Source organism: Pseudoalteromonas sp. 120-MNA-CIBAN-0494, from assembly GCF_040308885.1.
Classification (GTDB): domain Bacteria; phylum Pseudomonadota; class Gammaproteobacteria; order Enterobacterales; family Alteromonadaceae; genus Pseudoalteromonas; species Pseudoalteromonas nigrifaciens.
This window is the reverse complement of sequence record NZ_JBEOOE010000027.1, coordinates 1-45535: the sequence shown is the minus strand read 5'-3', so window position 1 is coordinate 45535 and position 45535 is coordinate 1. Positions and strand designations below refer to the sequence as shown.

Here is a 45535-nt window from a genome sequence, read left to right as displayed (position 1 = left end):
TGGATGGTATTACGAGGACATCGATCCAGGAATGGAAAACAATGTTATCGATAAGTCATATGAATAATTGCCTAACACATATGAGCCTTAACTCTGTCAATAGGCATTAGTGTTCTTTTTGACCGTTTTTATAAATTGACGGTCAATTCTAAACCAATAAACAAATTCGTTTACTTCGTCTGTCGATACGGCTGTTAAGCAGGTAGCTTACGGCAAACACATATAGAGGCTCTCTTATTGCGATCTCATCGCAGCCAGGTTTTTCCCATATCCTTTTGGGGTTGCTGGGGCACTAGACATTCATCGGTTAACCTAATCATGGCACTATTCAAGGCAGCTGGCTTCATCATTGTGATCCAGTTAGTTTCAGGCTCAAGTCAGGTGTAAGCGACTTTGTTTATTGTATTAATGCATGCGTACTGAGCGTCTAATCAAGACAAGTGGCTTAGATCTGTAGGCATATAATCAGGTTAAACCTTGTTGGTTATTAACTCACCCAATTGATTGATGTTCAGCCTTATATCCAGTTAGATGTTCAGCTCACTCAGTACCGTGACTAACTCTTTAAGAATTTTGCTTCATCGAATACCGTCTCTTTTTTAAGCATATAATAAACACAGCGCCCCAGCTTATGTGCAAGCGCTAACAGTGCTTTGGCTTTGCTCATTCGCTTTTGTAGTTTTTCAAGGTATTTGTTGGCGTTGTGATTGTGGCGCAGCAGTAATACAGCGGCTTCGGAGAAAGCCCATTTGAGATGTGCATTGCCAATTTTGTTACCTTGGGTGCCATAGATTTTTCCGGCAGACTCTGCTTTGCACTTGACTAACCGACTGTATGAAGCGAACTTTTGTACGCTAGAAAAGCGATTAATGTCACCAATTTCGTAAATAATGGTGAGTGCTAGAATGCGGCCTATACCATTAATTGTTTGCAAAATATTAAGGTGTACAGGATTATGCTGCTTAGCCATTTACTCAATATAATGCTCTAAAGGTTTAAGCTCTTTGTGATAGCAATCGAGTATGGCCATGTTTAAATTAATAGAGCGTTGAACAACGGGATCAGGAAAGTAATAGCGCATCTTTTCTCTGTCGCAGACGTTCTTTAAATTGACATTGTGGGCAGGTAAATTGTACTGACTGGCAGTATTGGCGACATGGGCTTTTAAATCAGCGCCATGACGGACTATTTTAGTTCTGCGACGTAATAAGTCGCGCGTTGCACGCATATCTTTGTCATAGACATAAGCAAGCGGGAAGTTACCGCCACGGATGAGTTTAGCAATTTTATACGAATCAATTTTATCGTTTTTGGCTTTACCGCCATGAATTGCCTTCATGTATAGGGCATGACCGAGAATAAAGTCGATAGTGTGTTCTTTGCAAAAATCAGCGACCCAATACCAACAGTGCATGCATTCTACGCCAACCACAATATCACCGATATACGGTTTAAGTAGTTTTAGTAGCGCTTCAGGGGCATTTTTAATTTTCTTGTGAACAAGGATAAGTCCTGTATTATCAATGATACAGACGTAAAGTAATCGCGCGTGTAAATCGATTCCGCAATAATATGGATGCATGTTATTGTAAAAGTTCATTGAGCTTTCTCCTGTAAGGTTGGTTGCCTTTTCAGCGTAGCGAATAATCGCGATGCTGGGGAGGAGGCTCAATGAGTATCAAGTTGCTTAACAGGACTAAAACAGTTTGCCCGCTTTTTGTAAAGAACCGCAAAAATCTGTCCAACCGTTTTAGCCCATTAGCAAAGCGTTATAACCCTTTTTGATTTGGGGAATTAAATAAAAATGGAGATTCAAAAAAGCATGGATGAGTTAACAATATTCTTATCAAACCCAATTGTCGGAACTATTGGATATACCTTATCATTAATCGCTGCAATTATTGCGATTTACCAAGCCTTAGCTAAAGAAAAAGCTCTGAAAACTATAAAAAACCTTAATTTACAGATTACAACTATAAGTCAAGAGAACAATGATTTAAGGCTATCTATAGATAAAACAGAGAATCATAATGAAATAAATCAGGGTGAAAAATCACAATACTTTCAAGATAATTCAGGTTCAGTAACTATAGATAATCGAGGTTGATATGAGTAAAGGAGTCACCTTTAAAGATAATTTCGGCCCTGTAAATATCAATAATGAAAACAGAGTTGCTCGATCCAGTATATTAGGTAAGTTGGTTGAAATAATTGCCACTTCAAATACCGAATCATGCAACTTAAGTCGTGACCCTGCTGAAATTGAAATCAAAATAGATTTTAATGATTTAGTTACTCACCGTTGGTTAGTCGATGAGTATGTTGATAACTCTGTGTTAATCGATAGCTCTATAACTCAACTAAACCAACTTATTAACAACGGTAGCACAAAGTTAAAGCGACAAATGAAGATGTTTTACAGAAATGCTCTTTCTGATTTTGGCATCAGCTCTAAGCCTTTCGATTTAACAAAGTTAAAAGCACAGTCTGACAATATAGTTCAAAGGGTTATGTCATTGTCTAGTGAGTTTGTAAGAGGTTCTTCAGACCTTCAAGCAGGTTACTATGATGAAGATATAAATTTTGGAATAGCTCTTATTACAAGCTACTCAATAATAGAATGTATTGTTTTGGAAAATCCTAATGATCACAATTGATTCTGACCCAATGTTAAATCCAATTTATATTGGTGCTTCAATCTTAAATGAATTGTCGTCAATAGACTTTACCGAAATAGGAATTGAAGAACTGTATTCAGCAATAAAAGATAAGCTAGATATGTCATATGAAGTATTCACTTTCTCTTTAGACTGGCTTTACATTATCGGTGCCTTAGACCTTAACGAAAATGGATTTTTAGTATATGCAACTTAATAAATTAAATGTATTTAAAAACAAAGAGCTACTAAGAAGCATTCAGTTCAAAAAGGGGCTGAATTTAATATTAAACTCCGACTCTAAGAGCGCAAAGAGTGGTAATAGTGTTGGTAAGTCAACACCATCAAGATTAATAGATTACCTGTTTCTTTCTTCCGGTGAAGATATTTACACTGAGCCAGAGTTTAAGAAGACTATTCCTGAAGTTACTAATTTCTTAGATACTAATGAAATTCTGGTAGAGCTAGAGTTTTTCGGTTTTGATAATAAGCCTTATATCATTTCAAGGGATTTGAAAACGAATACAAAAGAAGCTTTTTATTATATTAATCGTGAAAGTGTAGATAGTAAAAAATATAAAGAGCTTGTATCAACACAAATATTTGGGCAACAAAGTGACAAACCATCTGTACGAAATTTAAGCCATAAATTTATACGTAATACAAACGAGAAAATGCAAAACACCACAAGGTTTTTACATATAAATTCTAAACCAGATTTATATGATCAAGTGTATCTTTTTCTTTTCGGATTTACGGGGCTAGAGCTACTAAAAGAAAAAGCATCAATTAATAATCAGGTATCAACTAAAAAAAAGCATTTAGCTGCATACAGAAAGCCTCATAAAGAAACTTCTCTTGTCAAAATGATTAAACCTCTCGAAGCAGAGGCTGAACTTTTAAAGCAAAGAATATCAGAGTTTGATTTTAAGGATAATCAGGAGACTAACGTCAAAGAGCTTGTCAGAGTGCAAAGTGAAATATCTGATCTGACTTTATCTTATTCGAAGTTAGAGAATAAAATAAATTACCTAAATAAATCTATTGAAAACCTTAAAAGTAGTGCAACTAATGTTAATGGAAGAGAACTATCAGATATCTATGCAGAAGCTGGGATTGCGATAAGTGGTGAGTTAAAAAGATCTTATGGTGAGCTTGTTGTTTTCCATAATAAAGTTTTAGCAAATAAAGTTAAATTGATAGAAACTGAGTTATATAGTGTCGAATCTACCTCTGCTAGTGTCCGCCTTGATATAAATAATATGCAAGAAAAAGAAGCTAGTGTGTTTAAAAATATAAATGAACCAGACACTTTAAAATCAATTGGACGAATGTATAACGACCTATCATCTATCAGAGAGAATATAGCAAGTACAAGTGCTCTGTTAAAAAAAATAGAGGACACCAAAGAAGCAATTGAGCTTCTAGAAGATACTAAATCTAAGGTAGTTGATAAAATTAATAGTAATACTGTTGAGCTCGATAGTAACACTGAGCTGTTTAATCAATATTTCGGTGATCTAAGTAAATCATTTTATAATGAAAGATATATTTTTGATTTAAATTTTAATCTTGATAAAGAAAAGTGTGAGTTTGACATCGCTTGTATATCGCCAAATTCTACAGGCGGAAAAAAGAAAGGCGAACTTAGTGCATTTGATTTAGCATATATAAATTTCGTAAATGAAAAAAGGTTAAAGCGACCAACATTTGTAATTCATGACAGCATAGAAGATGTTGATGTAAATCAGGTTTTTGATATATTCCAAAATGCCAATAGAAGCAATGGACAATATATCGTAGCTGTTTTAAGTGACAAGTTAACAAATGAAGAGTTTGATGTATTTAAGAAAGAATCTGTTGTATTAGAATTATCTGAAACAAATAAATTCTTTAAGATTTAGTTTAGGTGAAAGCGGGTTATAACAACACGATTCAACAAGGACAAAAAACAGTTGGTTTTTGCTCCTGCGTCGCTTAGGTTAACCAACTATTTTTAGCCTGTTAATACGGGCGTTAAGTTTACAAGGAGGTTCGGTGGAATATTCATTATTCGCAGATGAAAGTGGAATATCTGCTATAGATAAGTGTTTTACAATTGGTTGTTTACTTGTACCAAACGATTACTTGGAGGAGTTTGAACAAGAAATTTATCAACTTATCAAAAAGCATAACTTGCCTAGCAATAGAGAGTTAAAATGGTCACGGGTTAATAATAGTTACGGAATGATCAATTTCTTAATCGATCTAACTCAACTTATATCTAATTCTCCCGTGAGCTTTATCTGTAAAGTTTCATGGAAACAACACTATTATAATTGGCAAGCAAATGAGGAGGTTGCATTCTATAAGTCTTATACAATGCTCATGTCTTATTGCGCTAGAATTCTTAAATCCAATATTAGCGCCAAAATTGATGATAAATCTGACTCATATAGTAAACGTGCTGAAGTTGTAGAAATTATAGGTAATCATACTCTTAGAGATAAACTCGGGGCTATTGCTGAAGTTAAAAAATGTGATTCAAAATCTGAATTATTAATACAAGTCGCCGACTTATTTACGGGTGCAATTAACTCTTCTCATAATTTGTTTTTAAATCCTGAGGCTAAAATCCATAAAGGAAAAGTTTTAGCTATTTCTAAAATTTCACAATGCCTAGGTTGGGATGCACTGCATTATGATACTTATCCTAATTCAGATATAAATATTTGGCACTTCCCAGAAAGAGAGTACCGGAAAGTACCAAATACATTAGATGTTGTACCAAATAAAAACATAGCTTATGTAACACGTGAAGATGTAATGTAAACTTAACAACACGCCCTGAGATGGACAGCAAGCACTAAAGCTCACTTTCCACCGCAAATTTTAACAGCGGTGATCCCTTACTTTTCAATGTGGTTAAGTAAGTTGATTCATCGTAGGGTGTATTCGTTTTCCAACACCTAAATATAATCCTTATCCATTTAAATGCCAGTGATCTAATAATGCAGTTGTGCGGCTTACCCTTGGCTTTTTGTTGCTCATAATACGCTTTAGCCCACAACGAATAACGAATAGAAAAGCCTGCTCATTCTACATCAAAGGGCTTTTAAGTAGATTGGTATTGTGTGATGGCAATATAGTTGTTTTTACTTGTTTTTACTTGTTTTTAAACGGCATGATGAGTAACCCCCAAAGCGAGGCGTTTTGCTTAGCACTTGGGTATTCAACCAAACCAATATCTATTTCTGCGTCGGCTTTTTTGGCCTCACTTTTATAGCTGCCAAAAAGTTTGTCCCACCAAATAACGCTAAAGCCATAATTTGAGTTTGTTTCACTCACTACTTTACTGTGGTGAATGCGGTGCAGTATTTGCGTCATTAATATAAGGCGCAGTGGCTTTTCAATGGCGTTTGGTAGGCGTATGTTTGCATGGTTAAACAAGGCGAGTCCATTTAACGCGATTTCAAATATAAGTACGGCAATGGCGGGTACGCCAAGTGCAGTAACTGCAATGAGTTTTATAACTATGCTAAGCACAATTTCGATGGGGTGAAAGCGCAGGCCGGTACTGGTATCTACATGTGCATCGGCGTGGTGTACGCGGTGCAAACGCCATAAAAGTGGCACTTTATGAAACAACCTGTGCTGCCAATAAATGAGTATATCGAGCAGTATAAGGCTTAGCACTATGGCTATTATGCTAGGCATAGCTAGTTGGTTAAATAAGCCAATGCTATGCTCTTGATTGTAAAGTGCTACTGCGGTTAAACCAATAGGTACGGCTAAGCGCGCAATGATAGATGAGGCAAACACTAAGCCAAAATTTGCAAACCAGCGAGTGCTGCTTTTAATGGGCGATTGCCTTGCGGGCTGTCGCCATTCAAGCAGCATCATTATGACTAAAATGCTAAAAAAGCAACCGAGTCGCCACCAAACTTCGTTAGTCATTATTATTTATAACCTCATTGGCTTCTTGCTGTTTAAGTGTGTGGTAGCCGCCATGTATACGGGTAAATATGGTAATGGCACAGGCAAAAGCAAATATGCCTGCGAGGAGGGCAAAGTGCTGCGGCCAAATACAAAAGGCTATAAATAGCGCTATTGTTTCTGTGCCTTCGGTTAAGCCATTTAAGTAATAAAAGCTTTTGTATTTAAATTGCGGCTTTTCGAGTTTAAACTTTTCAGCGGCTATGGCAAAGGCTAAAAAGCTTGAACCCGTGCCAATAAATGCAGCGAGTAATATTGCGCCTGCAATGGCGTTTTGTTCGGGGTTTGCCAAAATAAAGCCAAGCGGAATGGCCGCGTAAAATAAAAAGTCGAGTGTAATATCTAAAAAGCCGCCGGCGCTTGAACTTAAATTAGCATGGCGTGCTAGTGCGCCGTCAAGCCCATCTAAAATGCGATTTAAAGCAATGGCAGCTAATGCGCCGTACCACATTTCAAAAGCAAGTAATGGCACAGCGAGCAAGCCAATTAAAAAGCCAAATACTGTTAGCTGATCGGGTGTTATGCCGCATTTATGTATCAGCATTACCACAGGCTTTAACAGTGGTTTTATTACAGGGGTGATAAATTTATCTAACATAGGGTGCCTTGTGCGCTTAAAGTACAGTATTTAAGGTGAAAAGTTTACCGTTTGCAGCGTCGTAATCGCTATGATCGTGCGTTACCATAATGGCAGGCAGTTTATGTTGGCGTATTTGGCTAAACACCAGTTCACGGGTATCAACGCGCAGTTGCGTGTCGAGCTTACTAAAAGGCTCATCGAGTAAAATAGCTTTTGGCTCACTTAATAACAGTCGTAATAGCGCAACGCGTGCTTGTTGGCCGCCCGACAAGCTATCGGGATGGCGATTGGCCATTCCTTTTAAACCGACTTGCTCAAGTGCGTGTGCTATTTTTTCAATGCGTTGTTTTTTATCCCCTTTGGGCATAGCAAAAGCAATATTACCCGCCACACTTAAGTGCGAAAACAATAAAGCGTCTTGATACAGTACGCCAATATGGCGTAAATGCGTGGGTAAATCATTTATATTTTTACCGTTAAGCCACACCTCCCCAGTGGCTTTAAAACCACTGGGTAAAGTGCCTGTAAGCCAGTTTAACAAGCTTGATTTACCGCTGCCCGATGGGCCCATAATCGTTAGAATTTCACCGCCATTAACTTGCTCGTTTAAGCTAAGTAGTCGCTCATTTTGGCGATAAAGCTGACAATTTTTAATCTGTAAAGATGACTGCATTAAAAAACCTTTAACTCAATACTGTTTACTGTGGGAGCTTTACACTCGTGCACTTTTAAAAAAGTACTTAGGTAAAACCCATGCCAGTATAAATCCAATAAGCGGGAGTGCCATTTGCATAATAGCGTATACGGCACTGGTGCGCCTACTTGCGCCATTTGCCAGGGTAACGGCTTCGGTTGTTATGGTGGCTATACGCCCGCCACCGGCTAAAAGAGTTGGTAAGTATTGGCCAAAACTGATCGCTAACCCCAATGCGGCTGCAATTAAAATAGGTGCAAATAACTGCGGTAATTTCACCTTAAAAAACACTTTGCTAGGCGCTGCGCCCAAACTTGCTGCAACGCGCGCAAAGCGAGAGTCTAACCGCCTATAACTGCTCGCGAGTGACAAAAATACGTAAGGCAAAACAAACAGTAAATGGGTAAACACCACATTAAAAAACGCGGCTTGGTTATTTACCCATTGTTGTATCCATACTAGGCCAAACAAAAAGGCAATACTGGGTACTAATAGCGGTAAGTAAATAATTAAACTGGTAAAGCGAGAGATGGGTTTGTCGCTTAACTGCTCCGACTCTAAACACAATAAAGTAACCGTAATGGCAAATACCGTTGTGACTAAACCAATAGCTAGGGTATTAAAAAGCGGGTTGCTCATTTGCATTAATGCACTGTTAAAATGCAGTAGTGTAAATTGCTCGGGGAGTGCATTGGGAAAGCGCCAAAAGCCCGCAACCGACCACAAAATAAGGGCAATTAGCGAGAGTAAAATAAAACCGATCACTAAAACGGTGAGCATTACCGTTAGCTTTTGCCAATAAAATCCGCCGTATTCGCGCACCCCGTTAGTGAGTGAATCGCTAAATAATACCTTTATCGCTTTTTCGCCGCTAAGCCAAAGCGCAAGTAACCCACCCGTGAGTGCCAGTTGTAGCAAAGCACCGGCTGAGGCTTTAATACGTAAGTTTAAATCGACATCGTTAAACCAATGCATAATAGCTACCGCTAATGTTGGCGGTGTATTTGGGCCTAAAATAAGTGGCATTTCTACACTGGCGCTGGCATAAGCGAGCACAGCTAAAATAGGTAAACGCAGCAGTGGGTAAAGGCTAGGGAGTATTACTTTAAAAAAGGCGGTCATGGGGCAGTAACCTAAATTAAGCGCAACTTTATGTTGCTGGCGTAATTTTTTGCCAAGCTCAGGCTGCGCCAGTACGCCCAGTGCCATTAATAACAAAAATGGCAGTTCTTTAAGCGTTAACCCTAAAATTATACTAATGCCGAATGAGTCATGCGGAAATAGGCCGTTTGGTGCAAGTTCCCACCCGCTTAACCAAGGCGATATAATTCGTGAAATCATGCCTGAAGGGGCAATTAAAAAACCTACCGCAATAGCCGCTGCAGCGTGAGGTATAACTAAAATAGGGCTCAGTAAACGCTGAATGCGGTTAAGCCAAGGGCTGTTAAAAAAAGCGGCTAAAATCATCAAAGTAATAATAAAAGCAAGTAAGGTACTTATTAAACCTGTGCCAATACTTAGCATAGCCATATTTATTAGGCCGGGTGTTTGCCAAAGCATGGTAAAGCCTTGCAAGCCAAGTGTTGTTTGATCAAGTGCAGGGGCATAACCAAAGGCGGGTAGTAACACACTAATTAAGCCGCCAAGTACGGGTAAAATAAGTAAAACGAGTAAAAAGCGTGGGCTTAATTTTACTATTTTACTAAACATATCATGGCTTTTACGGGCGTGAGGCCCATGGCTTGTCGCCACTTTATTGCTAACAACACTCATTGGCTTACCCCATAGCGAGTTTGCCAGCCTTGCATTATGGCATTTACCCAGCTTGGGTGTGGCTCGCTCAATGTGCGCTTAATACTGTTAAAAGGCAGTGCGCTTGGGTGCGGTTTAGCTGTTTTAAACAAGGCTTGTTGCTCAGGCGTTAACGTTGATTGAATAAGTACGCTTTTATCGCCCCATATATGCGCTTTTTGCTTTTGTGCTTGCGCCTCTGGGCTTAATAAAAAGTTAGCGACTAATTGCGCACTTTGCGGGTGGCTTGCATTGTAAGGAATAGCCACAAAGTGGGTATTACTTAAACTGCCATCAGCCATTGCATAGCTGCGAATGCTTTTTGGTAAATCGTAGCGTTTAACGGCTGCGGGCACTTCGGGTGCTGAAAAGGTAAAGGCAATACTTAGCTCGGTATCGTCTACTAAACGGCGCATTTGCGCGCCACTTTGCATAAAGTGAGTGCCACCACGCCAAAGCGTAGGGTGTAGCTTATTTAAAAAGTCCCACAGTGGGGTTAACACTTGTGCTGTGTTGTTAGCGGTAGCCGCTTGGTTTAACTGCGCTTTAATGCTTTCACTACTTTGCTGATGCAGTATTACTAAGGCGTATTTTAAAAAGCTCATCCCTAAAAAATCAGGCGGCTTTGGGTAGCTAAAACGCCCCGGGTTTTGTGCGCTCCAGTTTAATAATTCGTTTAATGTAGTAGGGAGTTTGTTGTTTGCCTGTTTATTTATTGCAATGCTGTCGTAATAAAAGGTGAGCGATGCTTGCCCCCACGGTGCTTCCATACCGTTTGTGGGTATGCCAAAGTCAAAATTAACTGCAGGGTTATTAGCGGGATCTGTGTATGCAAAATGTGGCAGTTTATTTGCCCACTGTTTTAACAACAATGCGTGCTCGCTCATGGTGGCAAAGTTAGCGCCGTTTATCCATACCAGATCAACACTGCCTTGGTCATTATTATGTGCTGATTTTTCGGCCAACACTCGGCTTACTGCTTCGCTGGTGTCGCTGAGCTTTACATGCACTAAGTTAATATTATATTTAGTTTTAACTTGCTGGGCAGCCCATTGAATATAGGCATTTATTTGCGCGTCGCCGCCCCAGGCATAAAAGTACACGCTTTGGTTATTACCAAGCGTTTCAATATTTTCCCAGCGAGTGAGTAGTTCTTTACTCATATTATGAGCGCTGTTATTAGCAAAAGTACTTAAGCTTGTTATTAGGCAAACGCAAAACGCGACACAGTAAACACTGTAACGCGTAGCTGTTTGCCAAAACTTACTGGCGTGCATTTAAATCCCAGTTGTAGTCTAAAAATTTTACTTTCATGTCATTATTTCTAAGCGCTTTTTGCTGAGCGGGTACTAGTTTAAGTGCATCGCTATATTGCAGTAAAAACTGCTGTAGCGTCTCTGCACCTCTAAAACCTTTTTCAAAGTCATCGCCGTACCATTTAAATATAGAGGAGATATTTAGCGTATTTTCCTGCGCAAAATTACGTGTTGTATCAGATAAAAAACGCACCGTTTGCTGTTGCAATTGGCTCTCTAGTTCAGTAGCTGTGAATGCCTCCCCGCGCAGCGCAGGGCAACCAATACTTGCACAATTTACAGCAAAATGAATACGTGGGTCGTTATATTTACCGCTGCCACGAATTAAACCGTGCTCTATGTCATCAAGGCTGCGAGTTTTACCAAGTAGTGGCACAAACGCTTTACTCCACGGTGAGCTAAAAAAGCTGCCTAAATCTTTTATTGATTTAAGGTTTTGGGGCTCTTTACTGCCAAGGTTTGAAACGATGAGCTCTACGGTAAATGCATTATACGCATTAATTAAAAACGCCAGTTGCTTAGGCTTTTCCCACGCGTCAAACTCGTTTTGTGTTACAGCACTTAACGAATCTAAATACGTTTTTAGCTGAGTATGATCACCTTGTATTGCAGCGTAATCAACCTCTGTGCTGTGATTATGGTTAATAGCGACAACATGTTTATTTAGCAATGCATTCCAGCTATCGTGCAGGTTATTAGTCGTACTTTGCGCTTGGCTTGAAAGCGACGTTATAAGCGCCGTCGCAAGTAATGTCGCACTTAATAATAAAGGCTTTAATGTTGTGTTAAACATATTAGCCTCGACGCCACGTATGATATTTTTCGAGCAGGTTAAGTACTTTTTCAGGTGCATGGGCGCGTTTCCACTCGCCTGCAGCGTATTTGTTGCCTTCAGCCCAAGTAGGGTAGCTGTGTATAGTGCCCAGTATTTTATTAAGGCCTAAACCGTGTTTCATGGCCAGTACAAATTCAGCAATTAAATCACCAGCGTGTTCAGAGACCACAGTTACACCGAGTATTTTGTCTTTGCCTTTAGGGGTAATTACTTTAATAAAGCCTTTTGTGGCGCTGTCGGTAATTGCGCGGTCTAGCTCTTCAAACTCAAAACGAGTGATTTCAAAATCGATACCTTTATCAATTGCATCTTGCTCGTTTAAACCCACACGTGCCACTTCTGGGTCAATAAAGGTGGTCCATGGAATAACGCGGTAATCTACTTTAAACTTTTTAAGGTTACCAAATAAGCCGTTTACTGCTGCGTACCAACCCTGATGAGCGGCTACGTGCGTAAACTGGTACGGGCCAACAATATCGCCAGCGGCAAAAATATTAGGGTATAGCGTTTCTAGGTATTCGTTAGTTACTACTGTGCGGTTTGTTTCAATGCCTAGCTCTTCAAGACCGTAACCTTTAAGGCGGGCACTGCGGCCAACAGCGCATAGCAGTTCGTCGTATTCAATAGCAATTTCTTCATTATTGCCTTCGTTAAGGCGTTTAACAATAATGTACTTTTTACCGTCGCGCGCTTCACAGCGTAATGCCTGATGCGAGGTTAAAATGTTAACGCCGCTTTCGCTCAATGCTTCATGAGCAAAGGTAGACACTTCAACGTCTTCTTTGATCATGATGCGCTCCGCCATTTCAATTTGCGTAACGCTTGAACCTAAACGGGCAAAGCTTTGTGCTAATTCGCTACCAATTGGGCCACCACCAAGTACTACAAGCTTTTTAGGTGCTTCGTCAAGCGCTGCAAATTTATCCCACAAGGTATCGCTTGTTACATAACCAGTTTCTTCTATACCGGGTAGTGGCGGTACAAATGGGCGTGCGCCAGTGGCAATTACAATAGTACGTGCCGTTAATGTTTGTGTGCCGCCATCGTTGAGTTTAATTTCTACCGTCCACGGGTCAATTAATTTACCGTAACCTTTTACTACGTCTACGCCTAAATTAGTGTAGCGCTCTACGCTGTCGTGTGGTGCTATATCGGCAATTACTTTATGAACACGGGCCATTACTTTTTTAAACGAAAACTGCGGTGTCATGTTTTCTAGGCCGTAGTGTTCACCGTGGCGAATTTGCTCTGCAATTTTAGCGCTTTTAATTATCGCTTTACTGGGAACACAGCCGTAGTTTAAACAGTCGCCGCCCATTTCGCCCGCTTCAATAAGGGTTACTTTTGCTTTAACAGCAGCGGCAATATAGCTTGTTACCAAACCACCAGCACCCGCGCCAATAACAATCATGTTACGGTCGAAACTTTTAGGTTTAGTATAGTTTTTGTATACACGACGTTTTTTAAACACGTTTAAGATCCCTTTAGCAATAAATGGGAATACGCCCAATAAAGCGAATGATAAAATTAAGTCCAACGATAAAATGCCCGATAAACTCTCTATTTGAGCAAGCTGCGTACCGGCATTAACAAATACAAATGTACCGGCTAGCATACCCACTTGGCTTACCCAGTAAAAAGTCCATGACTTGATGGCTGTTACGCCCATTAACAAGTTGATTAAAAAGAACGGAAACACCGGCACTAAACGCAACGTAAATAAGTAAAAGCCGCCTTCTTTTTCAACGCCTGCATCAATGGCTGCTAAACGCTCAGGAAAGCGCTTTTTAATGGTATCGCGCAATAAGTAACGTGATACTAAAAAGGCCAGTGTGGCACCTATGGTTGATGCAAACGATGCAACCAATAAGCCTTCAACTAAGCCAAATAAAGCACCCGCTGCCAGTGTTAAAATAGCCGCGCCCGGTAAAGACAATGCAGTAACCACCACATACAATAAAAAGAATCCGCCAATGATTAATAGCGGAGATTGCGCTTTATATTGGCTAAACTGATCCATCGACCCTTTTAAGCCCTCAAGCGTAAGTAGTTGGTGCAAATCAAAATGAAAGAACAGGCTGATGGCGACCGCTGCAATCAATAACAAAAGTATTTTTTTAATCATGTTCTCTCTCTTTCAAACTTGCCTTTAAAAATTATGCGTAAGCGTCAGCTTGGCGTTTATTGGTAATTCAGGAAAAGCCAAGGTTGCACCAAAATAACCGCCTTCAAATACAGGGCGCCAATTTTTTTGATTGGTAACGTTGTTTACATCTAAGCGTAACTTGGTGCTAGGCGTAAAAGCATAGCTAGTATTTACGTTTAATGTGTACTGATCGCGAATATGTACGGTTGCCAAAAAGTCTAATGGGTAACTCTTTGTATATAGACCTGAAAAACCCGTTTGCCATTTCGAATTAATTGAATAATTTCCGTTAAAGCTAAAAGACTGCTCTGGAATGCCTTGAACTTGGCTACTTGAAGGCGCAAATGCGGTAAAACTAGGAGCGCCCACACTGGTGCCTGCAATAATATTAGGGCGTGAGTTGTCAAATGCATCGGCTACTTGGGCAGAATCTTGACTACTTGCAGAATTATCGTAGCGGGCGTCAATGTAGCTATAACCTGCGCTTAACCAGTACGGGTAGGCATCGTAAAATACTTGGCTTTCAAAACCTGTGGTGCGAATACCGGTATTACTGCCATCGCGGTTACGTAAACTACGGCGTTGGCTAAATATTGCGCCATCGGCGTACCAATCGCTATTGGTTGGTGCATATTTTAAACCAAACTCAACTAGGGTATTTTCGGTGGCAAAATTTTGCGCACTAATGGTATTGTCGCCGCCAAGTGTAGTGCCGCCAGCCATGCTATTTGATGTGGCTTCGTTGTAACTTGCTGCGCCATAAGTGGTGTAATCATCGCTTAGTCGGTAATTAAAACTTACTTGCCCTGAATGCAAAGTGTCGTTAATACTGTCGCTGGCGGCAATTTGCCCTACAGGTGCTATTGGGTCGTTTGCTTGTACGTCATAAAAATCAACGCGGTAGCCAACACTGGTATGAAACTTACTAGTCCAATCTGAATCTTGCTGAATAGCCACCCCTGTTTGCCATGAGCGTGAGTCTGTGGTGTCTGATAAGTTAAAGTCGCCACTGCCGTCGTTATTAATATCGTACTGACCACCCGGCGATACAAATACACCTGGGCGAAGTTCAACAAAGCGTGCTTGTTGTGCATCAGTTAAAGGAATGCGCCTATTTGAAAGTGGGCCAGTTAAATCTATGGGTAAGTCGGCTTCGGTGGTAAATTGGCTGTAACCTAATACGCGGTTATAACGTACATCAAAGGCAAAAATAGTTTGCTGGTTACTATTCCAAAGGTAGGTAAGCTCGGTACGGTTTTGCGCGGTATCGGCACCATCTATAATTTCAACAAAGCTGTTTTGTGCAATTTCATCACGTTGTAAATGCTGAAAGTAGGAAATGTTTTTAATTGACGCGTTACTAGAAAGCTCACGTTTATAAATACTGTGTAGTAAGTAAGTAGTGGCTTCGTTTAGATTATCAGGATCGGTCAGTACTGTACTACGGTCTATTTTAACTTGCCCGGTTGGCGAAATAATCGAACCCGCTAAAGGTACAGTGCTACCATTTGCTTGCACACCTTGGCCGGTAATATACAGTCCGTCATCTATTAACGCCTGAGTAGGGCGGTTAATACCGGCGTTATCGGTAAATTCAACTTGGTATAATTCAAAATTAAGATCCCAGCTGCTTTTATCATCAGGAAATACACGCAGGGCTGCAAATAAGCTGTCGCTTTTTGTGCCAGAGTAGTCGTAATAACTGCCGTTATCAATATGCTCTGCACTAACTCTAAAACCTACTTTGTCTTTTACTATGGGGGCGCTGTAGTCAACCAGTACACGATATTGATCCCATCGTCCTGCCGATGAGCTTGCTTTACCTTTACTTTCGTCTGTAGCGGCTTTTTTAGAGTGTAAGTTTACAAACCCACCATTGCGTTGGCTTGAGCCAAATAATACCGGTGGCGCACCTTTTACTACATCTATTTGTTCTAGAGCGTTGAACGATAACGGTACACCAAAGCCATTGTTGCCCGCTTGACGACGTGTACCATCTTGAAAAAGCTCACCTAATTGGCCGCGTATTGTGGGTAAACTTGGCGCGCCAAAACCACTGGCTGAATAGGTATTAGGGCTTACTGCAAGCACATCTTGTAACGTGGTAATGTTAAGCTGCTCTATTAGCTCGCTCGAAATAGGCGTTACCGAACGTGCTATGTCTTTTAGTGCTAAGTTGTCGCCAAATGGGCCATCTATGCTGGCATCTTTAACTGAAAGGCCTTGAGATTTAATAACTTGGCCAGCTACTTCAATGTGCTCTATGGTGTTATTGGTTGTTACTGTTGAGCTTTGGGCAGCTTGCGCCAGCAGTGGGGTATTTAATACGCTTGCTAACGATAGGGCTAAGTATTGGTATTTCAAGGGCTTTCTCTTTCTTGTTAATAGTTGATGATGATAAAGACCGAAAGGTGTAAAAATAACTTTCAGTAAAGTTTCGATTCTTTTTATTTTTTAGGGCATAACAAAACAGCTGCGTTTAAAGCGTGCTAATAAAATATTGCCGTTTCATTTGTAAAAAAATAGCAATAGAGTGACGATATTACACAGATTATAAATAATTGCTTTTAAACATATTTTTAAATTGTAGTCTACTTGCCAGCAGTTAACCTATTATATTTATTAGCTTTTATGTACAGCGTTTAAATACTTAAAATAAGCCGTGCTTTAACTGTTAATAAGCTAAGTAGGTAAGGGTAATTAAAAATAATTATGCTTTTTTGAAATAAAAACCAAGTTATACGGTCTTGGTAATTTAATAGTTTATTAATATTTTTATTAAAGGAAGTTTTATGACAAACCCAATCAGTGCCGATCTACGAAACCGTTTGCAGTGGTCTTTACTCTCTCTGCGTGTGGGTGTTTTTATTGTAATGATAATGTGGACGCTGGATAAATTTGTGAACCCGGCACATAGCGCCGGTATTTTTGAAAAGTTTTATGGCATTAGTGGGTCAACAGATATAGTGGCGTATGTGTTAGGTGCGCTGCAATTAGTTTTAGTATTAGCATTTTTGGCGGGTATTAAAAAGCGACTTACTTACGGAATCATTTTTGTAATGCATGGCTTGTCTACACTTTCATCGTACAACCAGTACATAGATGGCTTTAACAACTTATTATTCTTTACTGCATGGCCAATGTGGGCTGCGTGTTTTGCGTTGTATTTACTGCGCGACCAAGACGTAAAATTTACTATAAAGTAATATATAAAAAATTGGTTATAAGCCGCTTGGCTTATAACCAAATAGTACACAAGGGAGTGTGTCAAAGTTATAGCGTATAAAGTAGTTACTGCAGCAGTTAGTGCATTGCATCGTTATAGTGCTCAGCTAAGCTTTCTTTTTGCCCTTCGGTTAGTGCTTTGCCGGCTAGTTGAAATACTTCGTGCTCTTCTTCATCTAAGTGATGATGCACTAAATGATGGAGTTTTTTAGCAGCAACCAACCACGCTGGTGAACTCCTATCGGTTTCTTCAAGTTGTTCAATTAATTCATCAATATCATGATGTTCTGCCACACTATGGCGGGCTTTTTCATGGGTTAGATCTTCAAACATCAGTGGGTTATAAAAATAACGCTCTTCAAATTTTGCGTGTTGTTTTAGCTGTGTTTTTAGTTCAAGCATTAATTTTTGACGCTCATCTGTATCACCATGAGTTTGAATAAGCGCATCTACTAACTTACGTTGTATGTCATGATCGGCGCGTAGTGCTTCAAAAATATTCATTTTATTTCCTACTTTACTCATTGTTTAAATAATATGAAGCAAATACAAGGCCATTTTTAATACACTGTAATACAAGGGGTTTTGTTTTTATTACAAAGAGATTATTTGAGAGGTGTGTAAAAATTACTATGCACTGTATAAAGCTAACAACAAAAAGGACTAATATTATTAAAATAGTGTATTTATGTTTGAGGTTGAATCTACAGGACTGCATTTTTTAGGCAAAAAATAGCCTATGTAATGTGGGTATTCCCCATAGATCGCGATATCAACACATAAATGTCAAAACTGAGCCTAAAATTATTGTTATTTTAACTAAACTTAATGTTGTTCTAGCTTTCACATCGGCAGAGTGAAAGCTAGCAACAGCAGTGAATCATAGAATTTTGAACGCTTTCTATTTAGCTCTTATTTTCTGTAAAAATTTCGTTGTAAAGCATCAATAAATGAGCAGCACTCCAACTGAAATTACTTGCACCTTGTACAGCGCCTGTTTCAGGGTTGTAATTTTCTCTTATGGCACTGTTTTCACTTAAACCTTGCGCATTGGTCAACAGTTTTGCTGCTAAAGCGTTGGCTTCTACCGTATAGCCATAATTGTTTAAGGCGATTAAACCAAAATAGACTTGGTCAAGCCAGACTCTACCACGCCAATAAATATCTTGATCATAAGCTGGATTAGATAACGCCGCCGTACCTAAAGGCACTTTAGTGTTGAATTCACTTTCCTGCAGCATCACCTCTTTAACTCGCGCCGCTTTATCTTTATCTGCGATATTGGCCCATAATGGGCTCCAACCTTCTGGGCCTCTGCCGCGTTCGGTCAGTAGTTTACCAGTACAGCTTTTTTGTGAGCTTGCAGTCGGGTCTATAATAGCTCGATCATAATAAAAGCCTGTTTTATCATCGTAAAAACATTGGTTAATTCTTGCCGCTAATACTTTTGCTGTTTGTCTATATTTCTTGGCAAGAGCAGGTTTCTGTAGTAATTCAGCCATATTAGCTAACAGGTTTTTTTCATGAGCTAAATAGGTGTTTAACTCCACCGACTCTTGATTGATAGAAAACCCTATTAGCTCGCCAGCAGTATTTCTATTTTCGAAAAACATCACCTGCCAGTCTTTGCGGGCTTGCTCAATGTTACCTTGGTAATGTTGCTTAGCATAATGACTGAGCTGTGTTGGAGTGATAAAGCCAAAGCGCGCAGCATTATCCATACCTGATTCCCATGCAGCGCCATGCTGAGCGCCAATATCAATATCATCATAATCACCACGGCTCAGCACTTGTTGATATAATGCCATTCCATTGCAGTGATACCAGTGATCATTTTTAACGCTGCAACTGCTTAAACCAGCCGTTTGGGATTTCTTATCATCCAGATATTGTACTTTAAAGCTGATATTGCCATTTTCATCATTATGAAATCTATGTTTAGTAGCACCGTACTCTACTAAACCATTTTGATTATGATCACGGTTTCTGTACCACCATCGATGATATTGCTCAAGTCTTGGGAACATTTCGGCGATAAAGTTAATGTCTTGAGTTTTTAAATACACTTGCCAAATAGCCCAACTCGCCAATGGTGGTTTGCTATTGCGCTCATTCCAATTACCACCATCTCCACCACGAGGTTGATCTTTATTATAGAAGACTGCGTCTGTGATCATGCCTTCATCTTCAGGTCTTAGTGAGTCATTCGCTTGAATTTGATAATCAAACATCGCTCGAATATTGTTTTTCGCTAAGTTGGGGCTAAAGCTGGCCATGGCATAGGCATGCTTCCACGTATCCCAAGCCCAAGTGCCGTTAAACCATCTTGCGGTTACTGATGGGGTGACACTGTCATGTAATAAATTACCCGCAGCGCTACGCCAATTACCGATTAAGGTTTCTATTGATTTAATGGCCACTACTTTTTGTTTGTCAGTTTTGTCTTTAAGGTTAACGCCATTATCTAAATAGGCTTGCCACCTGTTTGTCGATGCTAGAAGGTACTTATAAGGCTCAGTCAGTGCATTAGTAATAAGAGCCTGCTCATTGTGGGCTTCATTTTTATTGTGGAAATAACTTTGCGTGGTAAATAGTTCGATGTCGCTATCTGGAGCAACTTTTATGTTGGCAGTACTAATATAATTTTGTTGCTTTGGTTCTATCTGTGTCGAACTAGCTAGGCTACGGCTAATTTGATATTGAGAACTGTCACTGGTAAGTATGTCCCATGTTGCTCTTATTTCATCAAAATCAATATTTAGCCCATACTCATGGCTTGTAATTTTACTTGACCAACCAGGTAAAGCCGCTTTAACCGTTTGACTATCATCCCATTGCGAAAGCAAAGTGCCTTGCCAGCTAAGTTGTAGTGATTGTTCTTGGCTCGTTTTGTTAGTAATTTTTGTGCTGATTAGCGCCGTCCTATTACTAATAAAGTGTAACGAGAGGGCAAGATCAAGCTGTGGTAACTGATACTGTTGAATGAGTGCACCTGGCTGCGAATAGATTGCTAACTGCGCTGTTGATAAATTAATGTTTTTTTGTGTTTTATTATCGATAATGCTCAGCTTTTCCAGCTGTTTAGCAATAAATAAACTGTACTCTTGCGCGATGATCATTGGGCCAGTAAATGCGCCGTAACTGCTTTTATCATTAGGTAGCAAGAAACCATGCCAAGCACCAAAATCTAAAAAAGGATTAAATTTTTGATTTTGGTAACTATCGTAATTTTTATATTGCTGAGGTGTTCCGGTCCGATCAATAACATTTCGGGCAAGAGGGTGCTCAGCAGTAATTTTTGTCATCGTTTCAGTTTTTGCAATTACAGTGCTGGAAAAAAGCACTGATAAGCAAAAACCTACTTTAAAGATATTAAAACTTTTTATCATGATATTACTTACCTCATAGCGAGTTAGTATCACTTTACAGTGATCTTAAATAGACAATAATTCCTTTAATTTCAAATTATGCCAAAGACTAAACTATTATGCGATAATTAATATAGTATTATTTGTATTATAAATGTTGCAATTGATGTGTTTGTGATTATATTCTGTAATCGCTAGGTTAAAGTGTAGCCTTGCAAAACAGAAAAATATAAATAAGTCAACAAATGGGTGAGTGATTAATTACTGCTCAAAAGGGGAGTCTACGTGCGAATTAATAAACCAAAATTTAATTATTTATCAATGCTAGTTATGGTGAACTTAGGTGTTTCAGCCGCTGTAAATGCATCAGAGACGAATAATAGTGCAAATAAAGACATAGAAGTTATTGCTGTATCAGGTATGCATGCCAGCATGGTCAAGTCGATGGATATCAAAAAATCATCTAGTGGTGTTGTTGATGCCATCATTGCGGAAGATATTGGTAAGTTTCCCGATCAGAACGTTGCTGAATCTTTACAGCGAATCTCAGGTGTTGCGATTGACCGAGATGGTGGCGAAGGGCAATTAGTGAGTGTTCGTGGTTTAGGTCCTGAATTTAATGCTGTGCTGGTAAATGGTCGTACTATGTCGACCGTTAGTGGTGGCAGAGCATTTAGCTTTGATACCCTTGCCTCAGAGCTAATTAGTGGCGCAGAAGTACACAAAACACAATCAGCAAAATTACAAGATGGTAGTATCGGTGCGACGATTAATATAACGACTCATCGCCCATTAGATATTGGTGAATTTAAAGCGATTGGTAGCATAAAAAATACTTACGACAAATTGTCTGACTCAAATAATCCGACATTTTCGGGCTTGATTAGTAATACTTTTGATGATGGAAAGTTTGGTCTTTTAGCATCACTTGCTTATAGCGATAAAGACAGTCGTAGTGATATTGCGCAAACAGCTGGCTATGTAGAAGAAACATTAGACTCATTAACAAGTGGTGAGACACTCGAAGATGTATTCATGCCACAAAACTACGATCAAATCGTAAAAACTGAAAATCGAGAACGTACCAGCGGTAGCTTAGTATTACAGTATCGTCCTAGTGATGACCTTTTGTTTACCGCCGATGCGCTATATTCAAAATATGATGTTAGTTATCGCGAAGATGTTCTTGCACATTGGTTCGAGTCAGGCAATATCGTTGATGCCACTTTAGATGAAAATCGCACCATTGTTCGACTTGCAACAGGTAATAACAGTGCAACAGATTACTTAAACCGCTTATCTTACCGTCCAACCACGACTAAAGCACTTGGTGTAAATATGGACTGGCAGTTAAACGATGAAATTAATATTGCTGCCGATGTGTCATACTCTAATGCGAAGTCTAACGGAGGTAATGGTACTACAGATACCGTAGCTGGCTTTTTTAATAGCTATACCTTTGATAATACGCAAGGTGGCGCAATACCGGTTTTAGGCTTCTCGGAAAACTTAAGTAAAGATATCTTGGGCGCAAACTGGGCCAGTATTTTTGGTGATGATATTGAAGATGAAATAGCTGAAGCACGACTGGGGGCAGAATGGATTGTCGATGCGGGTTCGCTGTCTAAAATTAACTTTGGTACCTCATATTCAAACCGTACTTTATCCACTATGCCAACGAACACTGATCAAACTGTACGTAATGGCTGGGGGGGATATGTCGTACAACTTCCTGCAAGCCTATTCAGTGACTTTGACGCAGATGGCTTTTTATCTGCTGTTGACGGCAACCCTGTTAGTCAGTGGTTAAGCTTCGATTCTTATGAATATATGGCATTTTTAGAAAGTAATCAAGGTTATACACAACTTGACCCTGAATCTGCTGAGCGCATGAAGCAAGCTATGGATAACAATGGTGGTCATACTGCACAAAATGTATTGTCTGATTCATATGAAGTTGAAGAAGAGCTAAAAGCAATCTATGTTGATGCTTACTTCGATGGTGAATTTAATTATCTGCCATGGCAGGTTGTTGCTGGTGTTCGTTATGTACAAACAAATACTAAATCATCAGGTTATGGCAATGAATTAATTGATATTACAGGGCCTGATGCACTAGGTAAGTATGTCCCTATAATGTCTGATGATTTATCGCGTATTAGTGCAGATGGCGATTATAGTAATGTCTTACCTAGCATAAATGCCAATATTGAAGTTATTGAAAATGTGATCGTACGTACGGCTTGGTCAAAGAGCATAACGCGTCCAACATTAACTGAACTGTCTCCAGCGACGACTTATAGTGAAGGCAAAATTGACAGCTTATCAGCCTCTGGTGGCAACCCTAACCTTAAACCTTATGAATCAGATAACTTCGATTTAAGTCTTGAGTGGTATTTTGATGATGCAAGCTATGCTGCTATCTCTTATTACACCAAAGATATCGATAACTTTATTGATGCAGGACAATCACAAGAAAGCGTAACGGTTCCTAACGGTGAATTCGAAGTAAAAGTTAGCCGTCCAATGAACCTTAACTCAACTAAAATCGACGGAGTTGAACTTGCTTTACAGCATAGATTTACCTACTTACCTGCGCCATTCGATGGTTTAGGTATGATGGCAAATATGACCTTTGTTGATAGTGAATCAAGTGCCGACACCGCGGAAAACCCATTACCATTGCCAGGTTTAGGGGATTCGCAAAATGCGGTGTTATTTTATGAGAAAGACGCCATTCAATTCCGCGTAGCTTACAACAACCGCTCTGAGTTTATGCAAGTAACCTCTAACTGGGCAGGCGGCGCGCCAATTTATGTTGAAGACTATTATCAAGTTGATATTAGTGGAAGTTATGATATCAATGAATCGTTTACGGTGTTCTTTGAAGGTATTAACGTGACCAATGAAGTGACCAATAAACGTGGTTTATATAGTAATCATGCTTTATATACCATTGAAACTGGCCCTCGCTACTCAATTGGTGTTCGTGGTTCATTCTGATCCCCAAGCAACAAAGGGATTTGTTGATTTATTAAGATACTAGCTAGTTTTATTAATCTAGCTAGGTCTCTTTTTCATCCAATTACTGAACACTAATATTATGAAAAAAGCACATATTTGGCTGAGAGCCGAAACTAAACCTTATGAGCAACGTACTGCACTGTCGCCAATAGGTGCAAAAAAATTAATTGAGGCGGGCTTTAAAGTGACCGTTGAATGCTCACCTCAAAATATTTTTACTCAAGAGCAGTATCAAGAAGTTCATGCCGAAATTGTCGAGCAGGGCAGCTGGGTTAATGCGCCGAAAGACGCGATTATTTTAGGTTTGAAAGAACTACCCGAGGATGATTTTCCGCTGATCCACCAACATATTTATTTTGCCCATGCTTATAAAGAGCAAGCAGGCTGGCAAGAGCTATTATTACGCTTTAAGCACGGTGGGGGCGAGTTATTCGACTTGGAGTATTTGGTTGATGAGCAACAACGAAGAATTGCCGCTTTTGGTTACTGGGCAGGCTTTTCAGGTGCTGCTTTATCCATATTGGCTTGGGCAAATCAACAGCAAAACGTTAATCCACCATTAGCTAATATTTCATCTTATCAAGACAAAGAGCAACTGCTTGGCGACCTTAAACAGGCGATAAGCCAAATCGATACTAAACCGAAAATGCTAGTCATAGGTGCTAAAGGTCGCAGTGGTAGCGGTGCAGTGGATTTAGCTAAATCACTATTACTTGATATTATCGAATGGGACTTAGCCGAAACCAAAAAAGGCGGACCGTTTGTCGAAATCACTCAAGCTAATATTTTTGTTAACTGCGTACTGATTAATCGAGATTTACCGCCATTTATCACTAAAGAGTTACTGGATCAACCAACAAGGAAATTGTCGGTGATTGTTGATGTCAGTTGTGATCCCTACGGGAGCTACAACCCATTACCTATTTATAAACAATGCACAACGTTCGAAACTCCTTGTTTACGCATTGATGACACTAATGTGCTTGACCTTATTGCTATCGACCATCTGCCGTCGTTATTACCTAAAGAAAGCAGCGAGGATTACGGCGAGCAATTAGTAAAACATTTATTAACGCTTACTGACAAATCTCAGGGGGTTTGGCCTGCAGCATTAGACTTATTTAAACGTAAAATAACCGAAATTAAAACAGGAAATATATGACTCATACTATACATTGGCTAGGAGCTGGATTATCGTCAGCACCTGGTATTATTGAATTAGCAAAAAAAACAACGCCTATTATTGTGTGGAATCGTAGCTTAGCGAAAGCACAGCAAGTACTGGGAAATAGTGATGTTGAGATTGATGTCCGCCAGTTAAACTGGGATGCATTAACTGCGAGTGTAAAACCCGGTGATGTACTCGTGTCAATGTTACCAGCGACTATGCACTTAACTGTGGCAGAATTTTGTTTACAACACCAAGCCCACTTTGTTTCTAGTAGCTATATCGCACCGGAAATGGCGGAGTTAGACGCCAAAGTAAAAGCGGCCAATTTATGCTTTGTCAATGAGGTAGGTTTAGATCCTGGTATCGATCATTTATTTGCTCATTTGTTGGTTGATAGCTACCAAACTAGTGAGCAATATTCACCAGGAAACCAGCATTATTTTCGCTCTTATTGTGGCGGATTTCCGAAAGAGGCCAATGACTTTAAATATAAATTTAGCTGGTCACCATTAGGGGTTTTAAAGGCGTTACGTTCAAAAGCACAATGGCAAGAAGACGGCCAAGTGAAAACTTCTAATGCCCCTTGGGAAGCGTTAAGTGAATATCAAGCGCAATTATTTGATCATCATGAAACATTCCAAGCCTATCCTAATAGGGACTCAATACCCTTTATCAAACAATATAATTTTAAAGATGATTGGGATGTTCAGGAATTCGTCCGTGGGACATTACGATTAAATGGTTGGTCAACAGCATGGCAGCCACTATTTGACGAGATAGCTACGCTCTCAGGGAGCGAGGGCGAGCAACGCTTGCAGGAAATTAGTCAAGAGCTTGAGCAAAAATATGGCTATGATGAAGGTGAAGCGGATCGCGTAGTCATGTGCGTAGAGTTAGAAGTTCGACGTGAAGGCAAAGTGGTTTGGCATCAAAGTTATCAGCTAGATAGTCAAGGTAACGAGCAAGGACCTGCCATGGCTCGACTAGTGTCATACCCAGTTAGTTTGGCAATAGAGTCTGTACTTAATCACCAAATATCAACAGGGGTAAGTGCGGCGCCAGAAAATGTCAAACAAATTGATCAATGGCTATCAAAGTTAACGACTTTAGGAGAGTCGATTGGTCACCATGATTATTTAACAAAGTAAAATAAAACGGCGATTGAATGCTTGACCTTCAATCGCCGTTTTTATATATAGTTATCTACCAGAAACATGGATTAAAGCTAAGTATGCTTTTCTTTAATTGATACTAAATAATCAATGTTTCTACAAAGCCCTGGAGTGACTGAGCAAATAGTTTAAGAATTATGTCGATTTTCCATAAAACAACTAACAATAAAAAACAGCGCCCAGTTACCCTGAAATACACATGTTTACGTACTTTTAGTCTGGCCGCTAAAAATTAAAGGGATAAGCATGATAGAAAAAAAACAAAAGCCGACGTTATTTGACGCATTATTCCCCATAGTCATTTTACTTTTCTTACTCTTTCTTGCAGTGTATTTTTTTGGCGATGATTCATCGTCAGGACCTAACCAAATAGCATTGATGTTATGCGCAGGCATCGCGTGTCTTATTGGTTTAAAAAATGGCTACAATCGCGATGAAATTGAAATCGGTATTACCAAAGGTATTAGTTTAACGTTAGGGGCCATCTTAATTTTATTAGCGGTCGGCTCACTTATTGGTACTTGGTTATTAGCTGGTACCGTACCAACAATGATTTATTTTGGTTTACAAATTCTCGAGCCGCAATACTTTTATGTCAGTTGCTGTGTTGTTTGTGCGTTGGTTGCGTTATGTATTGGCAGTAGTTGGACGGTAGCGGCAACGATAGGTGTGGCATTAATGGGAGTTTCTTCGGGTATTGATGCCTCCGGCCCGATGACGGCGGGTGCTATTATCAGTGGCGCTTATTTTGGCGATAAACTTTCACCATTGTCAGACACTACTAATCTGGCCTCAGCCATTGCTGGAACAGAACTATTTGTTCATATTAAAAACATGATGTGGAGTACAGTGCCCAGCTTTGCTGTTACCCTCATCATATTCTTTTGTTTTGGTTTAAATAGCAAAGAACAGGTACCTAATGGCCAAATAGAACAGCTATTAGTCAGCCTAGAAAATGAATTTTTTATTGCTTGGTATTTACTGCTACCTTTGTTTATTACTTTATTTTTAGCAGTGAAAAAAATGCCAGCGTTTCCGGCCATTGGTATTGGTGCAATTGCTGGTGCCGTATGGGCGGTGTTATTTCAGCAAGATCTTATTCTGTCTTACGCCAATGATGGTTTATCAACACTCGAAGCTAATACCATGGTGGTATGGCAAGTGATGTTCTCTGGCGTTGAACTAGACACAGGCAATAAGGCGATTGATAGTTTATTAAGTGGCGGTGGTATGGGGTCAATGCTAAATACTATTTGGCTAATAATCTCGGCGATGACGTTCGGTTCAATAATGGAAAAGGTGGGTTTGTTAAGGCGTGTGGTAGAAAGCTTAATGAGCGTGACTAACAGCGTTGCCTCGTTAATTTCTACTACGATAGTGACGGCTTTTGGCACTAACTGTATAGCCGCCGATCAATATATCGCAATTGTAATGCCGGGTAGAATGTTTAAAGAAGAATATAAGCGTCGCCAATTAGCGCCGGAAAATTTATCGCGAGCGTTAGAAGATGGCGGCACGGTCACTGCGCCGCTTATCCCGTGGAATACCTGCGGTGCTTATATGCAGTCGGTATTATTGATCAACCCCTTAGAATATGCGGTCTTTTGTTTCTTTAATTGGCTATCACCCATTGTTGGTATCGTTTTCGCTATTACCGGCTTTAAAGTAAAAGCCTTAGTGGTAAAAACACTCGATAAAGGCGTTAAATTAAGCCCAACAGCAATAAAGTAAAGCTAATCAGCAATATAATAATAAGAGTAAATTATGGCTAAAAAATTAAAACATGTGGTAATTGTTGGCGGTGGCAGCGCTGGCTGGATAGCCGCGGGCAGTATTGCCGCGATGCACAATACACAATCAGGACAGGGGCTAAAAGTGACGTTAATTGAGTCACCTGATGTTAAAAGTATTGGTGTTGGTGAGGGTACTTGGCCGACTATGCGTACCACGTTACAAAAAATGGGTATTTCTGAAACCGACTTTATTCGCGAATGTGATGTTAGCTTTAAACAAGGGGCAAAGTTTGCCAAATGGGTAACGGGCACCGACGATGACTTTTATTACCACCCGTTAGTGTTACCACAGGGTTACTTTGATATTGATTTGTTTAAATATTGGCAAAAAGATAAGCAGGGTATGTCATTTTCAGAGGCGGTGTGTTTTCAAGAACAACTGTGTGAAAAGGGCTTAGCGCCGAAATTAATCACCTCACCTGAATATGCCGCCGTGGCTAATTATGCTTATCATTTAAATGCTGGTAAATTTGCCGAGTTTTTAAAAGCGCATTGTATAAACACGCTGGGTGTTGATTATATTCAAGATCATGTATGTCAGATCAACAGCATAGACTCTGGTGATATTGCCAGTTTAAGCACAAAGCATCATGGTGATATTGCGGGCGACTTGTTTGTTGATTGTACCGGCTTTTCCGCTTTGTTGATTGGTGAACACTATCAAGTGCCGTTTATCAGTAAAAAAGATATTTTATTTATCGATTCCGCACTAGCAGTGCAAGTGCCTTATGAAAAAGGTGCTGATGCCATTGCCTCACACACGATTTCGACCGCACAAGAGGCAGGGTGGATATGGGATATAGGGTTACCGTCGCGCCGCGGTGTTGGTCATGTTTATTCCAGCCGGCATACCACGCAAGCCGAGGCTGAAAAAGCGCTACGGTGTTATTTAAAGGACTCTATTGGTGATAAAAGCGAAAGTATCGCTTTGCGGAAAATTGATATCAACCCAGGTATTCGAGAAAAATTCTGGGTTAATAATTGTGTGGCGGTAGGTATTTCGGCCGGTTTTTTAGAGCCGCTAGAAGCGTCAGCGTTGGTGATGATCGAACTGGCTGTTGCCACGATTGCTGAACAAATGCCAGCAAATCGCGAATGCATGGATATAGTGGCAAAAAGCTTTAATGAGCGCTTTAACTATAACTGGGAGCACATCATTGATTTCCTTAAATTACATTATATTGCTAGTAAGCGCGAAGACTCGGCATTTTGGCGTGATAACCGTGATCCCGCCACGATTCCTGACAGCTTAAAGTCATTAATGACCTTATGGCAGCATCGCTCGCCGTCAGAATATGACTTTCACTATAAACGTGAGGTGTTCTCAGCGGCAAGTTATCAATATGTGCTTTATGGTATGGACTTTAACTTTACGCCCAACGAACGCCCTGCTAGTGAAGCGGAAGAAAAAATGGCGCAGCGGATGTTTGCTGAAAATAAGCAGGTAACTGAGAAGTACGTCAGTGCTTTACCAAGTAATCGAGAACTGATAGATAAAATTCATCAATTTGGCTTTAGTAAAATTTAATTACAGCAGGTTAGTTATGCATCAATTAGAAACCGTAAATAGCGAGCACCACAGCAACACAAAAGTATCGCTAGCAGGCACGTTAGAACAACATGGACAAGTACACATGAGCCATATTGTCGCGCAGGAGTTTGCTGAGGTTGCCCAGTATTACCCGATCTTTTTTGCGAAAGACAGCGATACTGGTCAATTTCAACCTGTGGCCTTATTTGGCTTAGCGGTGGATGAAAATATTTACCATGACAGTGGCTTGTGGGAAAAGTGCTATTTACCGCTAAAACTGCAAAGCACGCCTTTTTATTTAAGCCAAGACCTTGACACTCAGCGGCCGATTTTAGCAATTGATAGCAATGACGCGCGCGTAAATGAGCAACAAGGTGAGGCGTTATTTAACAACGGCAAGGCGAGCCCCTATTTACAACAACAAAGCGTTATATTGTCTGAGCTTACTCAAGGATTTGTACTTAACAGTGCCTTTATCAACGAGTTGCTAGCGTATAATTTGCTTGAGTCGGTATCGTTAGATATTAAATATAATAATGGTCAAGCACAGCAATTGACCGGCCTATATACCATAAATAAAGAGATGTTAGAGAAGGTACCGAGTGAGGTGCAAACGCAATTTCAGCAACAAGGTTATACCGCTTTACTCAGTGCGGCTATGGCGTCAGTAAGCCATGTTAGTACCTTAATAGATATTAAAAATCGCTTATTGGCCAGTAAGAGCCAAGCACAGTAAAGAGTAAATAACTTAAACTTAGTCATGTTATCTGCTGCGATATTAACGCTAATGATTCAAGTTATATCGCCGATGTTGCTGGTAAGCCCGCCTGAGACGCGAACCGCGGTCTTCATTTAAAAGCGTAGCATCGCTGTTATCGAGGCTAAATGCGTTGTCAATGGCGCGATAGGCTTGCCTAAGACGTATTAGTTCAGGCGACAGCTAACAACTCACTAACGACCTGTAGGGTAAGGCAAAAAAGCCACGTGATGACGTGGCTTTAATATATTGAACATAGTTAGCGCATTAAATATCGAATTTAATACCTTGTGCTAATGGCAATTCAGTCGAGTAGTTGATGGTATTGGTTTGACGGCGCATATACGCCTTCCAAGCATCTGAGCCAGACTCACGTCCGCCGCCGGTTTCTTTCTCACCACCAAAGGCACCGCCAATTTCCGCACCTGAGGTACCAATATTGACGTTAGCAATACCACAATCTGAACCCCAATGAGATAAGAAGTTTTCTGCTTCTCGCAAGTTCTCTGTGAAGATTGCTGAAGAGAGTCCTTGCACAACATCATTTTGTAAAGCAAGAGCATCATGCACATCACCTGAGTACTTTATTAAGTATAAGATCGGCGCGAAGGTTTCATTTTGTACCATGTCGTAATGATTTTCCGCTTCAACAATGGCAGGTTTTACATAACAACCAGACTCATAACCAGGGCCTGATAATACGTCACCGCCGCACAATAACTTACCGCCTTGCTCTTGTACCTTGACTAAAGCATCACTAAACATAGCAACGGCTTGTTGATCAATTAATGGACCAACATGATTACTTTCATCTAGCGGGTTACCAATTTTAAGTCCGGTATACGCTTTGACTAAAATATCCTTTACCTGTTGATAAATGCTTTCATGAATAATAACGCGTCGCGTGCTGGTACAGCGTTGGCCTGCTGTACCTACCGCGCCAAACACAGTACCGGGTATCGCTAGTTTTAAATCCGCTTGTGGCGTTAAAATAATGGCGTTATTACCGCCTAACTCTAGAATAGACTTACCAAACCTTGCCGCAACGCTGATACCGGCATGACGACCGACACGGGTTGAGCCCGTGACTGACATTAATGGGATACGCTTATCATGTAGCATGCCTTCACCGAGTACATTACCGTCACCAATCACTAAAGAGAATATCCCTTCAGGTAGCTCGTTTGCCGTTAAGACCTCGTTTAAGATATTTTGACACGCGATGGCAGTTAATGGCGTTTTCTCTGACGGTTTCCACAACGTGACATTACCACAAATAGCAGAAATCATGGCATTCCACGCCCATACAGCAACCGGAAAGTTAAACGCAGAAACAACCCCGACAATACCGAGCGGGTGGTATTGATCATACATTCTATGCAACGGGCGCTCTGAGTGTAAAGTAGAGCCGTCAAGTTGACGAGATAAGCCAACGGCAAAGTCACAAATGTCGATCATTTCTTGTACTTCACCTAAGCCTTCTTGTAATGATTTACCCATCTCATAGGCTACAAGCTCACCCAATGGCTGTTTAAAGTCACGTAACTTGTTACCAATTTGACGGACGATTTCACCACGGTGAGGGGCCGGTACTTTGCGCCATACTTTAAATGCGGCTTGAGCAGTATTCACCACATGCTCATAGTCTTCGCTTGAACATTTGTAGACGCTAGCAATCGCTTCTCCATCTGCTGGAGATGAAATATCAAATTGACCATTACTTTTTGTCTCCATCCAGTTAATACCGGTTGAAGCGCCGTAGTTGATGGCATTAATGCCTAATTCATTTAAAAATTTCATATGCACCTTTTGTTTTAATGTAGACGCTGTCACGCTGATAGTTCCATTAGTCCTAGTTTAAGTACCTTGATAAATTTATCCGCATCGCATTTATTAAATGCTAATGGCGGTTTAATTTTCAAAATATTATAAAAAGGCCCCTCAGTACTGAGCAAAATGTGATGCTGTTTGAAGAACTCAACTAACCATGAGGTTTTGTCGGTGGCAGGTTGCTTGCTAATGCGGTCTTCGACTAATTCAACACCAATAAATAAGCCTAAACCGCGTACGTCGCCAATAAGCTCAAAGTGTTGCTGTAATAATCTCAATTGCTCTGTAAAGTAAGCGCCAGTTGTTAAGGCATGAGCCTGTAACTGCTCTTGCTCAATCACATCAAGTACTGCCATACCAATGGCACACGACACTGGGTTGCCACCAAAGGTATTAAAGTATTCCATACCAGTGACAAAGGCGTCGGCAATTTCTTGTGTGGTGATCACGGCGGCCATAGGGTGACCATTACCAATTGGCTTACCTAAGGTGACAATATCTGGCACCACATTTTGTGTTTCAAATGCCCACATATGACTACCGACTCGGCCAAAGCCGACTTGTACTTCATCAGCAATACAAACGCCGCCAGCAGCACGTATTTGTTCGTACACCATAGCTAGATAACCGTCAGGCATAATAATTTGGCCAGCAACGCCCTGTAATGATTCACAAATAAAAGCGCTAGGTTTTTTACCGGCCTGTGCTAATTTGGCAAGGGTTGCTTTTACGCTATTGGCATATAGCTCAGCGGTTTTGCTGCCTGTGCCTTGAAATTCACCTCGGTAAGGATCGGGCAGGGTAACCTTATGTACATAAGGTGGTGCACCTTCGCCGCCCGGGCCGTCAAATTTATAAGGGCTAGCTTCGATACAGGCATTGGTATTACCATGATAAGCGCCGTCAACCACCAGTAGCTCTTTTGATTTAGTGAAACAACGCGCTAATCTAAATGCGAGTTCATTCGCTTCACTGCCAGAGTTGACTAACATACAAACAGATAATTTTTCTGGCATGGTTGCCAATAGTTTATCTGTGTAGTTAACGATATTGTCATGTAAATAACGGGTGTTGGTATTTAGTTTGGCTAGTTGTGCTTGTCCTGCCGCGACCACTTTTGGATGGCAATGACCAACATGACAAACATTGTTGACCATATCTAAGTAGGGCACACCTTGCTCAGTAAATAAATAAGCGCCTTGGCCGCGCACCATTTTTAATGGTTCTTGGTAGCTTAAACTTAAGGTTTTTCCTAAGTGTTGCTTACGGTAGCGGATAATATCAGCAGGTGCTTTGCCGCTGTCTAAAGGTAGCTGACATGCTTGACGTAATTGGCATAGCACGGCGAAGGGACTTAATGCGCTTAGTTGTTCAAGTAGCGCCCAGGCCGGTTTTACCGACACTAACAAGTACTTATTGTCTGGTTGCTGCGAAATAGCTAAGGCGGAATTACAAACTGTAGTACATAAACGCAAGGCGACTAATGAATATAAGACTTCGAGTTCGCTGTCAGATAATGGTCGCACCTGATGGTAGCCAGCCACTATGGTTTTAAAGGCATTCAGTACGCCATCTTGTGTTGATTTTTCACCCATTAGGGCATACGCACAGGCAACGGCTAATTCATTAACAATATGGCTGTGTACCATATCACCAAAATCGATCAAACCGGTTATTCTGGTTGGCGCGGTTACATCATTCACTAACAAGTTGTAATCGTTGGCATCATTATGAATTACGCCTTGCGGTAATTGCGCTAGTACAGGCATGGTTTGCGTTTGATAAAGAGTAAGAAATTTCTCTACCAAAGGCGCTTGGTCAGCATGCAGAAGATGCTTTTTGCTCATACTAACACGATAGCCCTGGGCTAAATCCCAATCTAAATAACGAAACGCACCAGGATGTTGAAAACCCGCTAACGCTAAATCAATCTTAGCAACAAATTGGCCTAAATTAGACCAAAGCGACTCATTGTGCGTCAGGCTGTCGGCTTCAGCATAGAACTTGCCCGGGATAAAGGTTAATACCCGTAAATAAAACGTTTGTTGTTCAGCATTAGTGATAGGGGTAATGGTTTCGCCATTTATATTACTCAAAGCATGAGGCACAGCACATTGCTCGGCAGTTAAATGTGCCATAGCCGCATTTTGCATGTCTAGCTCGAGTTTTGGCTCTGCTGAGTTAGCAATTTTAACAATATATTGCGCGTTACTTTCGGTCGTTAATAATAAGTTTTGATCACAATAGCCCATTAGGCTTTTCAATTGCCCAGACAATTGGTATTGCTGAGTTAATAATTGATTAATTGCAATGTCAGAAAACGACGGTGTTTGCTCTGTACTCATTGTTGCCTCTTCAAAGCTTATAGCTAGGTATTGTTGCATACTCTCGCCACTTCAAAATGCTAGCCCAATTAGGGCTGTATCTTGAGATGGCTTGAGTAGGTGGTTACTTACTTGCTATTTGACCCAACGGTACGAGCAAGTGCCGCAGGGTTTACCTTGGTAGCACTAAAAGGCACTAAGGTAAAACCGTACTGATAGCTTTGTGCTGGTATGGTATATTGTGCATGTACTAAGCGCCCCCAAGACGTATCACCCCCTACGCCCATTTGTTTGTGGTCGATATTGACGGTAACTAAATCGCGCATCGGTACTTCTGCGCCATGCTTACTGGTTACCGGTACTAACCCTGAGGCTGATTCTTCACCGTCTTTACCAGCAATAAAGTCGATATCACTTTGTTTATAAGGCCATGCACTGGTGTTGAGTACTTGATCGCCAACGACTAAAAGTCCTAATCCATGGTCAGCTTTTAACGCCATCCAACGAACATCGGTTTTATTGCCATTTTCTTGTGGACGAACATAGTGATGTATTTGGTCCTTAACTAATCTTTTATATAATGAAATTGGTGCTGATGTTTTTCTATCCGCATAGCTTTCATGTGGCCCACGGCCAAACCAAGATAATTGTTGGAATTGTCCTGGCATAGTTAGTTGCATACCTAAACGCGGTAAGTTTGGAAGCTCTTGCCCTGGGGCAATATTTAACTGACTTTGCACATGAATTTGACCATTATTGTGAACGTTATATTGCACTTGATAATCACCGATAAAGTCAGCGACTTTATACTTGCTAGTAACTTGATAACCTTGTGCTGTTTTGTGTTTTTTCAGTGAAGATAACACTAATTTATCACTGGCGGTTTGCCATAGCGCCGCCCAATTTTGCATGCCATTACCTAAATCGTTATCAGTGGGTGCACGCCAGAAGTTTGCGCGTAACGATGATTTAAGTAAGTCACTGTTGTTATAGCTATATTGGCTTAACCAACCGGTGTTTTTATCAAAAGTGGCAGTGCTGCTGTTATTACTAAAGCTTAAAACGTTTTTATTATCTTGCTTAATTACCATAGCGGCTGACGTTTTTGGCGCTTGATTAGCCACTAACTGTACCGGTAATTTAAATTGTTCAAATGCCAGTTCATGTCCGCTTGCTAGCAAACCGTATGGCTGACGAACTACAGCGCTGAGGGTAATGAAGTATTCTTTGCTATCAACTTGTGGTAATGACGGCAATGCTAGCTTGATCTGCGCTTTCTGACTAGGTAATACATTTGGAAGAGCTTGGTGGCCGTGTGCAACAACTTCACCGTCTGTTTCAATACGCCACTGTAAATCAAACATGGCTAACTCGATGAAGTCATAGCGGTTTTCTACAATAAACTCGCCTTTGCTGCTGTTCGCTTCAGAAAAGCGAATCGCTTGGTAAACCTTCTTTACTTCATAGGCGTGTGGATGAGGCTGACGATCCGCTGACATTAAGCCGTTATTTAAGAAATTACCATCGCTCGGCAAATCAGGGTGAAAGTCTTTGCCGTATGCCCAGTACTTAACGCCGTTTTCATTGGTGTACTCAAGTGCCTGGTCAACCCAATCCCAAATAAAACCGCCTTGTAGTACGTCGTATTTTTCGATTGCTTGCCAATAGTCGGCTAAGTTACCTACTGAGTTACCCATAGCATGCGCATATTCAATCATAATGCCAGGACGGTTTGGTTTAGATTCCGCATATTCTACTAAACGCTCGATTGACGGGTACATTGGAGCGAATACGTCGGTGTAATACTCTTCTCCAGCTGGCTCATATTGCACTAAACGGCTGTTATCATTGTCTTTAAGCCATTGATATGTGGTTTCAAAAATCTTGCCTTTACCAGCTTCATTACCTAATGACCAAATGATGATTGACGGGTGATTTTTGTCGCGCTCAAACATACGTTGTGTGCGATCTAAATGGGCTGGTAACCAGCTCATTTCATTGCCTAACTGTGTATCTTTATTAATCGCTAATGGGTGCGATTCGATATTGGCTTCGTCAATCACATACATACCATATTTATCCGTTAACTCGTACCAATAAGGGTCGTTAGGGTAATGGCTTGCACGTACAGCGTTAATATTAAACTCTTTCATCAGTTTAATATCTTGTTCCATTGATGCTCTCGTCACAACATGACCGTGGAGAGGATCCGTTTCATGGCGGTCAACACCGCGAATGGTGATCGCTTTACCGTTAATGGTGAGTTTGCCGTCCACTACTTCTAAATGTCTAAAGCCAATATCATTGCGTACGGTCTCAATGGTGTTGCCTTTACGGTCTTTTAAGCTGATCAAAAGGGTATATAAATTAGGTGTTTCAGCTGACCATAACGCCGGTTGACTTAACATACTTTCAAGCGATACTTCTGTGCTACCGTTAGCGGCGACGTTTACTTTAACTTCTTTATCCACTAATACCTTCATATTATTACGTGGATCTAGGAGCTGTACTTGGAGGTTTTGTCGTGATTTTCTATCAGCAAAGTTCTTTAAAGTAACATCAAGAGCAAGCTTTCCTTGGCTAAAGGTCTTATCTAGAGTGGGTTTAGCGTGAAAATCAAAAATACGCTGCTTAGGGGTAGCGTAAAGATAAACATCGCGTTCAATGCCAGAAATACGTAGCATATCTTGGCTTTCTAGATAGCTGGCATCGGTCCAACGTCTAATTTGAAAAGCTAATAAATTATCCCCTTCATTAAGGTAAGAGGTAATGTCAAATTCTGCAGGGGTTTTGGCGCCTTGACTAAAACCGACTTTGTTGCCGTTTAACCAGACATCTAAAGACGATTTTGCCGCACCAACATGAATAAATACTTGTTTGTTTTTCCATGAGCTTGGCAGAGTGAAGGGCTTACGATAAGAGCCAATTGGGTTGTAGTCTTTTGGTGCATCAGGCCACGTGGTGGTAAAAGGAAAGCGCTCATCTAAATAAATTGGGTAACCAAATCCTTTAGTTTCCCAATTGCCCGGTACCGGGATTTGCTGCCAGTTGCTATCATCAAAATTATCAGCCTGAAAGTTTTCTGGTTTGTTCTTTGGTGAGCGTTGCCAGTCAAATTTCCACAAACCATTAAGCAATAAAAAATTATTGTTTTGTTCTTTATTATTGATTAGTGCAGCGTCTCGAGATTGAAATGGAAAAAATGAGGCACGTGGCGCTTCTTTATTAATGGCAAATACTTCATTATTTTCCCAAGGTTCACGGGGTTGGCTATTAGCGTTGCTGTTAACAAGTAACAGCAAGGTTAACGCAATGGGGCTAAGTGACTTTATCATGAAACAAATATCTTAATTAAATTTAACAATACTATTTATAATACAAATAAAGTTTATTTAAGCAAGTACTTTCTATATTAAATGATTTAAGTGGGTACTCCAGTGAGATGAATAACCATAACCAACGAATATAAGATTATTTTCATTGATTACATCGCTGCATTTTAGATTGAAAAAACCCTAAAGTTAGTGCTAAATCGCATCATCGTGCTCAATCTTCTTTAAAAAGAGACGATATATACAGTTTTAAATTAAGCTAGTGTATTTATATAAACTCATTTATCATACAAATAAAGATTGGCAGATATAATGCAAAATAACCTAGAGTAAAATAGTACATGGAATCATCACATCGTAATCTAACTCAGCAAGTTGTTCATGAGTTGGGTAAAAAGATCTTAAATGGTAGTTATAAAGTAGGTGATCGACTCCCTTCTGAAGCTGACTTATGTACACAATTTAATATTAGTCGCACCGCTACTCGCGAAGCAGTAAAAATGTTAACAGCCAAAGGGTTAATTAGTTCTAGACCCAGACAAGGTATTACTGTTGTTGAGTCAAAGCATTGGAACTTGTTTGATGTTGATGTTTTGGAATGGGTGTTATTAGGTAAGCCCGACTTATACTTACTAAGGTATTTTTTACAGTTGCGATTAGCCCTTGAGGCAGAAGCTGCATATTTAGCTGCGTTATATGCCACTGAGGCTGATCTAACAGCGATAGAGAGCTCTTTAGTGCGGATGAAAGATGCTACAAATGGTATGGATGACACCCATGAAGCTGATATTGATTTTCACCATAGTGTATTGTCTGCAAGTAATAATCCTTTCTTTATCCAATTAAAGAACTTTATTACTACCGCATTAAAAGTGAACTTGCGTTTTACTAACCGTATGATTGCGGTTACGGTAGAAGAATATCAGGCGCACTGTGATATTTTTGAATACATTAAAAATAAAAAACCTCAAGCTGCTTTTGATGCTGCCATGATCACACAACGGGCAACCTTAGCGATCGTTAATAAGCAAATTGAGGAGCAAGAAAGCCATACTACTTAATTCAGCCAAAACGGCACTAATGACTAGTTATTTATTCTGTCAGTGCCGAAACGACTGATAGTATAGTTTACTTTCGTCGTTAAAATAATTAGTGCCATAAGCTATAAATAGTATCCTTGAATACACCTAATAAAAGAGACATTTATTTGGTGGATTAAGTACTCTAAACCCTTAATACAAATAATGTCCGTACTATAAAGTGCAAAGTAACTTTTAATTTTTTAAGCAATGTTGATTGAGTGGAATAATGATATGGCTATTGAATCGATTAGCAGTAATTTGTGGCATCTTACTTCAAAAAGCTTATTGAAAACCAATCAACTCAATAAGGATAAATCTGTTGATGCTGTCGTTGTAGGTGGTGGTTATACCGGTGTATCTTGTGCATTAAGGCTTGCAGAGCAAGGTAAAAAAGTTATTCTTTTAGAGTCACAAGATATCGGTTACGGCGGTTCAGGGAGGAACGTAGGGTTAGTTAATCCAGGGCTTTGGATGGAACCCGATAAAGTAGAAAAATTGTTAGGGCAAACGGCTGGAATTAAACTTAACGAGATGCTCTTTCGCGGCCCAGAATTAGTTTTTTCTAATATAGCAAATTACAACATAGAGTGTGAATTAACTCAAACTGGCACCCTGCATTGCGCTCACTCAAAGGCTGGCCTAGCTAACTTGGAGGAGAGATTAAGACAATACCGAAATAGAGGTATTAAAGTTGATTTGCTTTCAAGATCAAATACTGAAGATAAGTTAGGCACATCAATATATCATGGTGCTCTACATTTAAGAGAAGCAGGTACAATTCAACCGCTTGCTTACTTACGAGGGTTAGCTTGTGCCGCTATACAAGCCGGAGCATCTATTCATCAAAGAACTCCAGTAACTGCAATCGAGCGAAAAAATGCATCTTGGGAAATCAGAACATCTGCGTACAACATTAAAACTGAAGCTGTCATATTAGCAACTAATGCTTACCATCAGCAAACAAATATAAGTGCGGCTCCAACTTACACCCCAGTGCATTACTTTCAAGCGGCAACTAGACCTCTAGATGAGGCGTTACTAAAAAGAATTTTACCTGAGCAGCAAGGATGTTGGGACACTGCTATGATAATGTCTTCAATACGTCGTGACCAAGCTGGCAGGCTGATACTCGGAGCTGTTGGATCACTTGATTTACCATCAAGGTATATCCATTATAATTGGGCCCAGCATAGGCTAAAAAAGCTTTATCCTTACTTAGGTGATGTGGGCTTCGAGCATGCGTGGCATGGTCGTATTGCATGCACAAATGACCATTTACCTCACATAGTTGAATTTGGGCCAAATGCAATAAACCTTTTTGGTTACAGCGGAAGAGGTATTAGCCCAGGGAGCGTCTTTGGTAGAGCCGCTGCAGAGTATATTATTTCTGGTGATCAATCGTATTTACCAATTGAGCCGGTGAGATCATACACAGAAAAATTTACAAAGTTAAAGGGGGCATTTTATGAACTTGGTGCCACAGCATTTCATGGAGTCACAGGTTTTCTTTAGCTCGCGGATTCAAACCTGAAGTGCATAACGTTTAGGGGGCTTTAGCCGCCAAGTGATCCTGCATCAATTTTGCAGGCGTTTCAAATCCAAGTGTCTTCCTCGGACGATTATTAAGTTGCTCAAGTACTGGTATAACTTGCGCTGGTGTTACCGCCTTAAAATCGGTGCTCTTCGGCCAATACTGACGTAGTAATCCATTCGTGTTTTCATTCAATCCGCGCTCCCATGAGTGATAAGGGTGAGCAAAATAAACAGGAACACTTAAAGCGTCTGTGATTTGCTCGTGATAAGCGAACTCTTTTCCATTGTCAGCCGTGATGGTATGAAGCGCTGACTATATGGCCTTAATAGTTCTATTGTCGCCGCAGTGACGGCTTGTGCTGTTTTTCCTGCCACCTGAGTTGATACAGTGAATTGGGTAACCCGTTCTTCAATGCTAACGCGATTTTTTATTTGCCCTCGGTTTGTTTTACCATGACTGCGCTTGTGATATTTCTTACCGTGTCGGCGCAGGTGTAGGTATAACTCACCACCTGCTTTTTTATCTTCCCAGATATACAGATAAATGCATTCATGGCTGACAGACAGTTCACTTTCTTTGCGTAACCATCCCGTTATTTTTTCAGGACTCCACTTCTCATTAAGCTTCTGGGTAATTAAAGCTATCATTTCAGGTGTCACTTAAGCGGTTTTCTTACACTTCTTCGGCGAAACAAAGCCCGCTCATGAGCTTGTTTGTGTCTGTAACCTCGCTTACCTGTATTTCTAGAAAGCTCTCTTGAAATCGTAGATTGCGATAAATTAGTTAGCTCTGCTACTTTGTTGCGTAAAACCGCTTTTCTTTAGAACGGCGATCTGGCATCTTTGGGCATAGGTCAGCTGTTTGTAATGTCTCATTGTAAAATCTCTTGCCGGAGAAAAAGCAGTTAGCTTATGAGCAACTGACCACTTAATCTAGCCAAAACAAGTTATGCACTTACAATTTGAATCTAGGGTTTAATTTGCAGCAGTGGCTTGAGCTTTTAAATAAAGCAGTGCTGAGCAATATGTTATTGCCATAAATAGCTTATAGCGACGCATAAATACCAAACACGAGTTACCTTTTTGGTTTCTGCCTAGAAGCTTGAGTAGTTTTTTAGCCCATTAGTTAAACCTATATAAATAGCCGCAAGTTGATTAGCTTATTTAATCTTCTGATTAACCTGATTTAAAACTAGTTGATTCTCGCTTTATAATCCTGGGAATATGTTTATAATTTTTTCGGTCATCAATTATTGTGTTATTAGTTGATAGTTCAAGCGCTATATTAGTTGCTTGTATTGCCATTTTTCCAATTGGGTAGTTGAGTGTACTCAACTTTGGCCTTGAATACCTAGAGAGTAACACGTCATCAAAACCGAGTACTGAGATGTCATACGGTACTTTGAATCCATTATCTTCTAATGTAGAAATAGCACCGATTGCCATTGCATCGTTATAAACAAATAGTGCAGAAAAACTCTTTCCTGAAGCGAGTAGCTTTTGAGTGGCAATTTCTCCTCCTTGAAGTGTGGGAGGGCCGTACTCAATAAGGTCAACATCTGCTCCTACTAACTTTAGTTCATGTTGAAATCCTTGTAATCTGAGTAGCGGATCATCTATTTGATGTTTACTTGAGATGCAGGCAAAGCTTTTATGATTCAATGACAATAAATGACGAGCTGCAATCTTTCCACCTTCGAGATTATCTAGCCAAACACAACGTTCTGCTATTTCTTCAATATAGCGATCGATCAGCACTAAACCTGATGTTTTTTTTGCTAATGCAATCAATGCCTCATCAGATAATTTTTTACTATGTACCACCATTACATCGCATCGTCTTTCTATTAGTAAGTTGATGGCCTGCATTTCAGACTCGGCTGAGACTAATCCCGTACTTAAAAGCAATTGCATATTGTTTTGTCGTGCAACTTGCTCTACACCATTTGCTAAAGAGGCAAAAAAGGGATCAACAAGGTCTGGAATCACTACACCTATTGTAGTGCTTCTCTGAGTGACTAAGGCTCGAGCATTCGCATTAGGTGTATAGTTCAAGTCTTTCATTGCCTTAAGCACATTTTCAATGGTTTTTTTACTGACTTTTGGGCCGTTATTTAATACACGAGATACGGATGCCACAGAAACTCCTGCGATACGGGCTACGTCTTTTATTGTTGCCATTAGGTAATTGCTTTCATTATATAATCTGATTAAGTTTGGTTAATATACATTGAAAAGATGTTAAATAACAATAAACCACTTGTTTAAAATTAGTGCTTGCTCAGTTTGGGGTAAACGATTACCCTTGGTTTAATCTTTACAATAATTAATACTTTTTAAATATTATGACTATCAAATTTGATCCGACTGAGCATCCGCATCGAAGATATAACCCATTAGCTGATGAGTGGGTATTAGTTTCAACTCACCGAGCAAAGCGACCTTGGCAGGGGCAAGTAGAAAGGCTTGATGAGCATCAAACTCCCGCCCATGATAAAAGTTGTTTTTTATGTTCCGGAAACTCACGAATTAATGGTGAAGTAAACGATGAATATAAACAAACTTATGTTTTTACGAATGATTTTTCTGCAATTAAGCAAAATACTCCCGTTGTAAAGTGTGATGATCCACTATTTTTAATGGCAACGGAGCAAGGTGAAGCTCGGGTAATTTGTTTCTCCCCTGATCACAGTAAAAGCTTACCTGAGCTTTCAGTAAATGAACTTTATAATGTTGTTGATACTTGGCAAAAGCAGTGTGATGAATTAAGGCGAACTTATACATCAGTGCAAATTTTTGAAAATAAAGGCAGTGTGATGGGGTGTTCTAACCCACACCCTCATGGCCAAATTTGGGCACAACAGCAACTACCTACTTTAGTTGTGAAAAAACAAAAAGCGCAACAGGCTTACTTCAACTTATATAACAGTAATTTATTGCAAGATTATGCTGTCAGAGAAATTGAAAATAAAGAGCGCATTGTGGTTATAAACGATGATTGGTTGGTTGTCGTGCCATATTGGGCTGCTTGGCCTTTTGAAACATTATTACTTCTAAGGTTTACAGTAAGTCGTCTTGCAGAATGGAATGAACAACGAAAACAATCTCTTGCGGCTATTCTTAAACAAATAACAATCAAATATGACAATTTATTCAAATGCTCTTTTCCTTACTCAATGGGCTGGCATGGCGCTCCTTTTGATGGAATGCAACATGATGAGTGGACTTTGCATGCCAGTTTTTTCCCTCCCTTATTACGCTCTGCCACGATCCGTAAATTTATGGTGGGCTATGAAATGATGGCTGAAGCCCAGCGAGATTTAACTGCAGAGCAAGCTACGCAAAGGTTACGTGATTTATCAGATTTTCATTATAAGGAGAAGTAAATGACTCAAAAAACGCTAGTAAAAGGCTTATTTTATCAACAATTTCAAAGTCCAGCAGAGTTCGTTTGCCATGCGCCCGGTCGAGTAAATATTATTGGTGATCATACCGATTATAATGATGGGTTTGTGCTCCCTGCGGCTATCAATTATGGCACTACAATTGCCGTTTCAGCAAGGCAGGATAAGGAAGTTGAAGTTTATGCATATGACTGTGATTCACAAAAGAATATATTTTCTCTCAATAATATAGTGTTTGATAAGCAGGTAATGTGGAGTAATTATATTAAAGGTACGCTACAAGCATTAATGCGGAAGTATCCATATATTAATGGAGCAAACTTAGTTGTTGTAGGTAATGTACCTCAAGGCGCTGGTTTAAGCTCTTCTGCTAGCTTTGAAATAGCTATTCTCAAAGCATTTTCTCAATTGTATCAATTAGATTTAGATGGCATTAGTGCGGCGTTAATGGGGCAGCAAGCTGAGAATGATTTTGTTGGTTGCAATTGTGGCATTATGGATCAGCTAATCTCAGCAATGGGGCTGCAAAATCACGCCATGTTGTTAGACTGCAAATATTTGTCCTTTGAAGAGGCACTCATTCCTGATGATTTAACGCTGTTTATTGTTAATTCAAATGTTAAACGTGGTTTGGTTGATAGTGAATATAATTTAAGGCGTCAGCAGTGCGAGCAAGTCGCTAAATATTTTGATGTTTCTACTCTACGAGACGTTTCTTTAGAACAATTGAACTCAGTACAAGAGCAAATAGACCCGTTATTACTTAAGCGTGCCCGTCATGTGATCACTGAAAATAGTCGTGCTGTTGCGACATTAGATGCTCTAAAAAGTAATGACATGGCAGCGATTAGTATCGCAATGAAAGAATCTCATGCATCTTTGCGAGATGACTTTGAAGTAACTACCAAAGAAATGGATGGCCTAGTTGAAATTATAGATGGAGTTTTAGGAATTAATGGTGGAGTTCGCATGACAGGTGGCGGCTTTGGTGGCTGTGTAGTTGCTTTGGTACCTTCATCTATGTTGATTCAAGTAAAGAATGCAGTAAATAGCAATTACGAGAAAATATTTGGTATAAAACCGAGTATTTACCAATGCACTGCAACTCAAGGTGCATTCAGGTAGTCGCATACTCAGAACGTTACAAAACAAAAAATAATTAAAACAGAGAATTAAAACTAAAAAATAAAAGGCGAATAAATGATGGGTTTTACGACAAAATTGGGGACGCTCGATAGCATAATTTTTATTGTTTACGTTATAGGCTTGTTATGCCTTGCTTGGTGGATTTCCCGAAATGAAAAACAAGAAGGGACAAATACAGAAGACTACTTTCTAGCCAGTAAGGCACTCCCTTGGTGGGCTATTGGTGCCTCTTTAATTGCAGCAAATATTTCCGCTGAACAAATTATTGGAATGTCAGGCTCTGGTTATGCGATTGGTTTAGCTATTGCGTCTTATGAGTGGATGGCAGCGATTACTTTAGTGTTAGTCGGTAAATATATGTTACCTATTTTTTTAGAGAATAAAATTTTTACCATGCCGCAATATCTTGAGCAACGTTTTGACAGTAAAGTGAAAACAACGATGTCAATTTTTTGGTTGGCAGTTTATACCTTTGTTAACTTAACTGCCGTTTTATGGCTAGGTGGTATGGCCATAGAAACAGTTGCGGGAGTTGACTGGATGTTCGGTATGATATTTTTAGCAGTGTTCTCTGTTGCCTACTCTCTTTATGGTGGTTTAAAAGCGGTTGCCTTTACTGATATTTTACAAGTCGTGCTCTTAGTTTTTGGTGGGCTGTTACTTAGTTATTTAGCGTTAGATGCTGTTGCTGATGGTCAAGGCGTTTTAACCGGCTTTGGTATCCTGACAGATCAAATGCCTGGACATTTTGACATGATACTTAGCCCTGATAGAGGATGTAACTAATTTTGTGTAACTGCCTATCATTATTTACTCTAAAAAGAGTTTAAGGATTAGGCGATGAACATG

The 45535-nt window shown here is 40.1% G+C and carries 32 protein-coding genes and 3 pseudogenes; 17 read left to right on the top strand and 18 right to left on the bottom strand.

What is annotated here, in order from left to right:
- Window positions 1-556: 556 nt before the first annotated feature.
- Window positions 557-1600, bottom strand: a pseudogene (locus AAEY55_RS14260) (IS110 family transposase).
- Between the two features lie 222 nt (window positions 1601-1822).
- On the opposite strand from AAEY55_RS14260, the gene AAEY55_RS14255 reads away from it, so the two are divergent.
- The 5 genes from AAEY55_RS14255 to AAEY55_RS14235 all read left to right on the top strand — a co-directional run bounded on the left by AAEY55_RS14255 (window position 1823) and on the right by AAEY55_RS14235 (window position 5468).
- Complete coding sequence (locus AAEY55_RS14255; RefSeq protein ID WP_350551876.1) at window positions 1823-2107, top strand: hypothetical protein; 285 nt, start codon at window positions 1823-1825, stop codon at window positions 2105-2107.
- Window position 2108: 1 nt separating this feature from the next.
- Entirely contained in the window at window positions 2109-2657 is a 549-nt protein-coding gene (locus AAEY55_RS14250; RefSeq protein WP_350551873.1) for a hypothetical protein, read from the top strand.
- Entirely contained in the window at window positions 2644-2874 is a 231-nt protein-coding gene (locus tag AAEY55_RS14245) for an ABC-three component system middle component 6 (RefSeq protein WP_350551870.1), read from the top strand. The genes AAEY55_RS14250 and AAEY55_RS14245 overlap by 14 nt, the downstream gene beginning before the upstream one ends.
- A complete protein-coding gene (locus AAEY55_RS14240) occupies window positions 2864-4561 on the top strand; it encodes a DUF2326 domain-containing protein (RefSeq protein WP_350551867.1) in 1698 nt (565 codons plus the stop codon). Before AAEY55_RS14245 ends, AAEY55_RS14240 begins: the two co-directional genes overlap by 11 nt.
- Before the next feature lie 133 nt (window positions 4562-4694).
- Window positions 4695-5468 carry a DUF3800 domain-containing protein gene (locus tag AAEY55_RS14235; RefSeq protein ID WP_350551864.1) on the top strand — a complete coding sequence of 258 codons (774 nt, stop codon included), beginning with the start codon at window positions 4695-4697 and terminating at the stop codon, window positions 5466-5468.
- 34 nt (window positions 5469-5502) lie between these two features.
- Here AAEY55_RS14235 and AAEY55_RS18775 read toward each other — a convergent pair.
- The 9 genes and pseudogenes from AAEY55_RS18775 to AAEY55_RS14195 all read right to left on the bottom strand — a co-directional run.
- Window positions 5503-5721 (bottom strand): annotated as a pseudogene (locus tag AAEY55_RS18775) (IS110 family transposase); the annotation flags it as partial.
- Window positions 5722-5801: 80 nt separating this feature from the next.
- On the bottom strand, window positions 5802-6593 hold the full coding sequence (locus AAEY55_RS14230; protein ID WP_350551861.1) for a sterol desaturase family protein: 792 nt from the start codon (window positions 6591-6593) through the stop codon (window positions 5802-5804).
- Window positions 6586-7230 carry a CDP-alcohol phosphatidyltransferase family protein gene (locus AAEY55_RS14225; protein WP_011329858.1) on the bottom strand — a complete coding sequence of 215 codons (645 nt, stop codon included), beginning with the start codon at window positions 7228-7230 and terminating at the stop codon, window positions 6586-6588. The genes AAEY55_RS14230 and AAEY55_RS14225 overlap by 8 nt, the downstream gene beginning before the upstream one ends.
- A gap of 16 nt (window positions 7231-7246) precedes the next feature.
- Window positions 7247-7885, bottom strand: coding sequence for an ATP-binding cassette domain-containing protein (locus AAEY55_RS14220; protein ID WP_208835075.1), 639 nt, complete (start codon window positions 7883-7885; stop codon window positions 7247-7249).
- A gap of 39 nt (window positions 7886-7924) precedes the next feature.
- Window positions 7925-9679: an ABC transporter permease subunit gene (locus tag AAEY55_RS14215; protein WP_350551858.1), complete on the bottom strand. Its 1755-nt coding sequence runs from the start codon at window positions 9677-9679 to the stop codon at window positions 7925-7927.
- Window positions 9676-10974, bottom strand: a complete 1299-nt coding sequence (locus tag AAEY55_RS14210) for an ABC transporter substrate-binding protein (protein ID WP_350551855.1) — start codon at window positions 10972-10974, stop codon at window positions 9676-9678. The genes AAEY55_RS14215 and AAEY55_RS14210 overlap by 4 nt, the downstream gene beginning before the upstream one ends.
- A complete protein-coding gene (locus tag AAEY55_RS14205) occupies window positions 10961-11806 on the bottom strand; it encodes a DUF547 domain-containing protein (protein ID WP_089369155.1) in 846 nt (281 codons plus the stop codon). Before AAEY55_RS14205 ends, AAEY55_RS14210 begins: the two co-directional genes overlap by 14 nt.
- 1 nt (window position 11807) lies before the next feature.
- Window positions 11808-13973 (bottom strand): FAD-dependent oxidoreductase, encoded by a 2166-nt coding sequence (locus tag AAEY55_RS14200; protein WP_350551853.1) that lies wholly within the window; start codon window positions 13971-13973, stop codon window positions 11808-11810.
- A 24-nt stretch (window positions 13974-13997) separates the two neighbouring features.
- Complete coding sequence (locus AAEY55_RS14195) at window positions 13998-16358, bottom strand: TonB-dependent receptor domain-containing protein (protein WP_350551850.1); 2361 nt, start codon at window positions 16356-16358, stop codon at window positions 13998-14000.
- Between the two features lie 428 nt (window positions 16359-16786).
- Here AAEY55_RS14195 and AAEY55_RS14190 point away from each other — a divergent pair, with 428 nt between their 5' ends.
- Window positions 16787-17200, top strand: coding sequence for a hypothetical protein (locus AAEY55_RS14190; protein WP_350551846.1), 414 nt, complete (start codon window positions 16787-16789; stop codon window positions 17198-17200).
- A gap of 97 nt (window positions 17201-17297) precedes the next feature.
- On the opposite strand, the gene AAEY55_RS14185 is transcribed toward AAEY55_RS14190, so the two are convergent.
- Both AAEY55_RS14185 and ygjK read right to left on the bottom strand, forming a co-directional pair.
- Entirely contained in the window at window positions 17298-17723 is a 426-nt protein-coding gene (locus AAEY55_RS14185; RefSeq protein ID WP_011329866.1) for a hemerythrin domain-containing protein, read from the bottom strand.
- A gap of 401 nt (window positions 17724-18124) precedes the next feature.
- On the bottom strand, window positions 18125-20608 hold the full coding sequence (gene ygjK / locus AAEY55_RS14180; protein WP_182683711.1) for an alpha-glucosidase: 2484 nt from the start codon (window positions 20606-20608) through the stop codon (window positions 18125-18127).
- Between the two features lie 264 nt (window positions 20609-20872).
- On the opposite strand from ygjK, the gene AAEY55_RS14175 reads away from it, so the two are divergent.
- From AAEY55_RS14175 to AAEY55_RS14150, 6 genes are all read left to right on the top strand, one after another.
- Window positions 20873-23590 (top strand): TonB-dependent receptor, encoded by a 2718-nt coding sequence (locus AAEY55_RS14175; protein ID WP_310736330.1) that lies wholly within the window; start codon window positions 20873-20875, stop codon window positions 23588-23590.
- 100 nt (window positions 23591-23690) lie between these two features.
- Complete coding sequence (locus AAEY55_RS14170; RefSeq protein ID WP_350551842.1) at window positions 23691-24773, top strand: saccharopine dehydrogenase; 1083 nt, start codon at window positions 23691-23693, stop codon at window positions 24771-24773.
- Window positions 24770-25930 carry a saccharopine dehydrogenase family protein gene (locus AAEY55_RS14165; RefSeq protein WP_182683709.1) on the top strand — a complete coding sequence of 387 codons (1161 nt, stop codon included), beginning with the start codon at window positions 24770-24772 and terminating at the stop codon, window positions 25928-25930. The genes AAEY55_RS14170 and AAEY55_RS14165 overlap by 4 nt, the downstream gene beginning before the upstream one ends.
- A gap of 270 nt (window positions 25931-26200) precedes the next feature.
- Window positions 26201-27685, top strand: coding sequence for a Na+/H+ antiporter NhaC (gene nhaC, locus AAEY55_RS14160; RefSeq protein ID WP_182683708.1), 1485 nt, complete (start codon window positions 26201-26203; stop codon window positions 27683-27685).
- 33 nt (window positions 27686-27718) lie between these two features.
- The gene (locus AAEY55_RS14155; RefSeq protein ID WP_350551838.1) at window positions 27719-29275 is read left to right on the top strand and encodes a tryptophan halogenase family protein; all 1557 of its coding nucleotides are present in this window, start codon (window positions 27719-27721) and stop codon (window positions 29273-29275) included.
- Between the two features lie 16 nt (window positions 29276-29291).
- On the top strand, window positions 29292-30014 hold the full coding sequence (locus AAEY55_RS14150) for a SapC family protein (RefSeq protein WP_350551835.1): 723 nt from the start codon (window positions 29292-29294) through the stop codon (window positions 30012-30014).
- Window positions 30015-30302: 288 nt separating this feature from the next.
- Here AAEY55_RS14150 and AAEY55_RS14145 read toward each other — a convergent pair whose 3' ends face one another.
- The 3 genes from AAEY55_RS14145 to AAEY55_RS14135 form a co-directional block, all read right to left on the bottom strand.
- A complete protein-coding gene (locus AAEY55_RS14145) occupies window positions 30303-31835 on the bottom strand; it encodes an aldehyde dehydrogenase family protein (protein ID WP_350551832.1) in 1533 nt (510 codons plus the stop codon).
- A gap of 29 nt (window positions 31836-31864) precedes the next feature.
- Entirely contained in the window at window positions 31865-34249 is a 2385-nt protein-coding gene (locus AAEY55_RS14140) for an aminotransferase class III-fold pyridoxal phosphate-dependent enzyme (protein WP_350551829.1), read from the bottom strand.
- Window positions 34250-34317: 68 nt separating this feature from the next.
- The gene (locus AAEY55_RS14135; RefSeq protein WP_350551826.1) at window positions 34318-37524 is read right to left on the bottom strand and encodes a glycoside hydrolase family 2 TIM barrel-domain containing protein; all 3207 of its coding nucleotides are present in this window, start codon (window positions 37522-37524) and stop codon (window positions 34318-34320) included.
- 338 nt (window positions 37525-37862) lie between these two features.
- Between AAEY55_RS14135 and AAEY55_RS14130 the strand changes: the two genes are divergently transcribed.
- Both AAEY55_RS14130 and AAEY55_RS14125 read left to right on the top strand, forming a co-directional pair.
- On the top strand, window positions 37863-38582 hold the full coding sequence (locus tag AAEY55_RS14130) for a FadR/GntR family transcriptional regulator (protein ID WP_182683703.1): 720 nt from the start codon (window positions 37863-37865) through the stop codon (window positions 38580-38582).
- Between the two features lie 252 nt (window positions 38583-38834).
- Window positions 38835-40115, top strand: a complete 1281-nt coding sequence (locus AAEY55_RS14125; protein WP_182683702.1) for an FAD-binding oxidoreductase — start codon at window positions 38835-38837, stop codon at window positions 40113-40115.
- A 31-nt stretch (window positions 40116-40146) separates the two neighbouring features.
- On the opposite strand, the gene AAEY55_RS14120 is transcribed toward AAEY55_RS14125, so the two are convergent.
- From AAEY55_RS14120 to AAEY55_RS14110, 3 genes are all read right to left on the bottom strand, one after another.
- Entirely contained in the window at window positions 40147-40392 is a 246-nt protein-coding gene (locus AAEY55_RS14120; protein WP_310736334.1) for an IS30 family transposase, read from the bottom strand.
- Window positions 40377-40796: a hypothetical protein gene (locus tag AAEY55_RS14115; RefSeq protein ID WP_259398048.1), complete on the bottom strand. Its 420-nt coding sequence runs from the start codon at window positions 40794-40796 to the stop codon at window positions 40377-40379. The genes AAEY55_RS14120 and AAEY55_RS14115 overlap by 16 nt, the downstream gene beginning before the upstream one ends.
- A 516-nt stretch (window positions 40797-41312) precedes the next feature.
- Window positions 41313-42317: a LacI family DNA-binding transcriptional regulator gene (locus tag AAEY55_RS14110; protein ID WP_182683701.1), complete on the bottom strand. Its 1005-nt coding sequence runs from the start codon at window positions 42315-42317 to the stop codon at window positions 41313-41315.
- Between the two features lie 164 nt (window positions 42318-42481).
- Between AAEY55_RS14110 and AAEY55_RS14105 the strand changes: the two genes are divergently transcribed.
- From AAEY55_RS14105 to AAEY55_RS14095, 3 genes and pseudogenes are all read left to right on the top strand, one after another.
- A complete protein-coding gene (locus tag AAEY55_RS14105) occupies window positions 42482-43522 on the top strand; it encodes a UDP-glucose--hexose-1-phosphate uridylyltransferase (protein WP_182683700.1) in 1041 nt (346 codons plus the stop codon).
- Entirely contained in the window at window positions 43523-44665 is a 1143-nt protein-coding gene (gene galK, locus AAEY55_RS14100) for a galactokinase (protein WP_182683699.1), read from the top strand. It abuts the gene before it with no gap.
- A gap of 78 nt (window positions 44666-44743) precedes the next feature.
- Window positions 44744-45457, top strand: a pseudogene (locus tag AAEY55_RS14095) (sodium:solute symporter family transporter); the annotation flags it as partial.
- Between the last annotated feature and the right edge of the window lie 78 nt (window positions 45458-45535).

What these genes read in the sequence shown, in the direction of transcription:
- AAEY55_RS14110 (WP_182683701.1), bottom strand. Translation starts at nt 42,317, where the DNA reads ATGGCAACAATAAAAGACGTAGCCCGTATCGCAGGAGTTTCTGTGGCA.
- AAEY55_RS14210 (WP_350551855.1), bottom strand. Translation starts at nt 10,974, where the DNA reads ATGCACGCCAGTAAGTTTTGGCAAACAGCTACGCGTTACAGTGTTTAC.
- AAEY55_RS14185 (WP_011329866.1), bottom strand. Translation starts at nt 17,723, where the DNA reads ATGAATATTTTTGAAGCACTACGCGCCGATCATGACATACAACGTAAG.
- nhaC (WP_182683708.1), top strand. Translation starts at nt 26,201, where the DNA reads ATGATAGAAAAAAAACAAAAGCCGACGTTATTTGACGCATTATTCCCC.
- AAEY55_RS14205 (WP_089369155.1), bottom strand. Translation starts at nt 11,806, where the DNA reads ATGTTTAACACAACATTAAAGCCTTTATTATTAAGTGCGACATTACTT.
- AAEY55_RS14165 (WP_182683709.1), top strand. Translation starts at nt 24,770, where the DNA reads ATGACTCATACTATACATTGGCTAGGAGCTGGATTATCGTCAGCACCT.
- AAEY55_RS14155 (WP_350551838.1), top strand. Translation starts at nt 27,719, where the DNA reads ATGGCTAAAAAATTAAAACATGTGGTAATTGTTGGCGGTGGCAGCGCT.
- AAEY55_RS14125 (WP_182683702.1), top strand. Translation starts at nt 38,835, where the DNA reads ATGGCTATTGAATCGATTAGCAGTAATTTGTGGCATCTTACTTCAAAA.
- AAEY55_RS14215 (WP_350551858.1), bottom strand. Translation starts at nt 9,679, where the DNA reads ATGAGTGTTGTTAGCAATAAAGTGGCGACAAGCCATGGGCCTCACGCC.
- AAEY55_RS14150 (WP_350551835.1), top strand. Translation starts at nt 29,292, where the DNA reads ATGCATCAATTAGAAACCGTAAATAGCGAGCACCACAGCAACACAAAA.
- AAEY55_RS14230 (WP_350551861.1), bottom strand. Translation starts at nt 6,593, where the DNA reads ATGACTAACGAAGTTTGGTGGCGACTCGGTTGCTTTTTTAGCATTTTA.
- galK (WP_182683699.1), top strand. Translation starts at nt 43,523, where the DNA reads ATGACTCAAAAAACGCTAGTAAAAGGCTTATTTTATCAACAATTTCAA.
- AAEY55_RS14255 (WP_350551876.1), top strand. Translation starts at nt 1,823, where the DNA reads ATGGATGAGTTAACAATATTCTTATCAAACCCAATTGTCGGAACTATT.
- AAEY55_RS14130 (WP_182683703.1), top strand. Translation starts at nt 37,863, where the DNA reads ATGGAATCATCACATCGTAATCTAACTCAGCAAGTTGTTCATGAGTTG.
- AAEY55_RS14140 (WP_350551829.1), bottom strand. Translation starts at nt 34,249, where the DNA reads ATGCAACAATACCTAGCTATAAGCTTTGAAGAGGCAACAATGAGTACA.
- ygjK (WP_182683711.1), bottom strand. Translation starts at nt 20,608, where the DNA reads ATGATAAAAAGTTTTAATATCTTTAAAGTAGGTTTTTGCTTATCAGTG.
- AAEY55_RS14200 (WP_350551853.1), bottom strand. Translation starts at nt 13,973, where the DNA reads ATGATTAAAAAAATACTTTTGTTATTGATTGCAGCGGTCGCCATCAGC.
- AAEY55_RS14245 (WP_350551870.1), top strand. Translation starts at nt 2,644, where the DNA reads ATGATCACAATTGATTCTGACCCAATGTTAAATCCAATTTATATTGGT.
- AAEY55_RS14190 (WP_350551846.1), top strand. Translation starts at nt 16,787, where the DNA reads ATGACAAACCCAATCAGTGCCGATCTACGAAACCGTTTGCAGTGGTCT.
- AAEY55_RS14135 (WP_350551826.1), bottom strand. Translation starts at nt 37,524, where the DNA reads ATGATAAAGTCACTTAGCCCCATTGCGTTAACCTTGCTGTTACTTGTT.
- AAEY55_RS14105 (WP_182683700.1), top strand. Translation starts at nt 42,482, where the DNA reads ATGACTATCAAATTTGATCCGACTGAGCATCCGCATCGAAGATATAAC.
- AAEY55_RS14250 (WP_350551873.1), top strand. Translation starts at nt 2,109, where the DNA reads ATGAGTAAAGGAGTCACCTTTAAAGATAATTTCGGCCCTGTAAATATC.
- AAEY55_RS14240 (WP_350551867.1), top strand. Translation starts at nt 2,864, where the DNA reads ATGCAACTTAATAAATTAAATGTATTTAAAAACAAAGAGCTACTAAGA.
- AAEY55_RS14220 (WP_208835075.1), bottom strand. Translation starts at nt 7,885, where the DNA reads ATGCAGTCATCTTTACAGATTAAAAATTGTCAGCTTTATCGCCAAAAT.
- AAEY55_RS14170 (WP_350551842.1), top strand. Translation starts at nt 23,691, where the DNA reads ATGAAAAAAGCACATATTTGGCTGAGAGCCGAAACTAAACCTTATGAG.
- AAEY55_RS14145 (WP_350551832.1), bottom strand. Translation starts at nt 31,835, where the DNA reads ATGAAATTTTTAAATGAATTAGGCATTAATGCCATCAACTACGGCGCT.
- AAEY55_RS14225 (WP_011329858.1), bottom strand. Translation starts at nt 7,230, where the DNA reads ATGTTAGATAAATTTATCACCCCTGTAATAAAACCACTGTTAAAGCCT.